Consider the following 57,125-nt stretch of genomic DNA (forward strand, 5'->3'; position numbering starts at 1 on the left):
ATCCGCCACGGCTGGTTCAGCCCTTGGCGGCGCCCACCAGCTGCGGTGCCCCGCCCAGTTCGGAGGAGCCCGCGACCACGGTGCTCGCACCGCCCGGCGCGACCAGCAGATGCCGCAGCGAGACCAGCGCGAGCAGGCCCAGCCCGGCGCCGCCCACCGGCACCAGGAACCCGACCGACGGCCCGTGGCCGTCGATCAGCCGCCCGGCCACCATGGCGCCGGTCGCCAGTCCGAGGCCGATGGCTCCGGTCAGCCAGGTGAAGGCCTCCGTCTTGGCGCCGTCCGCCACCAGCGTCTCGACCAGGGTGTAACCGCTGATCAGGGTCGGCGCGATGGCCAGCCCGCAGACCAGTCCGGCGACCGTCACCGCGACCAGGTTGGGCATCGCCCACAGCGTCGAGCACCCCAGCACCAGCAGCGCGTAGCTGGTGATCATCCGCTGCTGGACGGACCGCCGCCAGGCGATCACGCCGTACAGCACACCGGCCAGCATCGAGCCGCCGGCGAAGATTCCGTACACGGTGCCTGCGGCGCCGTGCTGCCCGACCGAGTCGGCGAAGGCGGTCATCGAGACCTGCATGCCGCCGAAGACGGCACCCACTCCGAGGAAGGACCCGGCCAGCAGCCGGACGCCGGGCGAGGCGAGCGCGGAGGTGCGGCGGGCGCCGGGCCGGTGGGTCTGCCGGGCGGGCGCGGTGCGCCGCTGGGCCGCGAAGGCCAGACCGCCGACGACGGTCAGCGCGGCCTCGGCGATCAGCCCGGTCGCCGGGTTGATCGTGGTCGCGATCCCCGCGGCCAGGATCGGGCCGACCACGAAGGTGAACTCGTCCGTCACGGACTCGAACGCGAACGCGGTACTCACCTTCCCCGCAGAACCGGCCGATCCTTCCGAACCGGCCGACTCCGCCGTGAACAGCGAGATCCAGCGGGCCCGGACCATCGCCCCGATCTGCGGAATGCTGGCGCCGGCCGGGGCCGCGGCCGCGAACAGGCTCCAGGTCGGCGCGTGGCCGAGCACCAGCGCGATCAGCGTGCCGACCGACACCGCGTGCACGACGACGGTCGGGACCAGCACCGCGGCCTGCCCGAAGCGGTCGGCGAGCCGTCCGGTCTGCGGCCCGATCAGGGCCTGCGCGACGGCCGCGACGGCGGCGACCGTGCTTGCGGTGCCCCACGAGCCGCCGGCGCCCGTGATGAGCATGAGGATGCCCATGCTGAGCATCGCGTAGGGCAGCCGCGCGATGAACGCGGGCGCCAGGAACGTCCAGGCACCCGGCGTGCGCAGCAGCGCGCCGTACCCGACGCGGGCGGGGCCGGCGTCGGGGGCGGTGCGGGTGTCCGTGGCGTCATCGACCGTTCGGCGGGCCGTCACGGTCGGTCCTTCCTGCTGCCTGGTAGCGCGGAAGGGGCATGGGGTGGCCCCGACGGCGCCGAGAGTCGTCCTCTCGCGCGTCGACCGGGGTAGATACCGGGCCGGTCCGGCGTGGTTGCCGGGGACCGGGCCGCAGCCGCCGAGCGGTCGCGCCAACTCTGCATCAGGCAGATGCTGGGGTGGTCTAACGGTAGTTAAACGGAGTATCCCGGCCAGCATACAGTTACGCGCGTAGATTGCCTAGATCCAAGCCGGAAGCCCAGATCCAGCCCAGAAAGCCAGGTCGAACCCCGAAACCCAGGCCCAACCCGGAAACCCAGGCCCAACCCGGAACCCCAGGCCGAACCGCCGCCTCACCGCCCGTGCAGCCACCCCGCGAGCTTGCCGCCCTTGTCCACGGCCCGCAGTCGCCGCTCCGCCGCCTCGCCGACCTCGTCCGTCGTGACGACGAGCAGCTCGTCCCCGGCGCGCAGCACGGTCGTCCGGTCCGGCACGAAGGAGTTCCCCTCCCGCACGACCAGGGTGACCGCCGCCCCCTTGGGCAGCCGCAGCTCGCTGACCTCCACCCCGGACATCCGCGAGGCGGGGGAGAGCGCGACCGACAGCAGGTGGCCGTGCAGCTTCTCCAGCGGCGCGGACTCGATGTCGAGGTCCTGGCCCATCGCGCCCTCGCCGATCCGCAGCCGCTTGGCCACCCACGGCAGGGTCGGGCCCTGGAGCAGGGTGAAGACGACGACCAGGATGAAGACGATGTTGAACACGTCCTGGGCCATCGGCGCGCCCGAGACCATCGGGATGGTGGCGAGCACGATGGGCACCGCCCCGCGCAGCCCGGCCCAGCTCAGCAGGGCCTGTTCCCGACCGGGCACCTTGAACGGCGTCAGCGTGAGCACCACGGAGAGCGGCCGGGCCAGGAAGACCAGCACGGCGCCGATGACCAGCGCGGGCACCACGGCGGAGCCCATCGTCTCGGGCGTGCAGAGCAGGCCGAGCAGGACGAACATGCCGATCTGCCCGATCCACGCCAGGCCGTCGGCGAAGCCGCGGACGGCCGGGCCGTGCGGCAGCTTGGAGTTGCCGAGGATCACCGCGCTGATGTAGACGGCGAGGAAGCCGGAGCCGTGCAGCAGCGCGCCGCCCGCGTACGCGAGCACCGTCAGCGCCATCACGGCGATCGGGTACAGGCCGGAGGACGGCAGGGCGACGTGCTTGATCCCGTACGCGCCGAGCTTGCCGACCGCGAGGCCGACCGCCGCGCCGATCGCCAGCTCGGCGATGATCGTGCCGACCAGGACGTACCAGGAGTCCAGCTCGCCGGTGGTGGCGAAGGCGACGACGAGGATGACGACGGGCGCGTCGTTGAAGCCGGACTCGGCCTCCAGCAGACCGGTGAGCCGGTGCGGCAGCGGGACCATCCGCAGGACGGAGAAGACCGCCGCGGCGTCGGTGGAGGAGACGATCGCGCCGAGCAGCATCGAGGTCCGCCAGTCCAGGCCGACCAGCCAGTGCGCGCCGGCCGCGGTGGCGAACACGCTGACGCCGACGCCGACGGTGGCGAGCACGGTGGCCGCCGGCATCACCGGCTTGACCTCTCTCCAGCTGGTCTTCAGACCGCCCTCGGCGAGGATGACCACGAGGGCCGTGTAGCCGAGCACCTGGGTCAGTTCGGCGTTGTTGAAGGTGATGCCGATGCCGTTCTGGCCGAGCGCCACGCCGATGCCGAGGTAGATCAGCAGGCTGGGCAGCCCTGATCGGGTCGAGATGCGTACGGCGACCACCGCGACCAGCAGGATCGCGGAGAACTCAAGGAGCAGCTGGTTCAGGTGGTCGATGTTCACGCAGGGGCACCTCGGGCAGGCAGCGGGCGGGCGGGGTGTCTGGTGGTGCAGAGGGTGGTGCTTCGCGGACGACCCGTTAAGAAGGCGTCAATGCTCCTCTTGCGGATCGTTACTCATTCTAACATTTTGCCATATCTTTAGTTTGGTTCCTCGGGCAGGCCCCACCAAGCCCCCGTGCACGCCACCCGGCCGACTCGGCCTAATGTGGTGCCCTGTCACGGCCGAAGGCCCTGGACACGCCCGCCCGCCCCGAAGTCGAGGACCGCAAGGACCCAGATGCCCCGCTCGAAGAAGTTCCGGCGCGCCCGTCTGATCGTGATCGTGCTGGTCGTGCTGCTGGTGGCCGGCGTCGGCTACGGCGGCTACCGCGGGGTCTCCGCGGTCCGCGCGTCCTACCCGACGGTCGACGGCAGCGTGAAGGTGGCGGGCCTGAGCGCGCCGGTCGACGTCAAGCGGGACGCCAACGGCATCCCGCAGCTCTACGCCGACACCTCCGAGGACCTCTTCCGCGCCCAGGGCTACGTCCAGGCGCAGGACCGCTTCTGGGAGATGGACGTCCGCCGGCACATCACCGCCGGCCGCCTCTCCGAGATGTTCGGCGACAGCCAGGTCGACACCGACACCTTCATCCGCACCATGGGCTGGCGCCGGGTGGCGGAGCAGGAGATCAAGAAGCTGTCGCCGGAGACCAACAAGTACCTCCAGGCCTACGCGGACGGCGTCAACGCGTGGCTGGGCGAGCACCCGGGCGGCGAGAAGGCCTCGCTGGAGTACACGCTGCTCGGCGCCGTCAACAGCAGCTACAAGCCCGAGCAGTGGACCCCGGTCGACTCGGTGGCCTGGCTCAAGGCGATGGCCTGGAACCTCTCCGGGAACCTCCAGGAGGAGATCGACCGCTCGCTGCTGGCCCAGGACTTCAGCCCGGAGAAGATCGCCGAGCTGTACCCGGAGTACCCGTACAGCCGCAACGGCACGATCCTGAAGACCGGCACCGTCGTCGGCGACACCTACCGCCCGGCCGACGGCTCCACCCAGGCGGCGGCCCCCGGCACCGCCACCGCCCAGGGCGCGGCCACCACCAAGGCGCTGCTCCAGGGCCTCACCGACCGGATCGACGCCATGCCGCAGCTCCTCGGCCGCCCGGGCCAGGGCATCGGCTCCAACTCCTGGGTGGTGGCGGGCACCCACACCACCACCGGCAAGCCGCTGCTGGCCAATGACCCGCACCTCGGCCCCGGCCTGCCGTCCGTCTGGTACCAGATGGGCCTGCACTGCCGCACCGCCTCGCCGGCCTGCCAGTTCGACGTCTCCGGCTTCACCTTCGCCGGCATGCCGGGCGTGATGATCGGCCACAACAAGGACATCGCCTGGGGCTTCACCAACCTCGGCGCCGACGTCACCGACCTGTACCTGGAAAAGGTCACCGGCCCGGACACGTACCAGGTCGACGGCAAGGACGTGAAGTTCGACCTCCGCAAGGAGACCATCAAGGTCGCCGGCGGCGAGGACCGCACCATCACCGTCCGCACCACCCAGACCGGTGCTCCGCTCATCTCCGACCAGAGCACCGAGCAGCAGAACGTCGGCAAGTACGCCCCGAACGGCAGCGCCGCCCCCGACCGCGGCACCGGCGGCTACGGCGTCGCCCTGCAGTGGACCGCACTCAACCCCGGCAAGACGATGGACGCCGTGTTCGAGCTGGACAAGGCGAAGAACTGGGACGAGTTCCGGGGTGCAGCCAAGGACTTCGCCGTCCCCGCGCAGAACCTGATCTACGCCGACGCCAAGCACATCGGCTACCAGGCCCCGGGCGACATCCCGATCCGCGGCAAGGGCGACGGCGGCACCCTCCCGGCCCCGGGCTGGGACTCCGCCTACCAGTGGAAGGGCTCGATCCCCTTCACCGCCCTGCCGTACGGCCTGGACCCGTCCGCCGGTTACATCGTCACCGCCAACCAGGCCGTGGTGGACCAGAGTTACAAGTACAACCTGACCAAGGACTGGGAGTACGGCACCCGGGCCAAGGAGATCACCGACCAGATCGAGGGCCTGCTCAAGAACAACGGCAAGATCTCGCCGGACGACATGCAGACCCTGCAGCTGGACAACACCAGCATCATGGCCAAGACCCTGGTCCCGCTGCTGCTCAAGCAGCAGATCGACGACCCGTACGTGCGCGAGGCCCAGGACCTGCTGAAGGACTGGAACTACCACCAGGACGCCGACTCGGCCGCCGCCGCCTACTACAACGGCGTCTGGCGCCAGCTGCTCAGCCTCGCCTTCGGCCAGAAGTTCCCGGCCGACCTGCGGGCGAAGGGAAACTGCCTGCTGGTCCGCCAGCAGGACGACCCGACCAAGCCGGACAGCTCCAGCAAGATCGTCACCGAGTGCGGCACCCGCGACCCGGGCAAGGCCCAGCCGGACGGCGGCGACCGCTGGACCGAGGTGGTGCGCCAGCAGCTGGACAAGCCCGACAGCTCGTGGTGGACGTACATCGACTCGCAGCACAAGGAGCAGAAGGGCCTGGACAACCTGCTCAAGGAGGCGATGAAGAACGCCCGCCAGGACCTGACCTCGCTGCTCAGCAAGGACGTCTCCACCTGGAGCTGGGGCCGTCTGCACAAGCTGGAGCTGCGCGAGCAGACCCTCGGCAGCGACGACTCGTCGATCGCCTCCGGCCTGGTCCACAAGCTGCTGAACCGCGGCCCGTACCGCCTCTCCGGCGGCTCGGCGGCGGTCGACGCGGCGGGCTGGAACGCGGCGGCCGGCTACCAGGTGGACTGGATCCCGTCGATGCGGATGGTGGTCGACCTGAGCGACTTCGACTCCTCGCGCTGGATCAACGTCGGCGGCGCCTCCGGCCACGCCTTCCACGACAACTACAACGACCAGACCGACCTCTGGCTCAAGGGCAAGCTGCTGACCTGGGCCTACTCGCCGGACGCGGTCGAGAAGGCGACCAAGCACAAACTGGTCCTCACCAACGGCTGACGCACCACGCCACGGCGGCCCCGCTCGGAATGAGCGGGGCCGCCGCCGTTTCCCGCTGCCGCCGTTTCACCCCAGCCCGTGCCGCCCCGACGGCGTGACCGCCACGTCGACCGGCCGGTCGTGCGACTCGCCCGGCACCTCCGCCAGCAGCTCGTGCTCGTACAGCAGCACCGCCAGCACCGGCCGCGCCCCCGCCCGCTCCAGCCGCGCGAGCACCCGGTCGTAGCTGCCGCCGCCCCGACCCAGCCGCAGCCCGTGCCGGTCCACCGCCAGCCCCGGCAGCAGCACCACCGCCGCGTCCGTCACCGCCTCCGGACCCAGCCGCGGCCCGACCGGCTCCAGCAGCCCGCGCCCGGCCGGGGCCAGCGCGTCCGCCCCCTCGTACACCGCCCAGTCCAGGTCGTTGTCGGCCAGCAGCACCGGCAGCAGCACCCGCACCCCGCGCGCCCGCAGCGCGTCCAGCAGCGGGCCCGTCCCCGGCTCGGCGCCGACCGAGACGTACGCGGCGACGGTGGCGCCCGGTGCCGCCAGCTCCCCGGCGTGCAGAGCCAGCTCGCGCGCCGTCTCCGTGCGCTGTTCCATGGTGAGTGCACGACGGTCGGCCAGTAGCCGTGTCCTCAGCGCACGCTTCTCGTTGTACATGGGATCTCCTCCGCAGCTCTGCGCCCGACGGGCCTTCGACGTGCCTCCGACGGCAGAGCCTGACACGCGAAAGGGCGGCCCGATTGCCCACCCCGCTCCTGGTCCAGGCCCTGGCCGCGCTGAGCGTCCCCGCGCTGGCCGGCACCGCCGTGCTCGGGCTGCGGCTGCGCCGGACGGGCGAGCAGGCCGCCGGCCGGGAGGCGCGGCTGCACGAGCGGGTCGCCGAGCTGGAGGGCCGCTGCGCCGAGCTGGAGCGCACCGCGTCCTGCGACCCGCTCACCGGCGTGTGGAACTACCGGCACCTCCAGCTCACCCTCGACCGGGAGATCGAGCGCTCCCGCCGCGCCGAGCACACCGACCAGCAGGACGGGCCGCGCCCGCTGGCCGTGCTGCTGCTGGAGATCGCGGGCTTCGACGCGGTCGTCGCCGAGCACGGCCGCGGCCGGGCCAGCGCGATACTGCGCGACCTCGCCCAGCGGCTCGCGATGGAGATCCGCCGCGCCGACACCCTCGGCCGGTACAGCGGCGAGGAGTTCCTGGTGGTCCTGCCGGACACCGGCGCCGATGGCGCCGCGCAGGTCGCCGAACGGCTGGTCTGGTCGGTCCGCCGGCACCTGCTGCTCGACTGGTCCTCCGGCCCCCGCGAGCCCCGCCCGGCGCAGGGCAACGGCCTGACCGCCGCCGTCGGCGTCGCCGTGCTCCCCGAGGACGGCACGCACGCCGCGGTCCTCCTCCGAGCCGCCGACCGGGCGCTCGCCGAGGCCCGCGCGGCGGGCGGCGACTGCTGGCGCAGAACGCGTCCACCACACCTTCCCGAGCCCCTCACTTCCGGTACGGAGAACGGGTCGACTGCCGAACGTGACCGTTCGGAAAAGCCGGGTAGTCTGTCGCCCTGTGCCGGCGGGGACCCCCTCACCACGCCGGTCGTTTCCCAGACGCCTGCCACCGCGGCCGGCCCCGGCGACGGGCCCTCCCAGTCGTCCGGATCGTGCCCGGACGGGTGAAAACGTGCCTTAGTAAGGTTTACGCATGACGACGACCAACTCTCGAATTCCGGTAACCAAGGCCGTGGTACCCGCGGCCGGACTGGGCACCCGCTTCCTCCCGGCCACCAAGGCCACGCCGAAGGAGATGCTGCCCGTCGTCGACAAGCCGGCCATCCAGTACGTCGTCGAGGAGGCCGCCGCCGCCGGGCTGTCCGACATACTGATGGTCACCGGCCGCAACAAGCGCGCCCTGGAGGACCACTTCGACCGCGCCTACGAGCTGGAGGAGCTGCTCGCCCGCAAGGGTGACGAGGACCGCCTGCGCCGGGTCCGGGAGTCCGTCGATCTGGCCAACATGCACTACGTCCGCCAGGGCGACCCGAAGGGCCTCGGCCACGCCGTCTCGGTCGCCGAGCAGCACGTGGCCGGCCAGCCCTTCGCCGTCCTGCTCGGTGACGACCTGATCGACCCGCGCGACCCGCTGCTCGCCCGCATGATCGAGGTCCAGCAGGAGCTCGGCGGCTCGGTCGTCGCCCTCATGGAGGTCGACCCCTCCCAGATCCACCTGTACGGCTGCGCCGCCGTCAAGCCGAACGGCTTCGGCGAGGACGTCTTCCAGGTGACCGACCTGGTCGAGAAGCCCGACACCGCCGACGCCCCGTCGAACTACGCCGTCATCGGCCGCTACGTCCTCGACCCGTCGGTCTTCGACGTGCTGCGCGAGACGAAGCCCGGCCGCGGCGGCGAGATCCAGCTCACCGACGCCCTCCGCGAGCTGACCACCCGCTCCCCGGAGACCGGCGGCCAGGTGCACGGCGTGCTCTTCAAGGGCCGCCGCTACGACACCGGTGACCGCGCCGACTACCTGCGCGCTATCGTCCGACTGGCCTCCGAGCGCGAGGACCTGGGCCCGGAGTTCCGCTCCTGGCTGCGGGAGTTCGTCGCCTCCGAGCTGCAGGACTGACACACCGACAGAGAGCGAGCCGCCGATGACCGGGTCCACGGAGCACACCACCAGCCCCACCGCAGCCTGCTGCGACGGCGCCGCGGACCCGGCACCGGCGGCTCCTCGCCTCTGGACCGTCGACGAGCACCTCGCCGACGTCCTGTCCTCGGTCGGCCCGCTGCCCGCCATCGAGCTCCAGCTGCTCGACTCCCGCGGCTGCCGGCTCGACGAGGACGTGCTCGCGGGCGGTGACCTGCCGCCCTTCGACAACAGCTCGATGGACGGTTACGCCGTCCGCACCGCCGACACCGCCCGGGCAACCGCCGAGTACCCCTCGGTGCTCGTCGTGGTCGGCGACATCGCCGCCGGCGCCGGGGAGCTGCCCCGGGTCGGCCCCGGCCAGGCCGCCCGGATCATGACCGGCGCCCCCGTCCCGCCCGGCGCCGAGGCCGTCGCCCCGGTCGAGTGGACCGACGGCGGCACCGGCACCGGTGTGGCAGCCGACGCGATGACCGCGGCCGTCGAGGACGAGGAGGTCCGGGTCCTGCGCCCGGTCGCCGAGGGCGCGCACATCCGCCGCCGCGGCAGCGACGTCGCGGCCGGCTCCCGCGTCCTGGAGGCCGGTACCCGGCTCGGCCCCACCCAGCTCGGCCTGCTCGCCGCGATCGGCCGGGCCACCGTGAAGGTCTGCCCGCGCCCGCGGGTCGTGGTGCTGTCCACCGGCAGCGAGCTGGTCCAGCCCGGCGAGACGGTCGGGCCCGGCCAGATCCCCGACTCCAACAGCTTCACCCTCACCGCTGCCGCCCAGGAGGCCGGCGCCATCGCCTACCGGGTCGGCGGCGTCCCGGACGACGCGGCCCGGCTGCGCGCCGTCCTGGAGGACCAGCTCGGCCGTGCCGACCTGATCGTCACCAGCGGTGGGGTCAGCGTCGGCGCGTACGACGTGGTCAAGGAGGTCTTCGAGTCCTACGGGGGTGTCGACTTCCGGAGGCTGAAGATGCAGCCGGGCAAGCCGCAGGGCTTCGGCCGGATCGGCGGTGCGGCCGGTGTGCCGCTGCTCGCCCTGCCCGGCAACCCGGTCAGCGCGTACATCTCCTTCGAGCTGTTCGTCCGCCCGGTCATCCGCACCATGCTCGGTGCCGCCGACGTCCACCGCCCGGTGGTCCGCGCGCTCTGCCCGGCGGCGCTGCGCTCCCCGGCCGGCCGGCGGCAGTTCCTGCGCGGCCGCTACTCGGCGGCCGACGGCACGGTCGAGCCGGTCGGCGGCGCCGAGTCCCACCTGGTCGGCGCGCTGGCCCGGGCGAACTGTCTGATCACCGTCCCCGAGGACGTCACCGAGCTGCCCGCCAGCAGTGAGGTGGACGTGGTCCTGCTCGACTCCTGAGGCTCGTCCGAGGCTCACCGGGCGGGGCGCCCGTCCCGTGATCCGGCCCCTCCCGCGCGGCGGGGCGGGGGAGCTGTACGGTAGCGCGGTATTCGATCTGCGCGCCCCTGGAGCCACCCGTGACGACACCTCCCCCCGGCGACCGCCTCACCCACGTCGACGACCAGGGCGCGGCCCGGATGGTCGACGTCTCCGAGAAGGCCACCACCGCGCGCACCGCCGTCGCGGCCGGCCGGGTCCGGGTCTCCCCGAAGGTGGTCGAACTGCTGCGCGGCGAGGGCGTGCCCAAGGGCGACGCCCTCGCGGTCGCCCGGATCGCCGGGATCATGGGCGCCAAGAAGACCCCCGACCTGATCCCGCTCTGCCACCCGATCGCCGTCTCCGGCGTCAAGGTCGACCTCGCCGTCGCGGACGACGCGGTCGAGATCACCGCCACCGTGCGGACCGCCGACCGCACCGGAGTCGAGATGGAGGCGCTGACCTCCGTCACGGTGGCCGCGCTGACCGTCATCGACATGGTCAAGGCGGTGGACAAGGGCGCCACCATCGAGTCCGTCCGGGTGCTCAGCAAGACCGGCGGCAAGAGCGGCGACTGGTTCGCGCCGGAGGTGGCGGAGTGAAGGCATCGGCCGGGAAGGCACTGGCAGTCACGGTGTCCAACCGCGCCTCGGCCGGCGTTTACGAGGACAAGGGCGGCCCACTGCTGGTGGCCGGCCTGACCGCGATGGGGTTCACCGCCGACGGCCCCCGGGTCGTCCCCGACGGCGAACCGGTGGAGGCCGTCCTGCGCGAGGCCGTCGCGGCCGGCTACGACGTGGTGCTGACCACCGGCGGCACCGGCATCTCGCCGATGGACCTCACCCCCGAGATGACCGCCCGGGTGATCGACCGGCAGATCCCCGGCATCGCCGAGGCGATCCGCGCGTACGGCCGCGACAAGGTGCCGACCGCGGCCCTCTCCCGCGGGCTCGCCGGCCTCGCCGGACGTACCCTGATCGTCAACCTGCCGGGCTCGACCGGCGGAGTCAGGGACGGCCTGGCCGTCCTGGAGCCGCTGCTCGCCCACGCCGTCGACCAGCTCGGCGGCGGGGACCACCCCCGGCCCGACGCACCGGCTTCCGGGAGAGCGCACTGAACGCCGGCTGGCCGGTCGAGCTCCACGAGGGGGAGGTCGCGCTGCGCCCGATCCGGGCCCGCGACCAGCGCGAGTGGCAGGAGGTCAGCCGCCGCAACCGGGACTGGCTGCGCCGCTGGGAGGCCACCGTGCCGCCCGGACCGGCCGGCCAGGCCGCCGGGCCGCGCCCGACCTTCCGGCAGATGGTCCGCTTCCTGCGCGGTGAGGCCTCGGCCGGCCGGATGCTGCCCTTCGTCGTGCTCTACAAGGGCCAGCTGGTCGGCCAGCTGACCGTCGGCGGCATCACCTGGGGCTCGATGTGCTCTGCCAACGTCGGCTACTGGATCGACGAGGCGGTGGCCGGGCGCGGCATCATGCCGACCGCCGTGGCGCTTTCGGTGAACCACTGTTTCCGCAACCTCGGCCTGCACCGCATCGAGGTCTGCATCCGCCCGGAGAACGGCCCGAGCCGCCGGGTGGTGGAAAAGCTCGGCTTCCGCTCGGAGGGAATCCGCCCGCGCTATCTCCACATCGACGGCGACTGGCGGGACCACCTCGTGTACGCGCTGACCGCCGAGGAAGTTCCCGAGGGGATGCTGGAGCGCTGGCGGGCGCTCAGTTCCGGCTACGGACCGGGTAATTGAATATATGTTCGAATCAAATATCGATATGGCATCGGCGCAGCGACGGACGGGCACAAATACCGGCAAAATAGTCGGAGAATCAGCTTGATCACACGACACGCCGTGCCAAATTGCTGCCAGGCCTTCCCTGGCGCCCTACGGTGTGAATCGTGAGCAGTAGCGGCCTTATCTACGCCGTCATCGTAGGGGCCTGGGCCGCCTATCTGGTGCCCATGTGGCTCCGCAGGCAGGACGAACTCAACGAGGCGCGCCCGACGGAACGCTTCAGCACCGCCATCCGCCTGCTGGCCGGGCGTTCGGCGCTGGAGCGGCGGGCGGCCCGGGCCCTGGGCGACGAACCGCGTGGCGACGAGCAGAGCAACGACGGCCCTCCCGGACGGGACGGGGCCGCCTCCGGCGACCCCGCGGAGCGGGCGGCCGAACCCCCGGCGGAACCCCCGGCCGAACACCGGGTCGAACACCCGGTGGAGCGCCCGGCCGAACGGCCGGCTCCCGTGCCGCCGGCCGGCACCGAGCGCCGGGCGCGGCTGCTGGCCCGCCGGCGCCGGATGGTCACCGTCCTCTTCCTGGCCTTCGCGCTCGGCGCGGTGGTCGCGGCGGTGGCCGGACTGGCCTTCCTGTGGGTCCCGGCCGTCCCGGCGGTCCTCCTCACCCTCTACATCGGCCACCTGCGCAAGCTGGAGCGCCAGCGGTACGAGGTGAAGCTCGACCGCGCCCGGGCCGCGCAGGCCGCCGAGCGGCTGCGCAAGCGCGAGCGGCAGCGCGCCGAGGCCCGGGCAGCCGAGGAGGCCGCGACCGAGGCCGTCACCGCCCCGGCGCCGGGGCCGGCCGACGAGCCGCGCGTCGGGCGCCGCCCGCACCTGCGGCTGGCCACCGAGCCGGAGGAAGCCGCGGTCGCCGTCCCGTCGGCCTCGGCGGTGGCGGAGGCGACCGAGCACGAGGAGTGGGTCGACGGCATGCGTGAGCGCGGTGCGGCCGGCCCGGACTCCTGGGAACCGGTGCCCGTCCCGCTGCCGACCTACGTCACCGCGCCGGTCGCCCCCCGGGTCTCCCGCGGCCTCGACCTGTCGGCCCCCGGCACCTGGACCGCGGGGCGCCCGACGGAATCGCGCAACACCCCGCTGTTCGACCAGTACGCCGAACCCCCGGCCTCCGAGTCCCGCCCGCGCGCCGCCAACGAGTGACCGGCTCCGGCCCCCGACCAGCAGTGCGATCCGGAGGGTGGTCACAGACCCCCTCCGAAAGGTGCTAGAGTTTCTTCTCGTTGGGGCTGTGGCGCAGTCCGGTAGCGCACCTCGTTCGCATCGAGGGGGTCAGGGGTTCGAATCCCCTCAGCTCCACCCAACGGACCGGTTCCGACCGGTTCACCGAAATCCCGCCCGGAGGCAACTCCGGGCGGGATTTCGCGTTTTGGGGATCCGGGCGGATCCGGGACCGGTCTGTGTCGGAGGTCACGCCGTGCCCGGGACGGTTTCTGACGCGGTTTGGACGCGAGGTCGAGGGGCCGGGTCGGCGGTGGTCCGGCGGCGGATCCCGGGGCGGACTGAGCCGCGGTCGGCCCCTCAGAGGGGTCGGTTATGGTGGGTGGGCCCAGACGCTGACGACGGAATGATCTGGTCTATCTCAACGGGGTGCCATCGCGGTGCGAGAGTTCGGTCTTACACGGTGGGCACGGCAGGCAGAAACGGAGGGGCCCAACGGCGCCTCGGCACCCGCAAGATCGAAGTCCTGGACCATCGTAGCGGCTTGCGTGGCAGCGGTGTCACTGGCGGTGTTCGCCCTGGTGCGGCACTTCACCGGGGCGACCATGGTCGACATGCTGGTCTACCGGGCCGAGGGCGCCGCGGTCGTCCGCGGCGAGGACCTGTACGCGATGCGCCTGCCCGGGTGGGACCTGCCGGCCACCTACCCGCCGTTCGCCGCGATGCTGTTCGTGCCGAGCACCTGGTTCGACGTGAGCACCCTGCGCGTCCTGGTGCAGCTCCTCAACCTCGGCCTGCTCGGCCTGGCCGTCTACCTTTCCCTCCGTCTGATCGGGTGGCCCGGCGCACGTCACCGTCCGGCCGCCGCGATTCTCGCGACGGGCCTCGGCGTCTGGCTGGAGCCGGTGTACACCACCTTCCAGTACGGCCAGGTCAACCTCGGCATCCTCTGCCTGGTCCTGTGGGACCTGACCCGGCCGGACCGGAGCCGGTTCAAGGGCGTGGGCATCGGCCTGGCCACCGCCATCAAGATCACGCCCGGCCTGTTCGCCGTGTACCTGCTCCTGACGGGCCGTATCAGGGCCGCCCTGGTCTCGGGCGGCACGTTCCTGGCGGCCGGTCTGATCGGATGGCTCGTGCTGCCCGACGCCTCCATCGGGTTCTGGACCAAGTACCTCTGGGACCCGAGCCGGGTCGGCGTCACCGTCCTCGTGGACAACCAGTCGCTCCGGGGGGCCGTCTGCCGGCTGCTCGACGTCAACGACCCGGGCCTGGTCGGGCTCGCCGCCTCCGCCGTCGTCGGGACGCTAGGCCTTGCGGTGGCCGTCCTGGCCGGGCGCTCCGCCCGGGTGCTGCGCCGGGCCGACGCGTGGGGCGCCGTCTGCGCCGCGTTCACCGCGCTGCTGGTCTCGCCGATCAGCTGGACCCACCACTGGGTCTGGTGCATCCCGCTCATCGCGCTGCTGGTCGTGGAGGCCAGGACCAGGGCGCGGCGGGTGCTGCTCGGCGTGACGCTGGTGGTGTTCCTCTCCCACATCATGTGGGTGGTGCCGCACCGGTGGGGGCGCGGTGTCGCCTGGTACTGGCAGCTGCCCGGCGCGATCTACCCGCCCATGGGCATTGCCGTTCTCGTCGTCGTGGGGCTGCGGCTGTACCGCGCATACCGTCAGGCCGGCAACGGGTCCGGAGGTGCCTGGGCCCTCTCGCGCAGCACGGCCGATCATGATGCCGCACTGACGAATCAGATCTGACGTGACCACTCAGACAGAAGCCACGTCGGCGCCGCTTGCCGAAGCCGCGCCCGGTGTCCGGAAGCCCTCCTCGGCCGTCCTTCACACGCCGGCCGGGCGCACCGCGCTGCTCAGCGTCCTCTGCTTCGCCGTCATGTGCGCCATCGGCATGCAGGGCTGGACGTCCGTGTCGCTCGGCGGCTTCGATCTCGGCATCTTCGACCAGGGCGTGCGCGGGTACGCCCACTTCGGGCTGCCCGTCTCGTCGTTGAAGAGCTACCACCACGAATTCCCGCCGGGCTTCTCCCTGCTGGGCGACCATTTCTCCCCGGTCCTGGCCCTGCTCGCGCCGCTGTACTGGATCTGGGACGACCCGCGCTCGCTGATCATCGGCCAGGCGCTGCTCTTCGCGGCCGGGGTGCCGCTGATCCGGCGGATCACCGCCCACTGCTTCGCCGCCACCGAGCCGCGGACCGCCCGCCGTGCCGCCGACCTGGCCGGGCTCGTCTACGCGCTCGGGTGGCCGCTGCTGGTCGCCTCCCGGGTCGGGTTCCACGAGGTCGCCTTCGCGGTCCCGCTGACCCTGCTGATGCTGGAGCGCGGACTCGCGCGGAAGTACGGCACGGTGGTGCTCGCCGCCGTCCTGCTCTGCTGCACCAAGGAAGACCTCGGCCTCATGGTGGGGGCGTACGGCTTGGTGCTGCTGCTGCGCACCCGCGGCACGGAGGACCGCGCCGGCCGCTTCACGGGCCTCGGCCTGCTGCTGGGCGGGCCGATCGCCGCGGTGGTGGCCATCAAGTGGCTGATCCCGGGGATGGGCGGCGAGCCGGGCTACTACTGGAACTACGGCTCGCTCGGCCCCGATGCTGGCGGTGCGCTGCGCAACCTGCTGCACGACCCGCTGCTGCTGGTGCAGGCGGCCTTCGACCAGCCGCTCAAGCCGCTGCTGCTGCTCTGGCTCTTCGGCACGATGTTCCTGCTGCCGCTGCGGTCGGCGACCGTGCTGTGCGCGCTTCCGCTGCTGGCCGAGCGGGTGCTCTCCAGCAACCCCAACCACTGGTCGATCGCCCGCCATTACGACTCCATGCTCTGGCCGATCCTGCTCACGGCCACCATCGAGGTGCTGGGCCGGCTGACCGCCGGCGAGCGGACCGCCCAGCGGGCCCGCACGCTGGGCCTGGCGACGGCGGGCTGCGCGCTGCTCGCCGCGGTGCCGATCGGGCTGATGCAGCTCGCCGTGCCGTCCTCCTGGCAGCCCAAGGCGAGCGAGGCCGCCCTGGTGCGGGCGGCCGCGCTCATTCCCGACGGTGCGTCGGTCGAGGCGGACAACCAGATCGCGCCGCGGCTGACCGCCAGGACCGACGTGGTGCTGGTGGACGAGACGCCGCGCGGACGGGAGTACGTGCTCACCAGGTCCAACAAGCGGTCGTTCCCGTTCGCCACGGACAGGCAGCAGGCCGACCGGATCCAGCTGCTGCTGGACCACGGGTACCGGCAGATCTGGGCCGAGGACGGCGTGGCCCTCCTGCACCGGGAAGGCACCGACCCCATCCCCGGGGAGCACGTGCCGGGGCCGGGCAGCAAGCCGATCCAGGACGTCGTCCCGTCCGATGTGGGGCACAACCTGTTCCGCGGCTGACGCGCCGCCGCGTCGGGGTCAGTCCCGGACGATCACCACGGTGCAGGGGGCGTGGTGGACGCAGTACTGGCTGACGGTGCCGAGGGCGGCGCCGGGCGGGGCGGAGCGGCCCCGGCTGCCGATGACCAGGGCGGTGGCGCCCTCGGCGGCGGCCACCAGGGCGGGGCCGGGCGGTCCGGCCGGGAGGCGGCGGCGGACGTCGAGTGCGGCGGTGCAGCCGGCCAGCGTCTCGTCGAGGATCTCGGCGGCGCGGCGCTCGGGCGCGAAGCCGTCCAGGGCGGGCGGGACGAGGCCGTGGTCGCCGTAGAGGCAAGGGAAGTCCCAGACGGTGACCGCCTCCAGCGCGCAGCCGGTGAGGGCGGCCAGCCGGGCCGCCCAGCGGACGGCGGCGTGGGAGAGCGGGGAGCCGTCCACACCGACCACGATCCTGCCGTCGGGCTGCCGGGCCATGCTTCGAGCGTAGGACGGGCGGGGCGGGCGCGGAAACGGCCGGGGGCCGGCCGGAGCGGGTCCGGCCGGCCCCCGGGGGGGGTGGGGCGGGGTGGGTCAGTGGCGCTCGGAGCCCGCGTAGGGGCCCGGCTGGGGAGTGCCGGCCTGGGGCGGGACGGAGCCGTAGCGGGCCGGGCGGTGACCGCGCGGGTGGCGGGTCAGGCGGTAGCCGAGCACGCCCGCCAGGGCGGCCAGGGCGCCGCCGCCGATGGTCCAGTACCAGCGGCTGTTCCAGCCGGAGAACCAGCCGGTGTACCAGTGGTCCTCGGGCGCCACCGGGGCCGCGGCCTTGGCGGTGCTCGCGCCGCCGCCGGCCGGCGGGACCAGCGGGGCCTTGAGCTCGCCGCCCTCCGGCTGGGCGTTGTCGGCGTTGCCCTTGGCGCTGACGTGCAGCTGGACGGAGGCGGCGAGGCCGAGGTCCGGCTGCGGGACGTCGGTGACCGCGAGCTTCACGTAGTACGTGCCGGGCAGCGGGTCGCCGGACCACGGCTCGGCCCAGGAGCGGATCTCGCGCAGGGTGCAGCTCAGCGAGAGCGTGGTGGCGTTCTGGTCGCCGGTCGCGTTCTGGGTGCCGGCGGTGCAGGCCTGGCGGCGGCGCAGCCCGTCGAAGACCTCGACGGTCCAGGTCTGCGGGCCGTGCCGGTCGGTGCCGGGGGCCAGGTTGACGGTCAGGCCGACCGTCGGGGTCTGGCCCTCGGAGGCGCCGAACGCCCAGTACAGGTAGTCGCCGGTGGAGGTGGCGACGTTGGCGTCCTGGCCGGGGGAGAGGTTGACCGCGGTCAGGAAGGAGGTGCCGGCCTTGGTGGCCGGGGCCGCGGTGCCGCTCGCGCTCGGCGAGGGGGACGGCGAGGCGGCGGAGGCGGCCGGGGCGGCCAGCGCGAGGGCGGGCAGCAGGGCCGCGGCGGCGAGGGCGCCGCGCAGGGCGCGCCGCATCGTCGGGACGGTCGTGGTCAGCATGGGGACGGTCATGGTCAGTTCTCCCGCCAGACAGCGATCCGCCAACGGGCGATCCAGCCGAACACCAGGCCGGTCAGCAGGCCGGCGCCGGTCAGGGTGAGCAGCAGGATCCAGCCGCGGCCGAGTCCCATCGCCGCGCCCTCGGGGGCGGGCGAGGCGGAGGCCAGGTCCACGGTCAGCTCCAGCGGCAGGCCGGGGTCGGCCTGGACGCCGGGCTGCGGGGCCAGCGAGTTGCTGACGACCAGGCAGACCGTGGTCTCCGGCTTGGCGCTCGCCGAGGCGGTGGGCGTCGTGGTGACGTAGCCCTTGGAGTCGTTGGTGGACCAGCGCAGGCCAGTGGAGATCACGTCGCTGCGGCCGTTGTCCGCGTCGGCGCCGCGGACCAGCTCCTGGCCGGTCGCGCTGGTGGCCTGGAGCAGGACGCCGTAGTCCCGGGCGACCGCCCGGTCCAGCGCCACGCTGACCGAGGCGCGCAGCTCCTGGCCGGACTTGACCGGGACCTTGTAGACGCGGTGCTCGGAGAACTTCTCGCGGTCGCTGTAGACGCCGGGGGCGAGGACCGGGGCGCTCTCGCACTTGTCGGTGCCGGCGGTCTTGACCGGGTTCACGGTGTAGGTGTCGTCGCTGCGGTCGATCAGCTGCTTCACCTTGTTGGTGAGCTGGTCCTGGCTGCGGACGTCGGTGTAGGTGCCGCCGGTGGCGTTGGCGATGCAGAGCAGCTGCTGGCGGGTCTTGTCGTCGTGGGCCAGGCCGAGGGTGTCGACGACCAGGTGGATGCCCTGGGCGGCCAGTTCGCGGGCCACGTCGCACGGGTCCGGCGGGGAGCAGTCGTCCTCGCCGTCGGTGATCAGCACGATCCGACGGGTGCCGTCGCCCTTGCCGAGGTCCTGGGCGGCGCCGCGCAGCGCCAGGCCGATCGGGGTCCAGCCGGTGGGGCGCAGGGTGGCGACCGCGGTCTTGGCCTCGACCTTGTTGGTCTTCCCGACGGGGAAGAGCTGCTTGGTGTCCTGGCAGCCGGCCGTCTTGTCGGTGCCGGGGTAGTTCGCGCCGAGCGTGCGGATGCCGAAGTCGGTCTCCGCGGGCAGGGCGTCGATCACCTCGTCGATGGACTGCTGGGCCACCGAGATGCGGCTCTTGCCCTGGATGTCGGTGGCCCCCATGGAGCCGCTGACGTCCAGGATGAGGTCGACCTTGGGGGCCTCCTTGGGTGCGGCGGAGCCGCCTGAGGGTTCGTCGGCGTGGGCGGGCAGGCCGAGGAGCAGCGATGCGCCCGTTATCGCCGCGGCGGCGAGCAGGCTGCCCAGCCTGGTCGTTGGTCGTCGTCCGGTAGTCACGCGGCCGATCCTAGGGATCATCAGTTCGCCATGGCCAAACGAGTCCGGCCGGCGGCCGTCCGCGCCCCGGCGTGAACTTCCGCACGCGGGTGGGGGAGTTGTGCGGGGGCGGTGCACGCGCGGCTCACGCGGGGCTTATGCGCGGTGGTTAGCCTTCGGTGCGAGCCGGGCGGAGGCCGGGCGGGCGTCAGGACGTGGAGCGGACGGGGTGGAGGGGCCGGATGGAGCTGGCGGGCATCGGGAAGCGGTACGGGCGCGGCGGGCGGTGGATTCTGCGCGGGGTCGATCTGGCCGTCCGGCCGGGGGAGTTGGTGCGGATCGCCGGGGCGAACGGAACCGGCAAGTCGACCCTGCTCAAGCTGGTCGCCGGGATCGAGCGGCCGAGCGCCGGGCGGGTGGTCGGGCGGGGGACGGCGGCGTACGTGCCCGAGCGGTTCCCGCCGGCACTGCCGTTCGACGCGTCCTCGTATCTCCTGCGGGTCGGCCGGGTGCACGGGCTGTCCGCGGCCGAGGCGCGGCGGCGGGCCGGGGAGTGGCTGGACCGGTTCGGCATCGCGGACCGGGCGGGCACCCCGTTGAGCAAGCTGTCCAAGGGCACCTGCCAGAAGGTCGCCGTCGCGCAGGCGCTGCTCGCCGAGGCACGGGTGCTGCTGCTGGACGAGGCCTGGACCGGGCTCGACCCGGCGGCCCGGGCGGTGCTGGACGAGGTGGCGGCCGAGCGGGCGGCGCTCGGCGGCGCGGTGCTGTTCGTCGATCACGATCCGGCGCGGTTGGCCGGGTTGACCACCGCCGCGTACCAGGTCGGGACGGACGGCGCGCTGCGGCGCGCGGAGGAGCCGGACGCGGCGGACGACGGCCCGCTGATGGAGATCGAGGTGGACGTCCCGGACGGCGGCCCGCTGCCGGCCGGGCTGCCCGGCGCGCCCGGGCTCACCGCGCTGGAGGGGACGGCGGTGCGGCTCACGGTGTCGTCGGCGCACTCGGACGCGCTGCTGCGCCGCCTGCTGACCGGCCGTCCGGCCGTGCGGGTGCTGGCCGTCCGGCGCCGGGAGGGGGAGCGATGAGGCAGGTCGGAGCGCTGACCCGGTATCACCTTGAGCTGTTGCTGCGCGGGCACACCTGGCTGCCGCCGTTCCTGGCGTACGCGCTGCTGCTGGTGGTGGGGGTGACGGCGGGAGACCCGCTGCTGGGGGATCTCGGCTACGGCGCGGCGGTGCTGCTGCCGGTGAGCGCCTGGTACGTCCGCAGTGCGCTGAACGCCGAGCCGCCGGCCTCGCGGGCCTGCCTGGTCGCGGTGGCGGGGCCGTTCCGGGTCCAGCTGGGCGCACTGGTGGCGGCATTGACGACCGGGCTGGTGCTGGCGGTGGCCGAGGTGGCGGCCCTGTGGTGGGCGAGCGGGACGGTGGCCAATCCGAAGGTGGACCAGCCGCCGGTCGGAGCGGCCCTGTCGGCCGGGCTGCTGACGTCGGTGGTCTGCGTGCTGCTCGGGGTGCTGGTCGGGGCGCTGTGCAACCGGCCGGTGCTGACGCGGGCGCAGTACGGCATCCCGGTGGCTCTGGCGCTCGCGACGGCGGTGCTGGTGGCACCCGGCTCACCGGCGAACACGGCGGTGCGCGGCCTGGCCGACGCCGCCCGGACCGGCCGGGTCGGCCTGCCGTGGCTCGAACTGCTGTCGGCCGCCGGGCTGCTGGCGGCGGTGGCCGCGGGCACGGCGGCGCTCGCCGGGCGGCGTCCGGAGTGACGGCAGTTGACGATGAGGGAAAGAGGCGAGTAGGGCAATAGCGGACACACCGCAGCGAAGAGCCAATAAATATGGATAGCGCTCGTTAGAGTGACGAACTGGGGCACAGGAGCCGCCGCACCGGTGCCTGCCGGTCCGCCCCGATCGGCACCCCCGGGCAGTGGCGCCGGGACACCCGCGACCCCCAGGACGGTCCGTCCGTGGCGACATCCTCCGCCGTGACCAGAACCGCCGCCCGGCCCGGCCGGCCGGTGCCGACCAGGCGCACCACCGAACTCGTGCTGGTCCTGGCCGCCGTGCTGCTCGCTGTGTTCGGCTACATCGAGGTCGGCGTCAACGTGGACGGCACGGTGCCCGCCGACGCCGCCGAGTACGGCGCCGCGCTCGGCGTGCTCGCCCTGGCGGCGCACGCCGTCGTCCGGTGGCGGGCACGGTACGCGGACCCGCTGCTGCTGCCGATCGCGGTGCTGCTCAACGGGATCGGGCTGGTGGTGATCTACCGGCTCGACCGGGCCACCGCGGGCCGGAGCGCGGCCCCCACCCAGCTGCTCTGGTCCGGCCTCGGGGTGGCGCTGTTCATCGCGGTGGTGCTGATGGTGCGCGACCACCGGCGGCTCCGGCGGTACGCGTACGTCGGGGCGCTGGCGGCGCTGGTCCTGCTGGTGCTGCCGATCTTCTTCCCGCCGGTGTACGGCGCGCGGATCTGGATCGTCATCGGGCCGCTCTCCTTCCAGCCGGGGGAGTTCGCCAAGATCCTGCTGGCCGTCTTCTTCGCCGCCTACCTGGCGGTGCACCGGGACGCGCTCGCGCTCACCGGGCGGCGGGTCTGGCGCTGGCAGCTGCCGCGCGGGCGGGTGTTCGGCCCGGTGCTGCTGATCTGGGCGGCGTTCGTCGGCGTCCTGGTGCTGGAGACGGACCTCGGGATGTCCCTGCTGTACTTCGGCCTGTTCGTGGTGATGCTGTACGTGGCCACCGCGCGCACCGGGTGGATCGCGATCGGGCTGGCGCTGGCGGCGCTCGGCACGGTGACGGTCGGCTGGCTCTCGCCGCACGTGCACAGCCGGCTGACGGACTGGCTGGATCCGCTCGGCTCGATCGCGGCCGGCAAGGGCGCCAACCAGATCGCCCAGTCGCTGTTCGCCTTCGCGTGGGGCGGGGAGTTGGGCACCGGGCTGGGCAACGGGCACTCGATGCTGATCGGGTTCGCCGCCAAGTCCGACTTCATCCTCGCGACGATCGGTGAGGAGCTGGGCCTGACCGGGCTGATCGCGCTGTTCCTGCTGTACGCGCTGCTGATCTCGCGGGGGTTCCGGACGGGCATCGCGCTGCGCGACCCGTTCGGGCGATTGCTGGCGATCGGGCTGGCCGCGATCGTCGGCCTGCAGGTGTTCGTGGTGGCGGGCGGGGTGCTGGCGCTGATCCCGCTGACCGGGATGACCCTGCCGTTCGTCGCCCAGGGCGGCTCCTCGGTGGTGACCAACTGGATCATCGTCGCGCTGCTGGTGAGGATGAGCGACATCGCCCGCCGACCGGCCCCCGAGGAGGCCTGATGGCGCGCATCCGTCCCCGGGGCAATGGACCGCAGGGGCTGCCGGGCATCTCCGTCACCGGCCGGCGCGCCGGCACCTTCTGCCTGCTGCTGATCGCGACGCTCTGCGTCCAGGCCACCCGGGTGCAGGTGTTCGAGGCCAAGGAGCTGGACCACAACAGCGCCAACCAGCGGCTCACCATCGAGCGGTACTCGCAGCCGCGCGGGAACATCCTGGTCGGCGCGGATCCCGTCACCGGTTCGGTGCCCACCGGCGGCCGGTACGACTACAAGCGCTCCTACACCGACGGTCCGATGTACGCGGCCGTCACGGGCTTCGCCTCGCAGGCGTACGGCAACACGCAGCTGGAGGGGACCGAGGACGACCTGCTGACCGGCACCGACGGCCGGCTGGCCAGTTGGGCGGTCTGGAACGCCCTCGCGCGGAAGCAGAACCCCGGCGGCGACGTCTACACCACCCTCGACCGGGCCGCCCAGGAGGCGGCGATGCGCGGGCTCGGGAGCCAGAAGGGCGCGGTCGCCGCGATCGAGCCGGCCACCGGGCGGATCCTGGCGCTGGCCAGTACCCCGTCGTACGACCCGGGGAGCTTCGCCGGCTACTCCTCGGCGGACCAGACGGCCTGGAACCGGCTCCAGACCGACACCGACCAGCCGATGCTCAACCGGGCGCTGCGGCAGACCTACCCGCCCGGCTCGACCTTCAAGGTCGTCACGGCCGCCGCCGCGCTGGCCGACGGGATCGTCACCGACATCGACGCGCCGACCGACGCGCCGTCCCCGTACGTCATGCCGGGGACGACGACGCCGCTGGTCAACGCCACCTCGGCCTGCGACAGGCCCGGGCTGTCGTTGGACACCGCGATGGTCCTGAGCTGCAACAGCGTGCTCGGCTACCTGGGGGTGCAGACCGGACTGGACCGGATGGTGGGGATGGCCGCGAGCTTCGGCTTCAACGACGGCCGTCTCGACATGCCGGTGCGGCCGGCGCGGTCCAACTTCGACACGAAGATGAACCAGTCGCAGGTGGCGCTCTCGTCGATCGGGCAGTTCGACACGGCGGCCACCCCGCTGGTGATGGCGATGGTCGCGGCCGGGGTCGCCAACAACGGCACGGTGATGCGTCCACAGCTTGTGGACAAGCTGACGAAGAGCGATGGCGCCGTCGTGCAGCTGATGAAGCCGGCCGTCTACAAGCGGGCGATGACCCCGGAGGTTGCCGGGCAGGTGCAGACGCTGATGACCGACGTGGTGGAGGACGGCACCGGCCGCAACGCCCGGATCGGGGGCGCGGTGGTCGGCGGGAAGACCGGCACCGCGCAGCACGGGGTGGACAACAGCGGGACGCCGTACGCCTGGTTCATCTCCTGGGCGAAGCCGGCCGGCTCGACCGCGGTGCCGCCGGTCGCGGTGGCCGTGGTGATCGCGGACAGTGACGCCACGGACGTCACCGGTGGCGGGCTGGCGGCGCCGATCGCCCGTTCGGTGATGCAGGCGGTGCTCGGGCGGTGATCCGGCGGTGATCCGGCTCGCCGCCGCTGAGCTGCTGCTTTAGCCGCCGGGCGGCAGATCCGCCGTCTGCGAAGTGTCCGGTTTGTACTGGCTTATTCGCCGATTCGTACAATGCGCGCATCGGGACTGTTCGTTTGCGACACTGGTGCATTCGCGCGGTACTGTCCCATCTTTGTTCGGTTGGTCCCCGATGACACCCCGTCAGGCGTCGGGTGACCGGCCGCTAGGACACCCTCCCCCGCCTAGAAGGACCGCAGTTTTGGCCAGCAACATCGGTGCGCGTCTGCTGCGACGCAAGCCCGTCTCGTCACTGATCGCCGAGAGCGAGGGCCGGGACAGTCTCCCGGCCGGCGCGCCCGAGGAGGGTGGGCGCTCAGGCATCCACCTGCGCCGCTCCATCGGCCTCTGGCAGCTGTCCTCGATCGGCATCGGCGCCACCATCGGCACCGGCATCTTCTTCGTGCTCAACACGGCGGTGCCGTCGGCCGGCCCGGCCGTCATCCTGTCCTTCGTGATCGCCGCGGTCACGGCCGGCCTCACCGCGCTCTGCTACGCCGAGATGGCCTCCGCGATCCCGGTCTCCGGCTCCTCGTACTCCTACGCCTACGCGACCCTCGGCGAGGGCGTCGCCTTCGGCGTCGGCATCTGCCTGCTGATGGAGTACGGGGTCTCGGCCTCCGCGATCGCGGTGAGCTGGGCCGAGTACCTCAACAAGTTCCTCGACCTGGCCTTCGGGGTCGAGATCCCCGAGCAACTGTCGGGCGCGCCGGACGGCACCCACTGGTTCAACCTGCCGGCGCTGCTGCTGGTCGCCATGGTCTGCTTCCTGCTGGTCCGCGGTGTCAGCGAGTCGGTGAAGGTCAACGCGGCCATGGTCGGGATCAAGATCCTCATCCTGGTGCTGTTCGTCGGCGTCGCGCTGACCGGCTTCCACTCCGGCAACCTGACCCCGTTCATGCCGCTCGGCATCGGCGGCGTGCAGGTCGCGGCGTCCAGCATCTTCTTCTCGTTCATCGGCCTGGACGCCGTGTCCACCGCCGGTGAGGAGGTCAAGAACCCCCGCCGGACCCTGCCGTTGGCGATCATCATCTCGCTGGTCGTGGTGACCCTGCTCTACATCCTGGTCGCCCTGGCCGGCATCGGCGCCCAGCCCTGGCAGAAGTTCGGCGGCCAGGAGGCCGGCCTCGCCCAGATCCTCCAGGACATCACCGGCCAGAGCTGGCCCGCGATGGTCTTCGCGGTCGGCGCGATCATCTCGATCTTCAGCATCACCCTCGTGGTGATCTACGGCCAGACCCGCATCCTCTACTCGATGGGCCGCGACGGCATGCTGCCCAAGCGCTTCGCCCAGCTCTCGCCGCGCACCGGCACCCCGGTCTGGAACACCATCGTGGTCGGCGTCGGTGTGGGCGTGCTGGCCGCGTTCATCCCGCTGAAAACCCTGGCCGACATCACCAGCCTCGGGACGCTCATCGCCTTCTCGGTCGTCTCGATCGGCGTGATCATCCTGCGCCGCACCCAGCCCGACCTGCCGCGCGGCTTCCGGGTGCCCGGCTACCCGGTCGTCCCGCTGCTCAGCGTCGGCTTCTGCGGCTACCTGATCACCGGCCTGCACGCCGACACCTTCCGGGCCGGGGCGATCGCCCTCGCCGTCGCCGTGGTCGTCTACTTCGGCTACAGCATCAAGCACTCCAAGCTGGAGCGGCAGGCGGAGCAGCCGGCCGTCCCGGCCGACAGCACGACCGGCTGAGACCGGAAACGTCCGCACGCGAAGGGCCGCCGATCGGTACGACACCGGGCGGCCCTTCCCGTGTCACCTGGGACTCTCCGCCGGTCCCGGTGGCGACAGCGCCCGGCCCCCACCCCTAACCTTCCACCATGGTGAGCACCCGCACGCCCGGCTTCGCCCGTCCGCGCGGCCGGTTCACCGGCCGGACCAGAACGCCGGCCGCCCCGACCTCCGTCCCGCCCTCCAGACCCGGCCGCCAGCTGCGCGGCCTGGTCTCCCGGGCCGTCCCCCGTCAGCGTGGCGAGAGCACGTTCCCGCCCACGCCCGATCGGCTGAATCCCTCCCGACTCGCCTCCCTGCGCAGCGTCCAACTGCTCGGCTGCGCCATCGCGGCCGGCTGGGCGGCGGCCTTCCCGCTCGTTTCCGACCTGCCCAACCAGCGCCTCTGGGGCACCATCGCGGCCCCCGCGTACGCCCTCGCCGGGCTGCTCTGCCTGGCCCTCCCGCGCCGCTACGCGGCCCGCTCCGCCGCCGCGGTCGCCCTGACCGGGGCCGTCCTCGTGCCGCTCGCGCTCCTCGCCTTCCAGGGCCGCCACCAGTCCGAGGTGATGGTGGTCGAACGCTCGGCGCACCTGCTGCTCACCACCGGCAGCCCCTACCTGCAGCACCCCGTGGTGGTCACCGACTACAACCCGTACCTGCCGGCGATGACCCTGTTCGGGATGCCGCGCCAGCTGCTCGGCAGCGGCGACGCCCTGACCCGTGTCGCCGGGGACGCCCGGATCTGGTTCGCGCTCACCTTCCTCGTCTGCCTGCTGGCCAGCTGGCGGCTGCTGAGGCCGTCCCGAGACCGCGCCCCGCTGCTGCCGCTCGCCGTGCTCACCGCCTCGCCGCTGATAGCCCTCGCTCTCGCGGTCGGCGGGGTCGACCTGCCGCTGATCGGCGTCTGCTGCCTCGCCATGGCGCTCGCCGAGCGTGACCGCACCGTCGGCGCGGGCCTGGTCCTCGCCCTCGCCTGCACCCTCAAGTGGACGGCCTGGCCCGCGCTGCCGGTCGCCGTCCTGCTGCTGTGGCGGCTGTACGGGCGGCGCCCGGCCGCCCGGACCGGGCTGATCGCGGTCGGCGCGAGCCTGGCCGTGATCCTGCCGTCCGCGCTGACCAGGGCGGACGCGCTGCGCGAGCAGGTGGTGCGCTTCCCGCTCGGGCTGACCGCGATCCGCACCCCGGCGGGCAGCCCGCTGCCAGGCAAGGTCCTGGCCGGCTTCGGGCCGACCGGGCACACCGTCTCGCTGACGCTGATGACCCTGGGCGGGGTCGCGGTGGCGATCTGGCTGGTGGCCCGGCCGCCGGTGTCCGCGATCGGCGCCGCCGACCTGCTGGCCGCCGGGCTGGCGATCGCCTTCATGCTGGCCCCGGCCGGGCGGTTCGGGTACCTGGCGCTGCCGGTGGTCCTGGTGATCTGGCCCCGGCTGGCGGTCCGGCGCTGGACCCGTCGGCCGGCGGTCCCGGATCGCCGAGGGCCGGGAAGCAGGCCGGACAGGCCGGAACCCGCCCTGCCGCGAGGCTGAGCGGGCTCCGGGGGGGGGGCTTACCGGTTGCCGAACGCCTTGAGGAGGGAGGCGACGGCCGGCCCGGCCGCGTCGACGCCGTGGCCGCCGCCCTGCACCTCGGCCGCGACCGCGATGTTGCCCCGGAAGGCGGTGAACCAGCTGTTGGTGGTGGACGCGCCGGCGACCTCGGCGGAGCCGGTCTTGGCGCCCGCGTTGTCGGTGATCCCGGCCATCACGTCCTTGGCCGTGCCGCCGGTGGCGGTGGCGTTCATCATCGCGCGCAGCTTGCCGGCGACGTCCGGCGAGATCTGGCGGGCCGCCGTCTGCTGCGGCAGGCCGGCGACCAGGATGGGCTGCTTGAACGCGCCGCTCTGGACGGTCGCGGTGATCGAGGCGATGGCCAGCGGGTTCATCTGGACCTTGCCCTGGCCGATGTAGTTCATGGCCTGCTCGTCCTTGCTGCCCGGGGTCGGCGGCACCTTGCCGTCGGCGTTCGGCAGGCCGGTCTTCCACTCCAGGCCGATGCCGTAGACGTCCTTGGCGGTGGCGGACAGCGTCTCGGGCTTCAGGCTGGTCAGGCCCTGATTGATGAAGGCCGTGTTGCAGGACACCATGAAGTCCTGCTGGAGCGTGTTGTTCGGGAAGGCGCCCGGGAAGTCGTTCGGGATCGCCACCGGGTTGCTGCTCTTCTCCGGGCAGGCCACCACGGTGTCCGGGTTGACGCCGGCCTCCAGCAGGGCCGTCGAGGTGACGATCTTCATGGTCGAGCCGGGCGCGAGCAGGCCGGCGAAGGCCCGGTTCTGGCCGTTGGCCGGGGCGTTGGCGAAGGCCAGCACCTGGCCGGTGCTCGGCTCGATCGCGACGATGGAACCGGACTTGCCGCCCAGGTCGGTCATCGCCTTCTCGGCGGCGGCCTGGATCGCGTTGTCGATGGTCACCTTGAACGGCTTGCCCGGCTTGGGCTCGACGATGGTGAACAGCTTGTCGGCGGCGGTCTTGCCGGCCGGGTCGCTGATCACCACCGCGCTGCCCGCGTCCTGGTCCTTGTTCGGGTCCGGCGGCAGCAGCTTGTGGGCGTTGTCCTGCAGGGTGGAGATCAGCGCCGGGGTGAGCGAGGCGCCGGACAGCGGCTTGCCGTTGCGGTCCACCACGGTGGACGGCGGGGCGAAGACCTGCTGGGTGGCGATCGTCTCGTTCCCGGACAGGTGCGGGTGGATCACCGTCGGCGCCCAGTGCACGGCCGGGGTGTCGTCGCTCATCTTCACGACGCTCAGGAAGCCGTTGTAGTCCCAGACCCGGCTGGTGCCCGCGAACTCGGCGCGCGCCTTGAAGCCCATCAGCACGCCGGCGGGCGCGGGCGTGGCGGAGGCGGACGGCGAGTCGGTCGCGCCGGGGGTGCCGGTGGCCGAGGGCGTCGCCGAGGCGGAGGCCCCGGCGGACGGCTTGGCGGCCGGGGTGGGGGTGCCGGTGGCCGAGGCGAAGGCCTGCGGGGTGGCCGGGCCGGCCGGGGCCAGCGTCAGCGCGCTCGGCTTCACCTGGTCCCGGAAGGCGGTCAGCGCGGTGGTGGCCGCCGCCGGGTCGTCGGTCAGCGAGGCGGCCTTCGCCACGTCGCCGGCCGCCCAGGCCGCCAGGAAGTCCTTCGCGCCGTTCGCCGCCTGGTCGGCGGAGGGCGGTTCGGCGACCACCGTCCGGGGCTTCTTGGCCGAGGACGACGAGTCGCCGGAGCCGCCGACCAGGCTGTACGCCCCGTAGCCGCCGCCCGCGAGCACGACGACGGACACGCCGGTGATGATGCCGATCTTCGCGCCTCTGCGCATGGTGCTGCTCCCCCAAGGGTCTGGCGACTGGACGCAGCCGACCGGGGCCGGCAACGCGGTACAAGGATCCACCCTAGGCAGGCGCAGTCGGTACGCCGACGAAACGCCCGGCAGTTGTGACGGTTCTGGTACGTGTCGCGCACCGTATATGGACGGCTCTGGTACGTGTCGCACACCGCATACGGACGGTCCGCGCCCCCGCGGGTGGCTAGATCCAGCTGTTGAACCACATCCGCTGGCGCCACTCGTCCATCGGGATCGTCTGCCCGGTGTACAGCGGGAAGAAGAACAGGAAGTTCCAGACGATCAGGAGGATCAGCAGGCCGGCCGACGCCGAGCCGATGATCCGGCGGTCCCGGGACGCGCCGGGCGGGCCGATCAGCGCGCCGACCAGCATGGTCACCGCGAGCACCAGGAACGGGACGAAGGCGACCGCGTAGAAGAGGAAGATCGTCCGCTGCTGGTAGGCGAACCAGGGCAGGTAGCCGGCCGCCAGGCCGCACAGCACCGCGCCGGCCCGCCAGTCCCGTCGGGCCGCCCAGCGCCACAGGCAGTAGACCAGCGCGATGCAGCCCGCCCACCACAGCAGCGGGGTGCCGATGCCGAGCACCTCGCGGGCGCACTCGAAGGCGGTGCAGCCGTTCTGGCCCTGCTTCGGGGACTCGTAGTAGAAGGACACCGGCCGGCCCAGCACCAGCCAGCTCCACGGGTTGGACTGGTAGGTGTGCGGGTCGCTCAGGTGGGTGTGGAAGTCGTACATCGTGGAGTGGTAGTGCCACAGGGCGCGCAGGCCCTCCGGGATCCACGGGTAGTCGGTGCTCCGGCCGGCCGCCCAGTCGCGGCCCCAGCCGCCCTGACCGGGCACGTTGCTGCTGGCGAACCAGCCCCACCAGGAGGCGATGTAGACGCCCAGTGAGACCACGACGATCGAGCCGAAGGCGGGCAGGGCGTCCCGGGTCAGCGCCGCCAGGTACGGGCGCGGGGCGCCGGCCAGGCGGCGGGCGCCCGCGTCCCAGAGCACCGTCATGAGGCCGAAGGCCGCCGCGACGTACAGGCCGCTCCACTTGGTCGCGCAGGTCAGGCCGACGCAGACGCCGGCCGCGATCCGGCACGGGCGCCAGCCGAGGTGGACCTGCTGCGCCAGGGCGGCGTCCGCGATCCCGTCGAGCCTCGCGGCCAGCCGGGCCCGGGTGTGGTCGCGGTCCAGGAGGAGGAAGCCGAAGGCGGCGAGGATCCAGAACATCACCACCAGGTCCAGCAGGGCCGAGCGGCTGAGCACGAAGTGCAGGCCGTCCACCGAGAGCAGCAGGCCGGCCACGCAGCCCAGCAGGGTGGAGCGGAACAGGCGGCGGGCGATCCGGGCCACCATCAGCACCGACAGGGTGCCGAGCAGGGCCACCGCGAACCGCCAGCCGAAGGGGTTCATGCCGAACAGCCACTCGCCGAAGCCGATGATCCACTTGCCCACCGGCGGGTGGACGACGTAGCCGGCCATCGGGCGGTACGGGATCGTCCCGTCGTCCTTCATGATCTGTTCGTTGGCGCCGTCCGGCCAGCTGATCTCGTAGCCGCCGTGCCAGAGCGCGTACGCGTCCTTGGCGTAGTACGTCTCGTCGAAGATGATCGCGTGCGGCTGGCCGAGGTTGGTGAACCGCAGGATCCCGGCGAACAGGGCCACCGCGAGCGGGCCCAGCCAGCCCGCCCAGCGGCACAGCCACGACCAGAGGGCCGGCGGCACGGATATGCCCAGGCGCAGCAGCAGTGGGGACGGCGGGACCGACTCCGGCGTCACTCCGGGGCCGTCCGGCATCGGCGGCACCAGGCGCTCGGTCAGGGGGACGGCCGGGCGGGGCGCGTAGCCGAATCCGGTCAGCCGCTGCCGCCAGGTGCCTGGCCGGTCCGCTACGGGCGGGCGCGGGGCCGGGACGGCGGGGGAGGGGACTTCGTCGGAGGGGACGGCGTCGGAGGGGACTTCGTCGGAGGGGACGGCGTCGGAGGGGACTTCGTCGGAGGGGACGGCGTCGGAGGGCAGGACCGTCACGCCGACGCCGCCCTGCGCGGTGTCCTGCGCGGTGCGGTCCGTACCAGTGGGCGTCTGCGCCGCCGTGTCGCCGTTCATCCGCCACATCGTAGGGGCGCTTTCCTATGGTCGTACCGGTCCCTCGGAAGCTGCCCGAATCGTCACCAAAAGCCCCCGGCGGCTCTTAGCTGGAAGGATGGGGCCCGTGACAGGAGTACTCGTTCTCGCAGGCACCCCCATCGGCGACGTCTCGGACGCCCCGCCCCGGCTGCTCACCGAACTCGCCACCGCGGACGTGATCGCGGCCGAGGACACCCGGCGGCTGCGCCGGCTCACCCAGGCGCTCGGGGTGACACCCGCCGGGCGGGTGGTCTCCTACTTCGAGGGCAACGAGGTCGGCCGCACCCCCGAACTGGTCGAGGCGCTGCTCGGCGGCGCCCGGGTGCTGCTGGTCACCGACGCCGGGATGCCCTCCGTCTCCGACCCCGGCTACCGGCTCGTCGCCGCGGCCGTCGCGGCCGACATCAAGGTCACCGCGGTGCCCGGGCCGTCCGCCGTGCTCACCGCGCTCGCCCTGTCCGGGCTGCCGGTGGACCGCTTCACCTTCGAGGGCTTCCTGCCGCGCAAGACCGGTGACCGGGCCCGGCAACTCGCCTCCGTCGCCGCCGAGCCGCGCACCATGGTCTTCTTCGAGGCGCCGCACCGGATCGCCGACGCGCTGGCCGCGATGGCCGAGGCCTTCGGCGCCGACCGGCCGGCCGCCGTCTGCCGGGAGCTCACCAAGACCTACGAGGAGGTCAAGCGCGGCCCGATCGGCGAGCTGGCGGCCTGGGCGGCCGAGGGCGTCAAGGGCGAGATCACCGTGGTCGTCGCCGGCGCCCCGCCGGCCGCGCCGCAGGAACTCACCCCGGCCGAACTGGCCCGGCTGGTGGCCGTCCGGGAGGAGGCCGGGGAGCGCCGCAAGGAGGCCATCGCGGCCGTCGCGGCGGAGCTCTCGCTGCCCAAGCGGGAGGTGTTCGACGCGGTCGTCGCGGCCAAGAAGGACGGCTTGAACGAGGGTTTGAAAAGGGGGTGAATTCCGGGGGTTGCGGGGCGGACGGTGACGCGTACCTTGGAGTGAAGGCCCCGGTAAACGCCCACTGAGCTGAAGCTTTGGGCGCGGTTTTCGCAATGGATCCCACCCTTCGTATAGGGATCCCCAACCCGCATCCAAGTCTTCACAAGCAGGGCATCGGCCGGGGCGGTCCGGGCATTTCCTGGAACGGAAAGACCCAGCCGGGCGAGCGCCCGGCGGGCGCTGGGAGACGGCTATGAGCGAGCGTAGCGAGCGACCCGATGGCTGGTGCGCGTTTCGCGAAGCGACCGCCGAGCGGAGCGAGGTGGGCGCATGAGCGAGATCGTTGGTAGCCCCCTCGGTGGCAACGCGCTGAGCGACCCCGGCCTGGCCGGCCGGCCGCACACTCCCGTCGAGACCGTACGGGAGGCCTACTCCTTCGCGTGCCTGAAGTGCGCGTACGGGTGGGAGCAGGCGTACGACATCGAGCACCACATCGCCAGGGACGGCCACGTCGTGTTCGAGTACCACGCCAACGGTGTCCGGGTACCGTCCCCGCTGCTCAAGCCGACCTGCCCGGGGTGTGGCGGACACACCGTCCGGATCATGCGCGAGGGCCGGGTGGCCGTCGCCGACCAGCCCTGGCAGCACGCCCCCGGCTACCCGGCGCACGCCGAGCCGGCCGGGGCGCCCGCGGTGCCCCGGCCCGACAAGCCGCGCGGACGCTGGGCCCGGTTCTGGTCGCGGCTGCTGGGCTGACACCGGGAGCGCACACGGGGCCGCCCTCCCGCAGGTGACTGCGGTCGAGGGCGGCCCCTTCTCCATGGTGGCCGTCTGTCCGTGGTGGCCTTGTCCGTGGGGGCCGTCCGGCGGGTGGAACACGGTCGAGGGCCACCCGCGCGCGCGACTAAGCTTGCCGACCATGGCGGCCACTGCAGACCACAGCACCACCGGGGCGAGCGCCCCGGCGTACTACGTTTCCACCCCGATCTACTACGTCAACGATCGCCCGCACCTGGGCCACGCGTACACCACCGTGGCGGGCGACGTCCTCACCCGCTGGCACCGCCAGCGCGGCGAGAAGGTGTGGTACCTGACCGGCACCGACGAGCACGGCCAGAAGATCATGCGGACCGCCGAGGCCAACGGCGTCAGTCCGCAGGAGTGGTGCGACAAGCTGGTCGAGGAGGCCTGGAAGCCGCTCTGGGAGCACCTGGAGATCGCCAACGACGACTTCATCCGCACCACCCAGCAGCGGCACACCGACCGCGTCCAGGAATTCGTCCAGGACCTGTACGAAAAGGGCGAGATCTACAAGGGTGGCTACTCCGGCCCGTACTGCGTCGGCTGCGAGGAGTACAAGCTCCCGGCCGAACTGCTCGACGGCGCCACCGAGGGCGAGAAGCTCTGCCCGATCCACAAGAAGCCCGTCGAGTGGCTGGAGGAGGAGAACTACTTCTTCCGCCTTTCCGCCTACGGCCCCAAGCTGCTGGAGTTCTACGCCGAGAACCCCGGCTTCATCGCCCCCGAGTCCGCCCGCAACGAGGTGCTGCGCTTCGTCGAGCAGGGCCTGCAGGACCTCTCGATCTCCCGCTCCACCTTCAACTGGGGCGTGCCGCTGCCCTGGGACGAGAAGCACGTCCTCTACGTGTGGGTCGACGCGCTGCAGAACTACATCACCGCCGCCGGCTACGGCAGCGACCCGGAGCGCTTCGCCGAGCTGTGGCCGGCCTCGGTCCACCTGGTCGGCAAGGACATCCTCCGGTTCCACGCCGTCATCTGGCCCGCCATGCTGATGGCCGCCGGGCTGCCGCTGCCCAAGCGGGTCGTCGCCAACGGCTGGCTGATGGTCGGCGGCGAGAAGATGTCCAAGTCCAACCTGACCGGCATCGCGCCGACGGATCTGACGTCGCACTTCGGCGTGGACGCGTACCGCTACTACTTCCTGCGGGCGATCCCGTTCGGCACGGACGGCTCGTTCTCTTGGGAGGACTTCACCGCCCGGTACACCTCCGAGCTCGCCAACGACTTCGGCAACCTGGCCTCCCGGGTCGCCGCGATGGTCGGCAAGTACTTCGACGGGGTGCTGCCGGCCTGCCCGGCGCCGGGCGAGGCCGAGCAGGCGGTCGCCGACGGCCTCACGGCCGCCGTCGCCACCGCCGACCGCAAGATCGGCGAGGAGCTCGACTTCGCGGGCGGCCTCGCGGCGATCTTCGAGTTCGTCAAGCAGGTCAACGGCTACCTCACCGAGCAGGAGCCCTGGAAGGTCGCCAAGGACGACTCGGAGGAGGGGCGGGCGCGCCTCGCCACCATCCTGTACACCGCCGCCGAGTCGCTGCGCGCCACCGCAGTGCTGCTCAACCCGGTGATGCCGTCCACCGCCGAGAAGCTGTGGGACTCGCTGGGGGCTGCCGAGGGGCTGGGGGCGCTGTCCGCGCAGACCATCGCCACCGTGGCCGACTGGGGCCGGCTGCCCGCTGGTGCCACCGTCGTCAAGGGCGACATCCTGTTCCCGCGCCTCGAAGAGAAGCCCGCCTCCTGATGGCTCCCAAGGACGACCGGTCGACCCCGCCGCCGCTGCCCGAACCCCTGGCCGTGGCGGTGGCCGACTCGCACACCCACCTCGACATGCAGTCCGGCACCCCCGCCGAGGGCCTGGCCCGGGCCGCCTCCGTCGGGGTCAGCACGGTCGTCCAGGTCGGCTGCGACGTACCCGGCTCGCGCTGGGCCGCCGAACTGGCGGCCCAGTACGAGCAGGTGCACGCGGCCGTCGCCCTGCACCCCAACGAGGCGCCGCGGATCTTCCTCGGCGACCCCGACGGCTGGTCCGGGCAGCAGCGGCCGGCGGGCGGGCAGGCCGCGCTCGACTCCGCGCTGGCGGAGATCGACGCGCTCGCCGCGCTGCCGCAGGTCCGGGCGGTGGGCGAGACCGGGCTCGACTACTTCCGCACCGGGCCCGAGGGTGTGGAGATCCAGAAGGAGTCGTTCCGCCGGCACATCGAGATCGCCAAGCGGCACGGCAAGGCCCTGGTCATCCACGACCGCGACGCCCACGAGGACGTCATCGCCGTCCTGCTGGAGGAGGGCGCCCCCGAGCGGACCGTCTTCCACTGCTACTCCGGCGATGCCGAGATGGCCAAGGTCTGCGCCGAGCACGGCTGGTACCTCTCCTTCGCCGGCCCGGTCACCTTCAAGGCCAACCAGCCCCTGCGCGACGCGCTCGCCGCCACCCCGCTCGACCGGGTCCTCGTCGAGACCGACGCCCCCTTCCTCACCCCCCACCCCTACCGAGGGCGGCCCAACGCGCCGTACCTCATCCCGGTCACGGTCCGCTCGATGGCGGCGACGCTGGGGCTGCACGAGGACGAGCTGGCGACGGCCATCGCCGAGAACACGGCGCGGGCGTTCGGATACTGAGCCGGTCGAAGAATCGATTTGCCACTCGCACCCGCCAACTAGGCTCGCTGGTATGTGGCGCGAGTGTATGAGCCCGCCGTCCCGCGGCTGGACCTACGAGCAGATCAAGGACGTGGACTTCCCGTTCGACTGGGACCTCGTGGACGGAGTGATCACCCCGCGGCCCTGGACGGACTTCTGGCACGATCAGGTCCGCGACGAGCTGGCCGTTGCGCTGCACACTGCTCGGATCGGGCCGTTCTCGGTGATCGGCCCGACCACGGTGTTCCTTGACGCGGGCAACTTGGTGAGGCCGGATGCGGTGGTCTACAACCGGACCGCTCGCGACCGTGCAGAGTCGGAGTTTCTTCCGATCAAATCGATCGCTCTGGTGGTTGAGGTTGTCTCGCCCGCGTCCCGGGCCACCGATCTGTTCCGCAAGCCGGGCCAGTACGCCGAGAAGGGGATCCCCTACTACTGGCGGGTCGAGCGCGGCCTCGACAACCTGCCGATCGTCCACGAGTTCCACCGGGACGAGGAGAAGGGCGTCTACCTGCCCGTCGCCCAGCACGAAGGCGTGCTCCGCACCTCGGTGCCGTACCCCGTGGAGATCGACCTCGCCGAGGTCGTCGAACTCTGAGGGCCTCCCGCGCCCGTATCCTTGGCGCGTGAGCACCACCGACCCCACCCCTGACAGCCACCTGCTGGGCGCCGCCGACATCCGGGAGCTGGCGGCCGCGTTCGGCGTGAAGCCGACCAAGCAGCGCGGGCAGAACTTCGTCATCGACGGCAACACCGTGCGGCGGATCGTCCGGGCGGGCGGGGTGACGGCCGAGGACGCGGTGGTCGAGGTCGGGCCCGGGCTCGGGTCGCTGACTCTGGCGCTGCTGGAGGTCGCGAAGCACGTCACGGCGGTCGAGATCGACCCGGTGCTCGCCCAGCACCTGCCGGACACCGTCGCCGCGCGGATGCCCGGGAAGGCCGACGCCTTCGACCTGGTGTTCAGCGACGCCATGGAGGTCACCGAGCTGCCCGGGCCGGCGCCCACCGCGCTCGTCGCCAACCTCCCGTACAACGTGGCCGTGCCCGTCCTGCTGCACATGCTGGCCACCTTCCCCAGCATCGAGCGCACCCTGGTCATGGTGCAGAGCGAGGTCGCCGACCGGCTCGCCGCCAAGCCCGGGAACAAGGTGTACGGCGTCCCGTCGGTCAAGGCCAACTGGTACGCCGACGTGAAGCGGGCCGGTGCCATCGGGCGGAACGTGTTCTGGCCCGCGCCCAACGTCGACTCCGGGCTGGTCTCGCTGATCCGCCGCGAGCCGCCGAAGACCAGCGCCAGCCGCGCGGAGGTGTTCGCGGTGGTCGACGCCGCGTTCGCCCAGCGGCGCAAGACCCTGCGGGCCGCCCTGGCCGGCTGGGCCGGTTCCGCCGCCGGGGCCGAGCAGGCGCTCGCGGCGGCCGGGATCGACCACAAGCTGCGCGGCGAGATGCTGACGGTGGAACAGTTCGCCGCGATCGCCGAGCACAAGCCGAAGGCTGGGAACGAGTGATCACCGTACGGGTCCCGGCCAAGGTCAACGTCCAGTTGGGGGTCGGCGGGCTGCGCGCCGACGGCTTCCACGACCTGGCCAACGTGTTCTTCGCCGTCGCCCTCGGCGACGAGGTCACGGCGTCGGATTCGTCGGAGGGCATCACCCTGTCCTGCTCCGGGCCCGACGCCGGCGTCGTCCCGCTCGACGACAGCAACCTCGCCGCCCGGGCCGCCCGGCTGCTCGCCGCCCACCACGGCATCGCCGACCCCGGCGTGCACCTGCACATCGCCAAGGCCATCCCGGTCGCCGGCGGCATGGCGGGTGGGAGCGCTGACGGTGCCGCCGCTCTGGTCGCCTGTGACGCGCTGTGGAAGCTGGACACCCCCTTCGAGACGCTGCTGGAGCTGGCCGCCGAACTCGGCTCCGACGTGCCGTTCGCCCTGCTCGGCGGCGTCGCGCTGGGCCGCGGCCGGGGGGAGATCCTGGAACCGCTCGCGGCCGAGGGCACCTTCCACTGGGTCTTCGCCGTCGCCGACGGTGGCCTCTCCACCCCCGCCGTCTTCCGCGAGTGCGACCGCCTCCGCGACGAGGCCGGCACCGGCTCCGCCGACTCCGACGTCCCCACCCCCGACGCCGACCCCGCGCTGCTCGCCGCCCTCGCCGACGGCGACGCCGTCGCCCTCGCCGCCGCGCTCACCAACGACCTCCAGACCGCCGCCCTCTCGCTGCGTCCCGCGCTCGCCGCCACCCTGCGGGCCGGCACCGAGGCGGGCGCGCTCGGCGCCCTCGTCTCGGGCTCCGGGCCGACCTGCGCCTTCCTCGCCAAGGACGCCGACGGCGCCGCCGCCGTCGCCGCGGCCCTGCGCGCCTCCGGCACCTGCCGGACCGCGCACGCGACGTACGGGCCCGTGCCGGGGGCGGCGGTGGCGTAGGGCGGCCCGGGGTGCGTGGGGTGCGTGGGGTGCGTAGGGCGGCGTGGGTGGTTCGGCGGGCCCATTAGGCTGGGGAGATCGGGGCATCCCCGAGAGGGGTGCCCGGCCGCGAACGGCGGGCCGCCCCGGCACCGCCGAACCCAGGAGCGCAGCAGACGTGGCCGTCAACCTCGCCACCATCGAGTCCGTCACGAAGGTCTACGGCACCCGCGCCCTGCTGGACGGGGTCAGCCTCGGCGTCAGTGAGGGCGACCGGATCGGCGTCGTCGGGCGCAACGGCGACGGCAAGACCACGCTGATCCGGATGCTCGCCAAGCTGGAGGAGGCCGACAGCGGCCGGATCACCTGGAACGGCGGCCTCCAGCTGGCCGTCCTCACCCAGCACGACTCGCTCGACCCCAAGGCCACCATCCGGCACGAGGTGATCGCCGACCGGGCCGACCACGAGTGGCTCGGCGACGCCCGCATCCGCGACATCATCGAGGGCCTGTTCGGTGGCCTCGACCTGCCCGGCTTCGCCGACGGCCTGGACACAGTCATCGGCCCGCTCTCCGGCGGCGAGCGCCGCCGGATCGCCCTCGCCAAGCTGCTGCTCGGCTCGCCCGACCTGATCGTCCTCGACGAGCCCACCAACCACCTCGACGTCGAGGGCATCTACTGGCTCGCCCAGCACCTGCAGAAGCGCCGCTCGGCGCTGGTCTGCGTCACCCACGACCGCTGGTTCCTCGACCAGGTCTGCACCCGGATGTGGGACGTCCAGGGCGGCACCGTCCACGAGTACGAGGGCGGCTACTCCGACTACGTCTTCGCGCGCGCCGAGCGCTCCCGGATCGAGGCCGTCGAGGAGCAGAAGCGCCAGAACCTCGCCCGCAAGGAGCTCGCCTGGCTGCGGCGCGGCGCCCCCGCCCGTACCTCCAAGCCGCGCTACCGCATCGAGGCCGCCAACGCCCTGATCGCCGACGTGCCGGACCCGCGCGACAAGTCCGAGCTGATGAAGTTCGCCAACGCTCGGCTGGGGAGGACGGTCTTCGAGCTTGAGGGCGTGACCGTGAAGGCCGGCCCGAAGCTTTTGCTGGAGAACCTCACCTGGCAGCTCGGCCCCGGCGACCGGATCGGCCTGCTCGGCGTCAACGGCGCCGGCAAGACCTCGCTGCTGCGCGCCCTGCGCGATGCGTACGCCTCCGAGGGCGACGTGCAGCCCGCGTCCGGCGTGATCAAGGTCGGCAAGACCGTGCGGCTCGCCTACCTGTCGCAGGAGGTCGTGGAACTGGACCCGGCGATCCGGGTGCTCCAGGCCGTCGAGCAGGTGCGCTCGCGCGTCGACCTCGGCAAGGGCCGGGAGATGAGCGCCGGGCAGCTGTGCGAGCAGTTCGGCTTCGGCAAGGACAAGCAGTGGACGCCGGTCGGCGACCTGTCGGGTGGCGAGCGGCGGCGGTTGCAGTTGCTGCGGCTGCTCATGGACGAGCCCAATGTGCTGTTCCTGGATGAGCCGACGAACGACCTGGACATCGAGACGCTCAACCAGCTGGAGGACCTGCTGGATGGGTGGCCGGGCTCGATGATCGTCATCAGCCACGACCGGTTCTTCATCGAGCGGACGACGGACGTCGTGCACGCGCTGCTCGGCGACAAGCGGATGCGGATGCTGCCGGGCGGGATCGACGAGTACCTGGAGCGGCGGGCGCGGATGGCTGCTGAGGCGGTGCCTGTTGTTTCTGCTGCTCCCGTTGCTCCTGCTGCCGACGCGGCTTCGGCTGGGCTGTCGGGCGGGGACCTTCGGGCCGCCAAGAAGGAGATGCAGAAGCTGGAGCGGCAGATCGCCAAGCTGGACGAGAAGGAGAGCAAGCTCCACGCCCAACTCGCCGAGCACGCCGCCGACTTCTCCAAGGTCGCGGAGCTGGACGCGCAGCTGCGCGGGGTCCGGGAGGAGAAGGAGGAGCTGGAGATGAGCTGGCTGGAGCTGGCCGAGCAGGTTTAGTTGGTCAGTAGGACTTCGAGCTCGTCCGCCGCACGGCCCAGCGCGCTGCGCGCCGGGTCGTGCGGCTTTGTCGGGCGGGCTGCGGCCGTCGTCGGCGGGCGGTGCGCGCGGGCGGCGGCGGTCAGCTCGTCCAGGGCCCGGCGGACTCGGTCGACCTCGGCGGGATCGGGCACCCGGCCGCCGTACCGGATCTGCGCCGCGTACGCCGCCACCGCGCCGCCCAGCCGCTCCAGCGCCGCCGTCGCGGGCAGCCACCGCTCGGCCAGCCGGCCGGTGGGCGGCGGTTCGGACAGTCCCTGCTGCACCTCCTGGCGGGCGTCCGCCAGCGACCGGTAGGCGGTGCGGCGCAGCCACACCTCGGCCTTGCCCGCGTTTTTGGTTCCGGCATCTTTGGTTACGGCATCGAGGTAGGCCCGGAGCGTGGTCGTCGCTTCTATGAGGCGGGGCTCGATCCGGTGGCGCGGGCGCTCCGGCCACAGCAGGTAGCCGAAGAGCAGCACGATCGTGCTCGCGAGGGCCGTGTCGAGCACCCGGGGCCAGAACTCGGACGCGCTGCTTTGGCCTCCAAGTTGGAGCAGGATCAGCGCCATTGGGGTCATGGCGATGGTGGTGAGCCCGTAGTGCGCCGCCGTCGCGTAGGGGAGGAGGGCCACGCAGAGGGCGGCGATGGCGGTGAGGGCCCATACGTCGGTGGTGAGGGAGACGAGGGCGGCGGTGAGCGCCACCCCGAGGACGGTGCCGATCGAGCGGCTTACGGCACGCAGGAACACCGAGCCGAGGTCCGGCTTGAGGACGAACGCGATCGTCATCGGGAGCCAGTAGCTCTTGCTGAGCGGGTAGTTGGCGGTGACGGCCTCGCCTGCGGCGATGCACAGTGCTACGCGTAGGCCGTACTTGGTCGAGCCGCGGGACAGTAGCCGCGCGCGGAGCCGCCAGGGGTCGGGCGGGGGCGCGGGTGCGGTACCGAGCACGGCCTCGCGGCCGGCCACCGTGTCCGCGGCGGAGCGTAGGGCGGCGTCCAGGGCTTGGCGGGCGGGGGTGTCCGGCTGCCAGTCGGGGATGCCTACTTCGCCGCTGCCTTGTTCGACGGCTCGCGCGAGGCGGGCGGGGACGTCGGCGACCTCGGGTGGGACGGGGCGCCGGGCCCACAGCAGCCCGGTTGCCGCCTCGGCGGCGGCGAGGGCGGCCTCGTACCGTGGATCGGTCTTGCGGGGGAGCAGATCCTGAACCTGATTCAGGCGGGCGGTCAGCACCTGGCGCGAGGCCGCGCCCTGCGGCGTGCCGAGATCGGCCAGCATGCGGGCGAGCGCGTCGTACGCGGCGGCGAGCGCACGATCGCGCGGGTCGGCGGCGTGGCGCAGCCCGAGGACGAACACGAACGCGGCGCCCGCCGGCATCATCGGCGCCGCCGCCCACCACGGGTGGGGCAGCGGCATTCCGCTGCCGAGCGCCGCCGACACCAGCAACAGCATCCCGGCGGCAGAGCCGCGCGGCCCGGTGGCGCTCAGGGCGCCGGCGGCGAAGGCGGTGGTGGTGAGCGCCGCGCCGAGTACGGCGGCGGAGACGTGGGCGTGCTGCAGGGCCGTGCCGATCAGCATGCCGAGGGCGGAGCCGAGCACGGCCGTCCCGATCCGCCGCACGCGCAGGGTGGTTGGCTCGGCGCGGTCGTTCATCGTCGCGTGCATCGCGCCGAGGCCGGCGAAGACGCCGAGGTCCAGCCGGTGTGTGAGTAGCCCGAGGGCGAGCGGCACCGCCATCCCGAGGGCGGCGCGAACCATCAACGCGAGCGGAAGTGGCGGTCGTGAGGGACGGACGGCACGAGCCCACCAGGGCGTGGTGGCGGGGTGCTCCGGGGGCATGCGGTCACGTCCGTTCTGCGGCGAGGGGTCGCTGCTGTGCGACATTGCGCGGCAGATGGGGCGTACCCGGTCAGTCTACCCGGTGCTGTCCGCGCCAAGTTCGTACCGATCGCGTCCAAGCGGGGCAAGGGTGACAGAGGTGATGGCTACGATTACCGCGTCGGTAACAAGCTCACAGGGCGGGCGCGTTGCCGACCGCGACTGTACGGCCGCAAAGTTGACGGTGTGTTGCGGGCAGGCGGCCCAGGCGTAACCCGGGTGACCGCCGTCTGCAACGGGGGGAGAGGTGGTTGCTGTGCCAGGTGAGGTTCCTCGGGACAGGGCGAAGGCGGACGATCCTGTCGTCGTTCCGACGCCGGAGTTGCCCAACATTTCCGATCTGGTGTCTGCCTTCGGCAAGCAGGACGTCAAGGTGGAGATCGACACGCTCACGACGTTCGCGAACAAGATCGAGGCACTGCTGCAGACGATGGAGGGCTCGGCGGCGGCGCCTGACAAGCTCCAGGAGCAAAAGCTGACGGGGAAGGCTTTGATCAGCGGCGCATACAGTGGCGACGTTGTGGAGGCGACTGCCCTGACGGCTGCCTATGACAAGGTCCACACCCAGCTCGTCAAGCTCCACACGGACTTCGTGTCCCAGATCGAGGCAATGAAGACGGCGGTTGCGAAAACCGCTGGCAGCTACGCGGGCAACGAGGAAGCAACGGCCGCCGCGCACAAGGCTGTGGCCACGAGCTACGGCCCCGTCACTCAGGCGACCGGGGCGAACAGGCCTGCGCACGACGGCTTCCAGGGGTGGTGACGGTGTCAGGGGCGACAGGTTGACGGACGGGGGAAGCAAGTAATGTCAGACGTAACGAACTTCGAGAAATACGACCACGCCCAGCTCAGGGACATGGTCAGGACCACCGACGCGACGAAGGTGCTGAGTCGTGGCACTCAGCTGAAGGCGGCCGGTCAGGTCCTGAACGACCTCAGCGCAGCACTCAAGTCGCACGTCGAGAAGGTCGGCTGGGAGGGACCGGCCGCCGAGAGCTTCAAGACCTGGGCCGGCAACCTGCAGAAGTCGGCCGCACTGCTCGGCGACTACTCCAGCAAGGCCGGCGACGCGATGAACCAGGCGGGCGAGGCTCTCAGCACCGCCCAGGTCGCCGTGTCCGAACCTCCGCGTGCGGAGATCACTACGCTTGCCACGGCCAAGAGCCAGTTGCAGTACCTGCCGTCCAACGTGGGATCTCAGCTTGCTCCCCGCCAGTCTCTTGACGACTTTATGCAGAAGTCCAGGGGAGACGGCTGGATCACTCAGGCTCGGGCCGAGATGGCGGCGGCGACGATCGAGAGGGAACGACAGGAAGCCATCCGCCAGATGGAGAAGCTGGCGCAGGCCTACTCTGCGGCCAGCACGACGCTGAACTCGCTGGAGGAACCGAACCTACCGGGGACTCCGGGTGCCCCAGACCGGATTAGCTCTGCTGACTACTCGGCGGGTGGGGGGCGTACCGCAGGCTCGGGTGGCGCCATCCGCACTTCCCATGGGAGCCCTGGCAGCGCAGGCGGGAGCTACAGCCCAGGTGGCGGCAGCTATAGCCGTGGTTCCGTAGCGCTTCACCAGTCGGCATTGGGCCCGGAGGGACCAGATACGCCGAGTCGCACCGATCCGATCTCGTCGCACGGCGGCGGTTACGTGCCGCTGCCGGAGGAGCAGAGCGCTTCCACTCCGCTGTTGGTTCCGTCGCCCCCCATCGACCGTCCTGGTACGGGCCTCGACAGTCTGCCGACCGTTCCGACCCTGCCGAGCCAGAGCGGTCCGGTCGGTCCCGGTGGTGGCAACCTCCCGTTCGACGGGTTGGGAGGGGTCCCCGGGTACCCGGGTGGGCCCGGTGAGGGCGGAGGCAATCCCGGTTTCCCGGGCGGCGGTCCGGTTCCAGTGGGCGGTTTCCTGGGGAAGGGCGGATCGGTCCCGGCCAGGAATGGTGGCACGATCCCGGGCAAGGGTGGCGGTTCGATTCCCGGTCGTACGGGTGGTCCCTTCGGCGGAGGCTCGCTGCCAGGGAAGACCGGTACACCAGGGCTACCCACCGGGACCGTCTTCGGTGCTCGCGAGGCTCAGCCGGGTCGTGCCGGGGCATCCGGCATGCCCGGGATGGGCGGAATGAACCCCGGTATGGGCGGCCACGGCGTGGGCGGCTCAGGTGGGGGTACGCGCGGCCGGGGCTTGGCCTCGACTAGTGGCGGGACCGTTGGCGGCCGCAAGGGCCCTGCCGCCGGTGGTGAGTTCACTCCTGGCGGTACCGGCCTGCGCAAGCGGGCCGGGGCTGTCGAGGGCGCGGCCCGCTCCGGCCAGAACGGTATGCCGGCGCCCGGCACGCTCGGGGGCGGAGCTGGGAGGAATGAGCGCGACCGCCGCCAGAGGGCCGACTACCTGCACGAGGACGAGGAGACCTGGACCAGCGGTACGCCGCACAGCAACCCGAACGTGGTTGAGTAGAACTGGCGTGACTGCCCGGCCGTCGGGACATCCCGGCGGCCGGGCGGACCTGTCCGGGGCACAGCCCTCGGCTGGCGGGGAGACTGACGAGGAGTTGTGATGCGGCGGACGAACGGACGAGCGCGCGGGCGGGCCTTCGCCGGAGTGCTCCTCGCAGCCAGTGTCGTGGCCGGCCCGGCCGTGGCGCCAGCGGCTGCGGGGGATTCGATTCGTGATGATCAGTGGCATCTGGATGCGATGCATGCTCCGGAGATGTGGAAGACCTCGACCGGGCAGGGCATCACAGTTGCGGTGATCGACGGTGGATTCAAGTTCGATCATCCGGACTTGGTCGGGCAGTTGCTGCCGGGGAACGACTTCAGCGATACCTCCGGTGGGGTTGGGGTCGATGTCACCGGTCACGGGACGCAGATGGCGAGCCTCATCGCGGGGACGGGCAAGGGTATGGGGGGCAAAGGTGCCTATGGGCTGGCCCCGGGGGCCAAAGTCCTTCCGGTGAAGATCAAGAATCATTCAGAAGGAGGCGCGGTCACCTCGAAGGTCTTTCTTGATCAGATCGGGCAAGCCGTCGACTATGCCGTCGACCAGGGTGCCAAAGTCATTAACATCTCGCAGGGCATGGCCGCAGTCGCAACGTCCCCAGACGACGTGGCGAAGTTGAATGGCGTTCTCGCGCGTGCGGCGGCAAAGGGCTCGCTGGTGGTCGCGAGCGTCGGAAACAGTGCGCAGGATGGGAATCTGGTTGAGTACCCGGGGGGTCTGCCCTATGTCGTCGGCGTTGGGGCCGCTGACAAAGACTTGACGACGACGGCCGAGTCCCAGCGGGGGCCGCAGGTTGATCTCGTAGCGCCAGGCATGGACATCGTCGATGCCTGCACAGGCCCGACGGGCTATTGCAAGGGGCACGGAACGTCGGCTGCGACTGCGCTGGTTTCCGCCTCGGCGGCACTGGTCTGGGCTGTGCACACCGACTGGACGGCAAATCAAGTCCTGCGGGTGCTTATCAGTACAGCGGGTAAGCCAACAGATGGTTCCAACCGCAATGACAGTGTCGGGTATGGCGCCGTGCGGCCACGTATCGCTTTGACCGCGCCGGGCGATCCGGGGCCGGCGGATGTGTACCCGATTCCGAGCAAGGTGGCTCCGCTGCCCTCGGCTTCACCGTCGTCTGCTGCACCTTCCGCCTCGGCGACCTCGCCCGCTGCGGTGCCCGCGGCACCCACGAATGGCAGTTCGCCGGCAGCGGCACCGATCGCGGACAAGGCGTCCGATTCGGGCAGCGCCATGCTGCCGATTGTGATCGCTGGGGTCGTCGGGTTGGTGCTGGTGGCGGGTGTGGTGTTCTTCGTGGCGCGGAAGCGGCGCGCGGCTGATCGGCTGGCTGAGTTCGCGCAGCCGGTGCCGCCACAGGTGGGGCCTGCGGTTCCGCCGCCTCCGCCGTCGTATGAGCCGCCGATGCCGCCGGGGGACAATCCGTACGCGAGGTAGTCGGCGGTCGGGTCGTGGCTGAACCGCTTCGGCTGAGGCGAAGCGGTTCAGGGCGAGGGTCGGCTCAGGTGGTTATGCCCTGGGCGGGCCCGTGGTGTTCGGGTTCCTGCCTGCCGGATTGGCGGGGTGGCAGCGGCGGGAGGGCGGCCTGGTCGTCGCGGGACGGCATCTTGAGGGCCGTGAGGACGCCGAGGGCGACGGTGGCGATCGCGAGCGCCAGGAGGAGCGCGAAGGCGGTGGCGATCAGGAAGCTGGCGGTGCCCGGTCTCATCGGTGCACCCCGAGGTGGGCGGACAGGAGGAAGAGGAGTTCTTCCGCCTGGGTGCGGGTGAGGGGGAACGCGAGGTGGCCGTCGGCGTCGGCGTGGACGTCGTGGTCGACAGCGAGGCGGAGTTGGAGCGCCGCGTCGGGGGCGGACTCGGCGGTGAGGTAGTGGACGGTGGTGCGCTCGGTCACGGCTCGCACGGGTCACCTCGCTCCGCATCGAGGAGGAGGTTGAGGAGGTTGAGCAGGGTTGTGGCGGGAGCCGTGTTGAAGCGGACGAGGACGCGGCCATCCAGGGTGGTGTCGGTGGTCGCGGAGGGCCAGACCAGGCCGAACTTCTTTCCGCGCTCGTGGACTTCGGCGATGAGGGTCTTGATCTGGGCCTCGGTGTAGTACCGGACGCGGGGGTCCGTGGGCTTCATCGGGTGGCGGCGGTTGTGGTTCACGCGGCGTCCATCTGCAGCTCGAACCAGACGTTCTTGCCGCGCTTCTGCGGGTCGACGCCCCAGCGGTGGGTGAGCCCCTCGACGAGCTGGAGGCCGCGGCCGGACTCGGCGAGGTCAGCGGGGGTGCGCTGCTCGGGGAGGGCGGGACTCTCGTCGGAGACGGACACGCGGAGCGTGCCGTTGAGGAGGAGAAGCACGACGACGGGCGAGGCGGTCTCGCCGTGCCGCCAGGCGTTGACGATCAGCTCGACGAGCGCGAGTTCGGCGTCGGTGATGGCCTCGGGGTGCCAGCCGGTGCGGGCCATGGCCCCGCGCAGCGTCTGGCGGGCGACGGTGAGGGAGGGGGTGTTGAGGTTACACATGGGGAATCTCCCAGCGGTGTGGTGTGGAGAGGTGAAGCGGCGGATACGTCGCCGTGAGCCAGGCCAGGACGGTGCTGGTGGATGCCACGCGTGGCTGCTCTGCGGTGCGAGGGCAGCAGGCGCCTACTGCCCTAGATACAGGCATTACTGACGATCCGTCGGATCGATGTGACAACGACCATAGCGCACAGCAGTAATCAAATTTCCACCCCTCGGGGATTTTTCCCTCTACGGTGGTACGCGGTGGACCGGCGCTCAGTCGGCGCGGCACACTTGGCCAGACCGCTCGCCTGGAAGGAAGCTATGCCTCCACGCTCGAACCCAACCCTCCGCCAGCGCAGGCTCGGTACAGAGCTGCGGAGAATGCGTGAGCGGGCAGGCTTCGGCGGCTCGGAACTCGGCCGCAACGTAGGGATGAATCCAGCCCAGGTCACGCAGATGGAATCAGGGCGGATCGGCATCAGTGTCGACCGCCTCCACACCATCGCTGCGGCCTGCAACTGTGACAATCGGCCACTGATCGACGCGCTCGCCGGCATCATCACGGACCGGAGGAAGGGCTGGTGGGAGGAGTACCGCGAGGTCCTGACGACCGACTTCCTTGAGGTTGCGGAGATCGAGAGCTTCGCTAAGGCGCTCTCCACCTGCACGACCAACTACATTCCCGGCTTGCTCCAGACCGGTTCCTACGCCTCCGCCGTCTTCACGCGGGTCTACCCACCGCTGCCCGGCAAGGACATCGACGTCCGGACCGCCTTCCGAGTGCAACGCCAACAGCTCGTTCGCTCCGGCAAGACGCCTCTCCGGGCGTTCATCCACGAGGCTGCGCTGCGGATGCAGTTCGGTGGCCCCAAGGTACTTGCTGATCAGCTCGACGCTCTTGCTGAAGACTCGGAGCAGGCCGGCATCTCGGTCCGAGTGATCCCTTTCGCCGTCGACACGTTCCCTGGCGCGTCCGAGAACCTCACCTTTGCCGAGGGGCCCGTCCCCGAGCTGGACACCGTCCAGATGGATGTTGCTCAGGGCGTACTGTTTTTCGACGCCCCGGCAGACCTGGCCAAGCACCGAGCCATCTTTACCCGGATGGACTCCATTGCGCTGTCCGAAGACGGGTCGCGAGACTTGATCTGGTCCGTCAAGAAGGAAGTGGAAGACAGGTATGTCTGAACCCAAGTGGCAGAAGTCGAGCTATAGCGGCGCGACCAACGAGTGCGTCGAAGTACGCACGGTCGATGGCGTCGTCGAACTCCGCGAGTCCGACGACGGTGAGGTCATCGTCCGCACGACGCCCGGCAAGTTCGCCAGGTTCATCCAGGGCGTCAAGGCCGGCGAGTTCGACCACCACGGCGACCTCAACGTCTGATCGGAGGCAACGGCGGCCTCTCGTTCCGCGGCAGGAGCGAGGGGCCGCCGAGCAACTCGCCATCGTGCGGAGCGCGATCCTAGACCACTCCGGGCTCCTTCGCCCTCGCCGGGAAGTGAACCGGGTTCACGCACGCGTTCGTGGTAGCCGCCGCCTTGGCCACCTTCAGTGCAGCGTCCAGCCGGGCCTGGCGAACCGAGGGCAGTTTGGGGTCAACGAGTTCGGAGTCTCCCCAGACCACGACCTCCAGGTACGTGAGATGTGTCAACTCCGCCGCCGGGTTGTCGCACAGAAACGCGAGCCGCATTCTGCTGTCTTCCTCCCACAGCCCCTGGATGTCGGGGCCGAGGTCCGATTGCCGACGCGCCGCCGGGTCTGCATTCGCCTCGTAGACGTCGTGGTAGGTGAGCTTGTCCCACAGGCGGACCGTCACCCCTGAGAGCACACGGTAATCCTGCGCCACCGTGCAGGTCTGACTCCGTATGCCCGGTAGGAGCGCGATTTCGTCCCCATCGTGCTCACCGTGACGCACGGTGTACGTCCCCTGCGCCGCGCCCGCCAAAGAACGCAGGTCGTTCTGATCCAACAGTGACCAGCAGGCACTTGCAGGCAACTTAAGCGGGTCGCGGGAGGCCCACCACCAGAGCCCGCTGCCCGCGCCGACGACCACCGTCAGCACTACCGCGAACACCATCCGGCGCCGCCGGTACCAGGCCACCCGCCGTTCTGAGGGGCCACTTTCGATAGAAGCCTCCGGAGTGTCAGGCATTGATTGCCTTCGTCAGGATGCCTCCGCCGTCGAGGCCCTGCTTCGCCCCATTGGCAGCTGTGGTGGCCAGTGCGTTGAGGTACGTCGGGTCGAGTCCCTTACCCTTCGCAGTCTCCCTGATAGCCGCTTCTGCCGCGTCCGAAGCGGCGTTCCTCCCGCTGTTGAAGCAGTCCGCAGCAGCGTCGCTCGGGTACGTGTTGATGTGATAGCCCTTCGCGATGTTCTCAAAGATCTTGTCGGTGGGAATTGCCAGAAGTTTGTCAGCCCCGGGGATCTCCTTGATCGCCTTGCCTGCGGTGGCCGTCCACACCTGCTTGGCCCACCCGACCTTCTCATCGACGCTGTTGTTGTACGCGTCCATTTCCTGCTGCTTCTGCTTGTAGACCTCATCGGTCGCCACAGCATTGAGGATGCCAGCCACCTCACCTCCCGGACGAGCGGCGTTCGTGATGGCTTCGCCGAAGAGCTCCCCGTACTTGTCCTTCTGCAGCATGACGTCCTGGAGATTGGCCGTGGTGTACGCCTGCTGCGCCTGTGCGATCGTGCCGAAGGCATCCGGGTTTCGGCCGAGCGCCCCCAGCAACTTCTGCGTGGCGCCCTGGTCGAGGTTGGCCGGGGCGCCGTTGGTCGGCAGGGAGTGGTTGTTGTGGTCGATCGCGATCTGGACATCACCCATGTACGAGGCCACCATGTGCCCGAAGCTGGGGTCCATGTTCGCGAATACCCCGCCCTTCTTCAGCAGGTCGGGGCCATCGGTGTCCCCGAAGCGCGCGACGACGTCCTTCATCACCGCGCTCATTTCCGGTGTGTGCGCAGGCATCGGACCGTCGGTCGCGTCGTACCTCCGCCCGGTGGTGGCCGCTTCCAGGGCATGGCCGAGCAAGGTCGCTTCCTGCGAGGCGGCCATGCTGTGTGGGGTGAAGTGGTCCGGCTCGAAGTCCTGGAGGATGGAGTTGATTCCGGCGCCGGTCAGTTGCTTCAGGTAGGTGTTCGGCTGACCGGTGGCCTTGACCGTGCCGTCGTCGTTGTACACGGTCGCCGGGTCGTGGAAGTACCTCGTCGCCGCCGTTGGGTTGTTGGCGAGCGCCTCCAGAGCCCCCGACATCGGGTTGAAGCCTGAGTTGTCCTTGCTCAAGAAGAACACCTGGCCGATCGGGTTGGCCTTGCTAACGGCGTCCTCCCACCGACCTGGGTTCGCCGCGCTGAGCTGGGTGATGTGCTCGGCCACCGGATTGAGGAAATGGGGGTCGTAGTTACCGGTCCGGAGGATGTTCGAGAGGATCTGGTAACCGTACGGGTTCCCTCCCTGGAGCTGGTCCGGCAGCAGTTGGTACTGCGTGGCGCCGGCCTTGCGCAAGCCGGCTTGCCAGGCGTCGGACAGGTGCGGCTGCTTGCTCCCGTCCGTTGCCGTAGCGAGGGTGAGGCCGAGATTGGCCTGCATATCGGCCAGGGCCCGTTTCGTCGCGTCGTTGCCGTAGTAGCCGCTGTACTCGGCCATTGCGCCGTAGGACTTCAGGAATCCGTCCGGCCCCATGGAGTCGAAGAAGACGCTGGCGAACCGCGAATCGCTGGAGTGTGCCTTCAACAGGGCGTCGAGCTGGACGATCTGCGCAGGCGTGGCCTTGTCCCCGAGCCGCATCAGGTCCACCGCCTGCTTCGCCTCCTGTTCGGAGACCCCGCCCATCGGCTTCTTGTTGAACGCCTTCCGGTCAGTGCCGGTGTCCGCTGCGAGCGCAGCCGCTGCGGCAGCGTCCGCTTCGGCTGCCCGGGACAGCGCCTTGGCTATCGCCTGTGCGGCGTCGGATGCCTTCTGGCGGTAGGCGTTGGCGTAGTCGGGGTCCTTCTTGTCCTCCTGGGTGATCGCCGGCGGCCAGTGGACGGTCCCGTCGTTGTCGACCGTCAGCTTCTGATCGGTGGCCGACCGGATGGCAGCCTCCAGGTCGGCCTTCGCGCCGGTGATCTCGGTGTGGGCATCACGGAGGGTCTTGGCGATGCCGCTGGCCTCTTCGAAGGCCGCGTCGATTTCGCTGCGTATCTTCGTGATGTTCCCAGCCGCGGTCTCGGCCGCGAAACCGCGCCACCCCGAGCCCTGCAAGGGTGTGATGATGTCGCCGGTCAGCTCGGACGAGAAGTTCCACTGCCGAAGCATCGCCTCATAGTCGCCGGCCAGGGTGTCAAGGCTGGCCACCTGCACGTTCCTCAGTTCCTCGAACTTCATGCCGGTGCCTCAGCTCTTTCCGAAGTTCTGCGCATTCGCGTGATCCGCCTGCGCATACCTGTCAGCGTTGATGCGTAGGTTTCCAGCCACGTTGCCGATTGCATCCTCAAGGGCCTTGACCTGGTCCGTCCAGACGCTGTTGGCGTTGGTGATCGCAGCGCGCAGCGCCCAGCTGGTCGGGAGTTGCTCGGAGGCCGCGGAGGCGTGAGCGGAGGGCTGCTTGCACGCCTGCCCGAACTTGGTCTTCAGGGTGTCGGTGTTGGTCGCCGCACGCCTCAACGCCTCTGGACTGACGGTCACTGTCGCCACTGGTCCGCCCGACACGGGCGTGGTCGGCGTGAACCCCGGTGCGGCTGCCCCGGATGCAGCTGCGGCCAGGTCCGGGAACTGTTTCTTTGCGGCCTCGGTCAGGTTTCCGGAGCTGTCGAAGAGCCACGGGTTAATCCGCCGCTCGAAGTCCAGGTCAACCATCAAGTTCCCCCTGCGCGTCGCGATCGATGACGTTGTGACGATAGTACGAACGCGCCGAGTGATCGCGGTTGTAGGGGGAGGCGTGGGCCCGGCGCGGGGGTGGGGGTGTGCGCCGGTGTCACTCGGGTGGGGGCTGTGCCGTGCGGGGTGGGGTCGTCAGGGTGGTGGTATGGATGCGCAGGATGCCTGGCGGATGGGTCAGTTGCGGCGGGCGGCGGCCGCGGCGTTGATCGGGACGGCGATCGAGTTCTACGACTTCTTCATCTATGGGACGGCGGCGGCGCTTGTGTTCGGGGCGGTGTTCTTTCCCGAACTGGGCGCGTTGGGGGCGCTGTTGGCGGCGTTCTCGGTGTATGCGGTGGCGTTTCTGGCGCGGCCGTTGGGGGCGGTGGTGTTCGGGCACTTCGGGGACCGGCTGGGGCGGAAGGCGACGTTGGTGGTGTCGCTGCTGCTGATGGGGCTGGCGACGGCGGCGGTGGGGGTGCTGCCGGGGTTCGGGGTGTTGGGGTGGTGGGCGCCGGCGGCGCTGGTGGTGCTGCGGGTGTGTCAGGGCATCGGGTTGGGCGGGGAGTGGGGTGGGGCGGCCCTGCTGATCGCGGAGAACGCGCCGGCGGGGAGGAGGGGGAGGTACGGGGCGTTTCTGCAGCTGGGGCCGACGATCGGGTTCGTGTTGGCCAATGGGGTGTTTCTGGCGCTTCAAGTTGGTTTGGACGAGCGGGCGTTCAGGGATTGGGGGTGGCGGGTGCCGTTCCTCGCCTCGCTGGGGTTGGTGGCGGTGGGGTTGTTCGTGCGGTTGAGGGTTGAGGAGAGCCCGGTCTTTCGGGAGCAGGCGGAGGGCCCGCGGAAGGCGCCCGTGGTGGAGGTCGTGCGGGAGCACTGGCGCACGGTGCTGGTGGGCTGCGGGGTGATCACCGTGGGGTACGCGCTGTTCTACCTGACCACGACGTACGCGCTGGCGTACGCGACTACCGGGCTCGGGGTGGCGAGCACGCTGGTGCTGTCGATGCTGCTGGTGGGCGCGGTGGGCATGGGCGCGACGGTGTGGGTGAGCGCGCGGCGCAGCGACGTCTGGGGGCGGCGGCGGACCCTGATGGGGGCGGCGGCGCTGACGTCGGCGTGGTCGCTGGTGCTGTTCCCGCTGCTGGAGACGGCGCGCCGGCCGTTGATGTTCGTGGCGCTGGCGGGGGCGATGGTCGTGCTGGGGTGCCTGCTGGGGCCGGTGGCGGCGTTCCTGCCGGAGCTGTTCCCGACCCGGGTGCGCTACACGGGCGTCGCGCTGACGTACAACCTGGGCGGCGTGGTGGGCGGTGCGACGACGCCGTTGGTGGCGACGCGGCTGACCGCGGCGTACGGGACGGCGACGCCGGTGGGCTGGTACGTGGCGGGGCTGGGCGTGGTGGCGCTGCTGTGTCTGCGGCTGCTGCCGGAGACGGTCGGCGCGGAGTTGGGTGCCGTGGACGGCGGACGCCGCCGGGCGCCCGTGCTGGGGGCGGACCCGGCGGCGTAGCCGAACGGAGGAGGGCTCAGGCGTAGCCGAACGGTGGAGGGCTCAGCCGGCGAGGGCGGCGCGGCCGGCCAGGACGACGGCGGTGTGCTTCGCGACGCGCTCGCCAAGGTGCTCGGCGGTGGCGATGTCGGCCTTGTGCACGGCGTCGGCGCCGGCGTCGGACGGGGTGGAGGCGGCGGCGCCGTTGAAGAAGCCGAGGCGGTTGATGTCGTTCTCGGTGGCGGTGGTGGAGTTCCAGCCGGGCTTGAGGCCGAGGTTCACCCAGCTCATGCCGTGCTGGGCGGCGAGGGTCTGGAAGAAGCCGAGGGTGCCGGCCTTGTCGCCGCTCTTGGAGGCGGAGTTGGTGAAGCCGGCGGCGACCTTGTCCAGCCAGGCGTCGCCGAACCAGCGCTTGCTGGTGGCCTCGGCGAAGACGTGGAAGGCGCCGGAGGCGGTGCCCATGTAGGTGGGGGAGCCGAAGACGATGGCGTCGGCGGCGTCGAGCTGGGCCCACTGCTCGTCGGTGATGGTGTCGACGGCGATCGAGACGACCTCGGCTCCACCGGCGGCGGCGCCGCGGGCGACGGCCTCGGCTATGACGGCGGTGTGGCCGTAGCCGGAGTGGTAGGCGATGGCGACGGTGGGGCGGATGGCGGTCATGTGGCGGCACTCCTGTGCGGTGACGAGCGCGAACGGTGGTAGCTGTGCGGATGTGCAGCTGTGCGGATGTGCGTACGTGCGTACGTGCGTACGTGCGTATGGAAGGACCGGTGGGGCGGCGTGCCGCGTCCCCGGTCCGAACGGTCTCCAATATAGACCAGGTCTCCATCGGTTACCAAGGGTGGATTGGAGACCTTCCCGCTACCCTGGACGGTATGACTACGCAGGAGCAGACCCGGGCCGGGTCGGAAGCGGCCCAGGGGGTGGCCCAGGAGGCGATGGAGGCGGCGGTGACGGATGGGGCGTGTGGCGACGCCTGCGTCGAACAGGCGCTCGACATCTTCGCCCAGCTCTGTCCGAGCCGGGCGATGTTCGCCGAACTCGTCGACAAGTGGTCGATGCTGATCCTCATGAGCCTCGCCGCGTGCGGCCCGCAGCGCTTCTCCGAGCTCCAGCGCGGAGTGGGCGGGGTCAGCCGCAAGATGCTCACCCAGTCGCTGCGCACTCTGGAGCGGGACGGGCTGGTCCGCCGGACCGTGTACCCGGAGACGCCGCCGCGCGTGGTGTACGAGCTGCTGCCGCTCGGCGGGGAGCTGGCCGCGCTGCTGGAGCCGATCGGCCGCTGGACGGAGCGGCGCACCGGGCAGATGGTCGCGGCCCGCGACGAGTTCGACCGGGTGCACGACGAGGCGTGAGGCCGCGAGAGGCCGGAGCGGGCCCGATTTCCCTTCCGGGCCGGCCGCCGTGTAATCTCTTCCTTGTTCGACCGGCCCGGTGAAAACCCGGCAAGCCCCTATAGCTCAGTCGGTAGAGCGTCTCCATGGTAAGGAGAAGGTCTGCGGTTCGATTCCGCATGGGGGCTCCACAGAAAGGCCCTCGCCATCGGCGAGGGCCTTTCGATTTTCCACAGCCGCACCGGCAACGCGATGCGACCTAGCGGGTCGGGTACGGAATGCGCTGTGATGGTGCGTCATCGGCCGCCCGCCCGAGGGGCGCGGGCGCGAGCCGGACCCCGACCGGGAGGGTGTCATGGGCGTTCGACTCGTGGTGGTCGACGACCACCGCCTGCTGGCCGAGGCGCTGGCGACCGCGCTGCAGCTGCGCGGCCACCGGGTCCTCGCGGTCGGCTCGCCGGCCGGCGTCGCCGCCGATCTGGTGGCCGGACGACGGCCCGAGGTGTGCCTGCTCGGGGTGGCCGCACCGGCCGAGCCGGGGGCCTTCGACGGGCTGCGCCGGATCCGCCGGGAGCGGCCCGAGGTGGCCGTGATCGTGCTCGGCCCGGTGGGTGAACTGCGTGGCGTGGCAAGCGCGTTCGCGGCCGGGGCGGCGGGGTACGTGCCCAGCGACGAGCGCATCGAGGTGGTCGAGCGGGCGATCGGACGAGCCCGGGCCGGCGAGGCCGCGGTGGCCGTGGACGTGCTGCGCGGGGCGTTCGACCAACTGCTGCGCCCGGCCGCCGAGCCGGACGACGAGGCGGTCCGGCTGCTGCGCCTGCTGACCCGCCGTGAGGTGCAGGTGCTGGCCCGGATCGCGGACGGCGAGGACACCGCGGCGATCGCCGCCGGGATGCGGATCGCCGCGAGCACCGCCCGGACGCACGTCCAGCGGGTGCTGATGAAGCTCGGCGCGCGGACCCGGCTGGAGGCGGCCGCGGTGGCCGCCCGGACCGGTCTGCTGGAGCGGATGGCCGGGGGCTGAGCGGGCCGGGATTGGGGCTCTCGGCCGACCGGGGACGTGGTCCGGAGCGCACCGGGGAGTGGTCCGTAGCACACCCGGCGGCCAGGGAGAATGGGCGCCAGTCGTTCGCACGTTTCCGATGGCCCCGCCGACCCGGCGGACCATCGCCCGCTGGAGGTCTCATCATGAGTAAGTACCTGGTCACGGGTGGCGCCGGCTATGTCGGCAGCGTGGTGGCCGCCCACCTGCTGGAGGCGGGGCACCAGGTGACCGTCCTGGACGACCTCTCGACGGGCTTCCGCGAGGGCGTGCCGGCCGGTGCCGAGTTCGTCGAGGGCCGGATCCAGGACGCCGGCAAGGTGCTGGACGCCTCCTTCGACGGTGTGCTGCACTTCGCCGCCTCCTCGCAGGTCGGCGAGTCGGTCGCCGACCCGGAGAAGTACTGGCGCAACAACGTGGCCGGCTCGCTGGAGCTGGTCAGCGCGATGCGCGGGGCCGGCGTGCGCAAGCTGGTGTTCTCCTCCACCGCCGCCGTGTACGGCGAGCCGGAGGTCGTGCCGATCGCCGAGACCGCCCGCACCTCGCCGACCAACACCTACGGCGCCACCAAGCTGGCCGTCGACCACCTGATCACCAGCGAGGCCGTCGCCCACGGCCTGGCCGCCGTCTCGCTGCGGTACTTCAACGTGGCCGGCGCGTACGGCAGCTCTTTCGATGTCACTTTCGGTGAGCGGCACGACCCCGAGTCGCACCTGATCCCGCTGGTGTTCCAGGCCGCGCTGGGCCGGCGCCCGCACATCGCGGTGTACGGCGACGACTACCCGACCCCGGACGGCACCTGCATCCGCGACTACATCCACGTCGCGGACCTGGCCGACGCGCACCTGCTGGCGCTGGACGCGGCCAAGCCGGGCGAGCACCTGATCTGCAACCTGGGCAACGGCAGCGGCTTCTCGGTGCGCGAGGTGATCGAGTCGGTCAAGCGCGTCACCGGCCGGGAGATCCCGGTGCAGGTCTCCGGCCGCCGGGCCGGCGACCCGGCCGTGCTGGTGGCCTCGGCCGAGCGCGCGCACGAGGCCCTGGGCTGGTCGCCGCGCCGCCCGAACCTGGACGACATCGTCGCCGACGCCTGGAAGTTCACCCTGGAGAAGAACGGCCAGTGAGCAACTGCCAGTAGGCAACGGCCAGTAGGTCCGAGCAACGTCCGCAGGCGCCGCCCCGAGCTGTACGGGGGCGGCGCTTCGGCGTCTTTGGGGCTGCCACACGACGCGCCGGAAACCGGCACGGAAACGGACACGGAAACCGACACCGACCGATCGTATTCCGTCACGTGTGCACCTCCTGACGAAACTTCACCAAACCACCACGAGCGCGTTCCCCGGCCCGTACGCTGAGTGCGGTACCGGTTGGGGGTGACGCGCCGTCGGCCCCGCCGGCCATCGGTGGGCGGGCGGAGCGGAGCGCCGGATCGCGGGCGCCGGGGCCGGTCCCCGCCCCGG

Annotated in this window: 50 protein-coding genes and 2 tRNA genes; 35 read left to right on the top strand and 17 right to left on the bottom strand. The window is 71.6% G+C overall.

Annotation, left to right across the window (positions count from 1 at the left end; genetic code table 11):
• Nucleotides 1-16: 16 nt before the first annotated feature.
• Both KV557_RS16295 and KV557_RS16300 read right to left on the bottom strand, forming a co-directional pair.
• Nucleotides 17-1,372: an MFS transporter gene (locus KV557_RS16295; RefSeq protein ID WP_308129925.1), complete on the bottom strand. Its 1,356-nt coding sequence runs from the start codon at nt 1,370-1,372 to the stop codon at nt 17-19.
• 353 nt (nt 1,373-1,725) lie between these two features.
• A complete protein-coding gene (locus tag KV557_RS16300) occupies nt 1,726-3,210 on the bottom strand; it encodes a potassium/proton antiporter (RefSeq protein ID WP_218200797.1) in 1,485 nt (494 codons plus the stop codon).
• Between the two features lie 276 nt (nt 3,211-3,486).
• Between KV557_RS16300 and KV557_RS16305 the strand changes: the two genes are divergently transcribed.
• Complete coding sequence (locus KV557_RS16305) at nt 3,487-6,201, top strand: penicillin acylase family protein (protein WP_218200799.1); 2,715 nt, start codon at nt 3,487-3,489, stop codon at nt 6,199-6,201.
• Between the two features lie 66 nt (nt 6,202-6,267).
• Here KV557_RS16305 and KV557_RS16310 read toward each other — a convergent pair whose 3' ends face one another.
• Complete coding sequence (locus KV557_RS16310) at nt 6,268-6,843, bottom strand: 5-formyltetrahydrofolate cyclo-ligase (protein ID WP_218200800.1); 576 nt, start codon at nt 6,841-6,843, stop codon at nt 6,268-6,270.
• Nucleotides 6,844-6,926: 83 nt separating this feature from the next.
• On the opposite strand from KV557_RS16310, the gene KV557_RS16315 reads away from it, so the two are divergent.
• From KV557_RS16315 to KV557_RS16360, 10 genes are all read left to right on the top strand, one after another.
• Nucleotides 6,927-7,847 carry a GGDEF domain-containing protein gene (locus KV557_RS16315; protein WP_218200803.1) on the top strand — a complete coding sequence of 307 codons (921 nt, stop codon included), beginning with the start codon at nt 6,927-6,929 and terminating at the stop codon, nt 7,845-7,847.
• A 25-nt stretch (nt 7,848-7,872) separates the two neighbouring features.
• On the top strand, nt 7,873-8,793 hold the full coding sequence (gene galU, locus KV557_RS16320) for a UTP--glucose-1-phosphate uridylyltransferase GalU (RefSeq protein WP_218200804.1): 921 nt from the start codon (nt 7,873-7,875) through the stop codon (nt 8,791-8,793).
• A 25-nt stretch (nt 8,794-8,818) separates the two neighbouring features.
• Nucleotides 8,819-10,159, top strand: a complete 1,341-nt coding sequence (gene glp / locus KV557_RS16325) for a molybdotransferase-like divisome protein Glp (RefSeq protein ID WP_218200806.1) — start codon at nt 8,819-8,821, stop codon at nt 10,157-10,159.
• Nucleotides 10,160-10,338: 179 nt separating this feature from the next.
• Nucleotides 10,339-10,779, top strand: coding sequence for a cyclic pyranopterin monophosphate synthase MoaC (gene moaC, locus KV557_RS16330; protein WP_256177508.1), 441 nt, complete (start codon nt 10,339-10,341; stop codon nt 10,777-10,779).
• On the top strand, nt 10,776-11,294 hold the full coding sequence (locus KV557_RS16335; protein ID WP_218200811.1) for a MogA/MoaB family molybdenum cofactor biosynthesis protein: 519 nt from the start codon (nt 10,776-10,778) through the stop codon (nt 11,292-11,294). Before moaC ends, KV557_RS16335 begins: the two co-directional genes overlap by 4 nt.
• On the top strand, nt 11,291-11,917 hold the full coding sequence (locus KV557_RS16340; protein ID WP_218200935.1) for a GNAT family N-acetyltransferase: 627 nt from the start codon (nt 11,291-11,293) through the stop codon (nt 11,915-11,917). Before KV557_RS16335 ends, KV557_RS16340 begins: the two co-directional genes overlap by 4 nt.
• 149 nt (nt 11,918-12,066) lie before the next feature.
• On the top strand, nt 12,067-13,101 hold the full coding sequence (gene sepX, locus KV557_RS16345) for a divisome protein SepX/GlpR (protein WP_218200813.1): 1,035 nt from the start codon (nt 12,067-12,069) through the stop codon (nt 13,099-13,101).
• Between the two features lie 82 nt (nt 13,102-13,183).
• A tRNA-Ala gene (locus KV557_RS16350) sits at nt 13,184-13,257 on the top strand.
• 410 nt (nt 13,258-13,667) lie between these two features.
• Nucleotides 13,668-14,870 (top strand): glycosyltransferase 87 family protein, encoded by a 1,203-nt coding sequence (locus KV557_RS16355; RefSeq protein WP_308129926.1) that lies wholly within the window; start codon nt 13,668-13,670, stop codon nt 14,868-14,870.
• 1 nt (nt 14,871) lies between these two features.
• Entirely contained in the window at nt 14,872-16,488 is a 1,617-nt protein-coding gene (locus KV557_RS16360) for a DUF2079 domain-containing protein (protein WP_308129927.1), read from the top strand.
• A gap of 18 nt (nt 16,489-16,506) precedes the next feature.
• Here the strand turns inward: KV557_RS16360 and KV557_RS16365 are convergent, their stop codons facing one another.
• The 3 genes from KV557_RS16365 to KV557_RS16375 all read right to left on the bottom strand — a co-directional run bounded on the left by KV557_RS16365 (nt 16,507) and on the right by KV557_RS16375 (nt 19,268).
• Complete coding sequence (locus tag KV557_RS16365; protein WP_218200814.1) at nt 16,507-16,938, bottom strand: universal stress protein; 432 nt, start codon at nt 16,936-16,938, stop codon at nt 16,507-16,509.
• 96 nt (nt 16,939-17,034) lie between these two features.
• On the bottom strand, nt 17,035-17,946 hold the full coding sequence (locus KV557_RS16370; RefSeq protein ID WP_256177482.1) for a peptidase: 912 nt from the start codon (nt 17,944-17,946) through the stop codon (nt 17,035-17,037).
• Between the two features lie 2 nt (nt 17,947-17,948).
• The gene (locus KV557_RS16375) at nt 17,949-19,268 is read right to left on the bottom strand and encodes a VWA domain-containing protein (protein ID WP_308129928.1); all 1,320 of its coding nucleotides are present in this window, start codon (nt 19,266-19,268) and stop codon (nt 17,949-17,951) included.
• Nucleotides 19,269-19,489: 221 nt separating this feature from the next.
• Between KV557_RS16375 and KV557_RS16380 the strand changes: the two genes are divergently transcribed.
• From KV557_RS16380 to KV557_RS16405, 6 genes are all read left to right on the top strand, one after another.
• Entirely contained in the window at nt 19,490-20,332 is an 843-nt protein-coding gene (locus KV557_RS16380; protein ID WP_218200818.1) for an ATP-binding cassette domain-containing protein, read from the top strand.
• A complete protein-coding gene (locus KV557_RS16385; RefSeq protein WP_218200821.1) occupies nt 20,329-21,009 on the top strand; it encodes an ABC transporter in 681 nt (226 codons plus the stop codon). Before KV557_RS16380 ends, KV557_RS16385 begins: the two co-directional genes overlap by 4 nt.
• 218 nt (nt 21,010-21,227) lie before the next feature.
• Entirely contained in the window at nt 21,228-22,559 is a 1,332-nt protein-coding gene (locus KV557_RS16390; protein WP_308129929.1) for an FtsW/RodA/SpoVE family cell cycle protein, read from the top strand.
• Entirely contained in the window at nt 22,559-24,067 is a 1,509-nt protein-coding gene (locus KV557_RS16395) for a penicillin-binding transpeptidase domain-containing protein (RefSeq protein WP_218200825.1), read from the top strand. The genes KV557_RS16390 and KV557_RS16395 overlap by 1 nt, the downstream gene beginning before the upstream one ends.
• Nucleotides 24,068-24,257: 190 nt before the next feature.
• Nucleotides 24,258-25,817 carry an amino acid permease gene (locus KV557_RS16400; RefSeq protein ID WP_218200827.1) on the top strand — a complete coding sequence of 520 codons (1,560 nt, stop codon included), beginning with the start codon at nt 24,258-24,260 and terminating at the stop codon, nt 25,815-25,817.
• A gap of 128 nt (nt 25,818-25,945) precedes the next feature.
• On the top strand, nt 25,946-27,364 hold the full coding sequence (locus tag KV557_RS16405; RefSeq protein WP_218200830.1) for a glycosyltransferase 87 family protein: 1,419 nt from the start codon (nt 25,946-25,948) through the stop codon (nt 27,362-27,364).
• A gap of 20 nt (nt 27,365-27,384) precedes the next feature.
• Here KV557_RS16405 and KV557_RS16410 read toward each other — a convergent pair whose 3' ends face one another.
• Both KV557_RS16410 and KV557_RS16415 read right to left on the bottom strand, forming a co-directional pair.
• Nucleotides 27,385-29,163, bottom strand: coding sequence for a penicillin-binding transpeptidase domain-containing protein (locus KV557_RS16410; RefSeq protein WP_218200831.1), 1,779 nt, complete (start codon nt 29,161-29,163; stop codon nt 27,385-27,387).
• Nucleotides 29,164-29,371: 208 nt separating this feature from the next.
• Entirely contained in the window at nt 29,372-31,282 is a 1,911-nt protein-coding gene (locus KV557_RS16415; protein WP_218200832.1) for a dolichyl-phosphate-mannose--protein mannosyltransferase, read from the bottom strand.
• A gap of 106 nt (nt 31,283-31,388) precedes the next feature.
• Here KV557_RS16415 and rsmI point away from each other — a divergent pair, with 106 nt between their 5' ends.
• The 8 genes from rsmI to KV557_RS16455 all read left to right on the top strand — a co-directional run bounded on the left by rsmI (nt 31,389) and on the right by KV557_RS16455 (nt 40,075).
• Nucleotides 31,389-32,258, top strand: a complete 870-nt coding sequence (gene rsmI / locus KV557_RS16420; RefSeq protein WP_218200834.1) for a 16S rRNA (cytidine(1402)-2'-O)-methyltransferase — start codon at nt 31,389-31,391, stop codon at nt 32,256-32,258.
• Nucleotides 32,259-32,570: 312 nt separating this feature from the next.
• Nucleotides 32,571-32,996 carry a hypothetical protein gene (locus tag KV557_RS16425; protein WP_218200835.1) on the top strand — a complete coding sequence of 142 codons (426 nt, stop codon included), beginning with the start codon at nt 32,571-32,573 and terminating at the stop codon, nt 32,994-32,996.
• Between the two features lie 163 nt (nt 32,997-33,159).
• Nucleotides 33,160-34,779 (top strand): methionine--tRNA ligase, encoded by a 1,620-nt coding sequence (metG, locus tag KV557_RS16430; protein WP_218200838.1) that lies wholly within the window; start codon nt 33,160-33,162, stop codon nt 34,777-34,779.
• Nucleotides 34,779-35,654 carry a TatD family hydrolase gene (locus KV557_RS16435; RefSeq protein ID WP_218200840.1) on the top strand — a complete coding sequence of 292 codons (876 nt, stop codon included), beginning with the start codon at nt 34,779-34,781 and terminating at the stop codon, nt 35,652-35,654. Before metG ends, KV557_RS16435 begins: the two co-directional genes overlap by 1 nt.
• 52 nt (nt 35,655-35,706) lie before the next feature.
• Complete coding sequence (locus KV557_RS16440; RefSeq protein ID WP_218200843.1) at nt 35,707-36,273, top strand: Uma2 family endonuclease; 567 nt, start codon at nt 35,707-35,709, stop codon at nt 36,271-36,273.
• A 28-nt stretch (nt 36,274-36,301) separates the two neighbouring features.
• The gene (gene rsmA, locus KV557_RS16445) at nt 36,302-37,183 is read left to right on the top strand and encodes a 16S rRNA (adenine(1518)-N(6)/adenine(1519)-N(6))-dimethyltransferase RsmA (RefSeq protein WP_218200845.1); all 882 of its coding nucleotides are present in this window, start codon (nt 36,302-36,304) and stop codon (nt 37,181-37,183) included.
• Nucleotides 37,180-38,097, top strand: a complete 918-nt coding sequence (locus tag KV557_RS16450) for a 4-(cytidine 5'-diphospho)-2-C-methyl-D-erythritol kinase (protein WP_218200847.1) — start codon at nt 37,180-37,182, stop codon at nt 38,095-38,097. Before rsmA ends, KV557_RS16450 begins: the two co-directional genes overlap by 4 nt.
• A 157-nt stretch (nt 38,098-38,254) precedes the next feature.
• The gene (locus KV557_RS16455) at nt 38,255-40,075 is read left to right on the top strand and encodes an ABC-F family ATP-binding cassette domain-containing protein (protein WP_218200848.1); all 1,821 of its coding nucleotides are present in this window, start codon (nt 38,255-38,257) and stop codon (nt 40,073-40,075) included.
• Here KV557_RS16455 and KV557_RS16460 read toward each other — a convergent pair.
• Complete coding sequence (locus tag KV557_RS16460) at nt 40,072-41,853, bottom strand: FUSC family protein (RefSeq protein WP_218200850.1); 1,782 nt, start codon at nt 41,851-41,853, stop codon at nt 40,072-40,074. The two genes, KV557_RS16455 and KV557_RS16460, sit on opposite strands and share 4 nt — an antisense overlap.
• Nucleotides 41,854-42,229: 376 nt before the next feature.
• Here KV557_RS16460 and KV557_RS16465 point away from each other — a divergent pair, with 376 nt between their 5' ends.
• From KV557_RS16465 to mycP, 3 genes are all read left to right on the top strand, one after another.
• Complete coding sequence (locus tag KV557_RS16465) at nt 42,230-42,736, top strand: hypothetical protein (RefSeq protein ID WP_218200851.1); 507 nt, start codon at nt 42,230-42,232, stop codon at nt 42,734-42,736.
• 42 nt (nt 42,737-42,778) lie between these two features.
• The gene (locus KV557_RS16470) at nt 42,779-44,422 is read left to right on the top strand and encodes a WXG100 family type VII secretion target (RefSeq protein WP_218200853.1); all 1,644 of its coding nucleotides are present in this window, start codon (nt 42,779-42,781) and stop codon (nt 44,420-44,422) included.
• A 99-nt stretch (nt 44,423-44,521) separates the two neighbouring features.
• Nucleotides 44,522-45,910 carry a type VII secretion-associated serine protease mycosin gene (gene mycP / locus KV557_RS16475; RefSeq protein WP_218200856.1) on the top strand — a complete coding sequence of 463 codons (1,389 nt, stop codon included), beginning with the start codon at nt 44,522-44,524 and terminating at the stop codon, nt 45,908-45,910.
• 64 nt (nt 45,911-45,974) lie between these two features.
• Here mycP and KV557_RS16480 read toward each other — a convergent pair whose 3' ends face one another.
• From KV557_RS16480 to KV557_RS16495, 4 genes are read right to left on the bottom strand one after another with little or no spacing between them, the layout of a single operon-like run.
• A complete protein-coding gene (locus KV557_RS16480) occupies nt 45,975-46,181 on the bottom strand; it encodes a hypothetical protein (RefSeq protein ID WP_218200858.1) in 207 nt (68 codons plus the stop codon).
• A complete protein-coding gene (locus KV557_RS16485) occupies nt 46,178-46,366 on the bottom strand; it encodes a hypothetical protein (RefSeq protein ID WP_218200862.1) in 189 nt (62 codons plus the stop codon). The genes KV557_RS16480 and KV557_RS16485 overlap by 4 nt, the downstream gene beginning before the upstream one ends.
• Nucleotides 46,363-46,620, bottom strand: a complete 258-nt coding sequence (locus KV557_RS16490; RefSeq protein WP_218200863.1) for a hypothetical protein — start codon at nt 46,618-46,620, stop codon at nt 46,363-46,365. Before KV557_RS16490 ends, KV557_RS16485 begins: the two co-directional genes overlap by 4 nt.
• Entirely contained in the window at nt 46,617-46,982 is a 366-nt protein-coding gene (locus tag KV557_RS16495) for an ATP-binding protein (protein ID WP_218200865.1), read from the bottom strand. The genes KV557_RS16490 and KV557_RS16495 overlap by 4 nt, the downstream gene beginning before the upstream one ends.
• 303 nt (nt 46,983-47,285) lie before the next feature.
• Between KV557_RS16495 and KV557_RS16500 the strand changes: the two genes are divergently transcribed.
• On the top strand, nt 47,286-48,149 hold the full coding sequence (locus KV557_RS16500; RefSeq protein ID WP_256177485.1) for a helix-turn-helix domain-containing protein: 864 nt from the start codon (nt 47,286-47,288) through the stop codon (nt 48,147-48,149).
• Nucleotides 48,142-48,345: a DUF397 domain-containing protein gene (locus KV557_RS16505; RefSeq protein ID WP_218200869.1), complete on the top strand. Its 204-nt coding sequence runs from the start codon at nt 48,142-48,144 to the stop codon at nt 48,343-48,345. Before KV557_RS16500 ends, KV557_RS16505 begins: the two co-directional genes overlap by 8 nt.
• Nucleotides 48,346-48,424: 79 nt before the next feature.
• Here the strand turns inward: KV557_RS16505 and KV557_RS16510 are convergent, their stop codons facing one another.
• The 3 genes from KV557_RS16510 to KV557_RS16520 are packed head-to-tail and all read right to left on the bottom strand — an operon-like array spanning nt 48,425 to nt 51,803.
• Nucleotides 48,425-49,114 (bottom strand): hypothetical protein, encoded by a 690-nt coding sequence (locus KV557_RS16510; protein WP_218200871.1) that lies wholly within the window; start codon nt 49,112-49,114, stop codon nt 48,425-48,427.
• The gene (locus tag KV557_RS16515; protein ID WP_218200873.1) at nt 49,107-51,332 is read right to left on the bottom strand and encodes a DUF6571 family protein; all 2,226 of its coding nucleotides are present in this window, start codon (nt 51,330-51,332) and stop codon (nt 49,107-49,109) included. The genes KV557_RS16510 and KV557_RS16515 overlap by 8 nt, the downstream gene beginning before the upstream one ends.
• 9 nt (nt 51,333-51,341) lie before the next feature.
• Nucleotides 51,342-51,803: a WXG100 family type VII secretion target gene (locus KV557_RS16520; RefSeq protein WP_218200874.1), complete on the bottom strand. Its 462-nt coding sequence runs from the start codon at nt 51,801-51,803 to the stop codon at nt 51,342-51,344.
• Between the two features lie 169 nt (nt 51,804-51,972).
• Between KV557_RS16520 and KV557_RS16525 the strand changes: the two genes are divergently transcribed.
• Nucleotides 51,973-53,310: an MFS transporter gene (locus tag KV557_RS16525; protein ID WP_218200876.1), complete on the top strand. Its 1,338-nt coding sequence runs from the start codon at nt 51,973-51,975 to the stop codon at nt 53,308-53,310.
• 42 nt (nt 53,311-53,352) lie between these two features.
• Here KV557_RS16525 and KV557_RS16530 read toward each other — a convergent pair whose 3' ends face one another.
• Entirely contained in the window at nt 53,353-53,949 is a 597-nt protein-coding gene (locus tag KV557_RS16530; RefSeq protein WP_218200878.1) for a flavodoxin family protein, read from the bottom strand.
• Nucleotides 53,950-54,164: 215 nt separating this feature from the next.
• Between KV557_RS16530 and KV557_RS16535 the strand changes: the two genes are divergently transcribed.
• The 4 genes from KV557_RS16535 to galE all read left to right on the top strand — a co-directional run bounded on the left by KV557_RS16535 (nt 54,165) and on the right by galE (nt 56,789).
• Nucleotides 54,165-54,644, top strand: coding sequence for a winged helix-turn-helix transcriptional regulator (locus tag KV557_RS16535; RefSeq protein WP_256177486.1), 480 nt, complete (start codon nt 54,165-54,167; stop codon nt 54,642-54,644).
• A gap of 94 nt (nt 54,645-54,738) precedes the next feature.
• Nucleotides 54,739-54,814, top strand: a tRNA-Thr gene (locus tag KV557_RS16540).
• Nucleotides 54,815-54,978: 164 nt separating this feature from the next.
• Complete coding sequence (locus KV557_RS16545) at nt 54,979-55,647, top strand: LuxR C-terminal-related transcriptional regulator (protein ID WP_218200880.1); 669 nt, start codon at nt 54,979-54,981, stop codon at nt 55,645-55,647.
• A 164-nt stretch (nt 55,648-55,811) separates the two neighbouring features.
• The gene (gene galE, locus KV557_RS16550; protein ID WP_218200882.1) at nt 55,812-56,789 is read left to right on the top strand and encodes a UDP-glucose 4-epimerase GalE; all 978 of its coding nucleotides are present in this window, start codon (nt 55,812-55,814) and stop codon (nt 56,787-56,789) included.
• The last annotated feature ends 336 nt before the right edge of the window (nt 56,790-57,125 follow it).

Origin of the sequence: Kitasatospora aureofaciens (assembly GCF_019192735.1) — a bacterium.
Classification (GTDB): Bacteria; Actinomycetota; Actinomycetes; order Streptomycetales; family Streptomycetaceae; genus Kitasatospora; species Kitasatospora aureofaciens_A.

Bases quoted from the DNA above. Each gene is read 5' to 3' on its own strand.
- KV557_RS16405 (WP_218200830.1), top strand. From the start codon at position 25,946: ATGGTGAGCACCCGCACGCCCGGCTTCGCCCGTCCGCGCGGCCGGTTC.
- KV557_RS16395 (WP_218200825.1), top strand. From the start codon at position 22,559: ATGGCGCGCATCCGTCCCCGGGGCAATGGACCGCAGGGGCTGCCGGGC.
- galE (WP_218200882.1), top strand. From the start codon at position 55,812: ATGAGTAAGTACCTGGTCACGGGTGGCGCCGGCTATGTCGGCAGCGTG.
- KV557_RS16380 (WP_218200818.1), top strand. From the start codon at position 19,490: ATGGAGCTGGCGGGCATCGGGAAGCGGTACGGGCGCGGCGGGCGGTGG.
- KV557_RS16470 (WP_218200853.1), top strand. From the start codon at position 42,779: ATGTCAGACGTAACGAACTTCGAGAAATACGACCACGCCCAGCTCAGG.
- KV557_RS16435 (WP_218200840.1), top strand. From the start codon at position 34,779: ATGGCTCCCAAGGACGACCGGTCGACCCCGCCGCCGCTGCCCGAACCC.
- KV557_RS16510 (WP_218200871.1), bottom strand. From the start codon at position 49,114: ATGCCTGACACTCCGGAGGCTTCTATCGAAAGTGGCCCCTCAGAACGG.
- KV557_RS16545 (WP_218200880.1), top strand. From the start codon at position 54,979: ATGGGCGTTCGACTCGTGGTGGTCGACGACCACCGCCTGCTGGCCGAG.
- glp (WP_218200806.1), top strand. From the start codon at position 8,819: ATGACCGGGTCCACGGAGCACACCACCAGCCCCACCGCAGCCTGCTGC.
- KV557_RS16415 (WP_218200832.1), bottom strand. From the start codon at position 31,282: ATGAACGGCGACACGGCGGCGCAGACGCCCACTGGTACGGACCGCACC.
- KV557_RS16495 (WP_218200865.1), bottom strand. From the start codon at position 46,982: ATGTGTAACCTCAACACCCCCTCCCTCACCGTCGCCCGCCAGACGCTG.
- KV557_RS16530 (WP_218200878.1), bottom strand. From the start codon at position 53,949: ATGACCGCCATCCGCCCCACCGTCGCCATCGCCTACCACTCCGGCTAC.
- KV557_RS16400 (WP_218200827.1), top strand. From the start codon at position 24,258: ATGACACCCCGTCAGGCGTCGGGTGACCGGCCGCTAGGACACCCTCCC.
- galU (WP_218200804.1), top strand. From the start codon at position 7,873: ATGACGACGACCAACTCTCGAATTCCGGTAACCAAGGCCGTGGTACCC.
- KV557_RS16410 (WP_218200831.1), bottom strand. From the start codon at position 29,163: ATGCGCAGAGGCGCGAAGATCGGCATCATCACCGGCGTGTCCGTCGTC.
- KV557_RS16305 (WP_218200799.1), top strand. From the start codon at position 3,487: ATGCCCCGCTCGAAGAAGTTCCGGCGCGCCCGTCTGATCGTGATCGTG.
- KV557_RS16460 (WP_218200850.1), bottom strand. From the start codon at position 41,853: ATGGTTCGCGCCGCCCTCGGGATGGCGGTGCCGCTCGCCCTCGGGCTA.
- KV557_RS16520 (WP_218200874.1), bottom strand. From the start codon at position 51,803: ATGGTTGACCTGGACTTCGAGCGGCGGATTAACCCGTGGCTCTTCGAC.
- KV557_RS16500 (WP_256177485.1), top strand. From the start codon at position 47,286: ATGCCTCCACGCTCGAACCCAACCCTCCGCCAGCGCAGGCTCGGTACA.
- KV557_RS16425 (WP_218200835.1), top strand. From the start codon at position 32,571: ATGAGCGAGATCGTTGGTAGCCCCCTCGGTGGCAACGCGCTGAGCGAC.
- KV557_RS16310 (WP_218200800.1), bottom strand. From the start codon at position 6,843: ATGTACAACGAGAAGCGTGCGCTGAGGACACGGCTACTGGCCGACCGT.
- mycP (WP_218200856.1), top strand. From the start codon at position 44,522: ATGCGGCGGACGAACGGACGAGCGCGCGGGCGGGCCTTCGCCGGAGTG.
- KV557_RS16365 (WP_218200814.1), bottom strand. From the start codon at position 16,938: ATGGCCCGGCAGCCCGACGGCAGGATCGTGGTCGGTGTGGACGGCTCC.
- KV557_RS16440 (WP_218200843.1), top strand. From the start codon at position 35,707: ATGTGGCGCGAGTGTATGAGCCCGCCGTCCCGCGGCTGGACCTACGAG.
- KV557_RS16525 (WP_218200876.1), top strand. From the start codon at position 51,973: ATGGATGCGCAGGATGCCTGGCGGATGGGTCAGTTGCGGCGGGCGGCG.
- KV557_RS16480 (WP_218200858.1), bottom strand. From the start codon at position 46,181: ATGAGACCGGGCACCGCCAGCTTCCTGATCGCCACCGCCTTCGCGCTC.
- KV557_RS16505 (WP_218200869.1), top strand. From the start codon at position 48,142: ATGTCTGAACCCAAGTGGCAGAAGTCGAGCTATAGCGGCGCGACCAAC.
- KV557_RS16515 (WP_218200873.1), bottom strand. From the start codon at position 51,332: ATGAAGTTCGAGGAACTGAGGAACGTGCAGGTGGCCAGCCTTGACACC.
- KV557_RS16385 (WP_218200821.1), top strand. From the start codon at position 20,329: ATGAGGCAGGTCGGAGCGCTGACCCGGTATCACCTTGAGCTGTTGCTG.
- moaC (WP_256177508.1), top strand. From the start codon at position 10,339: ATGGTCGACGTCTCCGAGAAGGCCACCACCGCGCGCACCGCCGTCGCG.
- KV557_RS16370 (WP_256177482.1), bottom strand. From the start codon at position 17,946: ATGACCGTCCCCATGCTGACCACGACCGTCCCGACGATGCGGCGCGCC.
- metG (WP_218200838.1), top strand. From the start codon at position 33,160: ATGGCGGCCACTGCAGACCACAGCACCACCGGGGCGAGCGCCCCGGCG.
- KV557_RS16535 (WP_256177486.1), top strand. From the start codon at position 54,165: ATGACTACGCAGGAGCAGACCCGGGCCGGGTCGGAAGCGGCCCAGGGG.